Annotated in this window: 58 protein-coding genes and 1 riboswitch (2 of these 59 cut by a window edge); of the genes, 22 read left to right on the forward strand and 36 right to left on the reverse strand. The window is 32.4% G+C overall.

The features are described from left to right. Positions 1-260 carry the 5' end (the start) of a CPBP family intramembrane glutamic endopeptidase gene (locus HMPREF3154_RS00655; protein WP_023351277.1) on the reverse strand. 487 nt of this gene lie to the left of the window's left edge, so the window shows 260 of its 747 coding nt (coding positions 1-260); the start codon lies at positions 258-260; its stop codon lies off the left edge, out of view. Between the two features lie 51 nt (positions 261-311). Here HMPREF3154_RS00655 and HMPREF3154_RS00660 point away from each other — a divergent pair, with 51 nt between their 5' ends. The 5 genes from HMPREF3154_RS00660 (at position 312) to HMPREF3154_RS00680 (ending at position 5,106) form a co-directional block, all read left to right on the forward strand. Beyond that, the gene (locus tag HMPREF3154_RS00660) at positions 312-650 is read left to right on the forward strand and encodes a hypothetical protein (protein WP_023351276.1); all 339 of its coding nucleotides are present in this window, start codon (positions 312-314) and stop codon (positions 648-650) included. Positions 651-841: 191 nt separating this feature from the next. Beyond that, on the forward strand, positions 842-1,918 hold the full coding sequence (locus tag HMPREF3154_RS00665) for a MupG family TIM beta-alpha barrel fold protein (protein WP_023351275.1): 1,077 nt from the start codon (positions 842-844) through the stop codon (positions 1,916-1,918). Further along, entirely contained in the window at positions 1,890-2,777 is an 888-nt protein-coding gene (gene murQ / locus HMPREF3154_RS00670) for an N-acetylmuramic acid 6-phosphate etherase (RefSeq protein ID WP_023351274.1), read from the forward strand. The genes HMPREF3154_RS00665 and murQ overlap by 29 nt, the downstream gene beginning before the upstream one ends. Before the next feature lie 12 nt (positions 2,778-2,789). Continuing rightward, positions 2,790-4,232, forward strand: a complete 1,443-nt coding sequence (locus tag HMPREF3154_RS00675; protein ID WP_023351273.1) for a PTS transporter subunit EIIC — start codon at positions 2,790-2,792, stop codon at positions 4,230-4,232. 1 nt (position 4,233) lies between these two features. Beyond that, complete coding sequence (locus HMPREF3154_RS00680; RefSeq protein ID WP_023351272.1) at positions 4,234-5,106, forward strand: MurR/RpiR family transcriptional regulator; 873 nt, start codon at positions 4,234-4,236, stop codon at positions 5,104-5,106. A gap of 88 nt (positions 5,107-5,194) precedes the next feature. Here the strand turns inward: HMPREF3154_RS00680 and HMPREF3154_RS00685 are convergent, their stop codons facing one another. Continuing rightward, a complete protein-coding gene (locus tag HMPREF3154_RS00685) occupies positions 5,195-6,613 on the reverse strand; it encodes an amino acid permease (protein WP_002432870.1) in 1,419 nt (472 codons plus the stop codon). A 276-nt stretch (positions 6,614-6,889) separates the two neighbouring features. On the opposite strand from HMPREF3154_RS00685, the gene HMPREF3154_RS00690 reads away from it, so the two are divergent. Continuing rightward, on the forward strand, positions 6,890-7,243 hold the full coding sequence (locus HMPREF3154_RS00690; RefSeq protein ID WP_023351271.1) for a hypothetical protein: 354 nt from the start codon (positions 6,890-6,892) through the stop codon (positions 7,241-7,243). Between the two features lie 2 nt (positions 7,244-7,245). Continuing rightward, complete coding sequence (locus HMPREF3154_RS00695; protein WP_002432292.1) at positions 7,246-7,431, forward strand: hypothetical protein; 186 nt, start codon at positions 7,246-7,248, stop codon at positions 7,429-7,431. Between the two features lie 131 nt (positions 7,432-7,562). Here the strand turns inward: HMPREF3154_RS00695 and HMPREF3154_RS00700 are convergent, their stop codons facing one another. Both HMPREF3154_RS00700 and HMPREF3154_RS00705 read right to left on the reverse strand, forming a co-directional pair. Beyond that, on the reverse strand, positions 7,563-7,751 hold the full coding sequence (locus HMPREF3154_RS00700) for a hypothetical protein (RefSeq protein ID WP_002453841.1): 189 nt from the start codon (positions 7,749-7,751) through the stop codon (positions 7,563-7,565). Between the two features lie 11 nt (positions 7,752-7,762). After that, the gene (locus HMPREF3154_RS00705; protein WP_023351270.1) at positions 7,763-8,401 is read right to left on the reverse strand and encodes an HAD family hydrolase; all 639 of its coding nucleotides are present in this window, start codon (positions 8,399-8,401) and stop codon (positions 7,763-7,765) included. A gap of 279 nt (positions 8,402-8,680) precedes the next feature. On the opposite strand from HMPREF3154_RS00705, the gene HMPREF3154_RS00710 reads away from it, so the two are divergent. After that, positions 8,681-9,211, forward strand: a complete 531-nt coding sequence (locus HMPREF3154_RS00710; protein ID WP_002432504.1) for a hypothetical protein — start codon at positions 8,681-8,683, stop codon at positions 9,209-9,211. 103 nt (positions 9,212-9,314) lie between these two features. Here the strand turns inward: HMPREF3154_RS00710 and HMPREF3154_RS00715 are convergent, their stop codons facing one another. After that, complete coding sequence (locus tag HMPREF3154_RS00715; RefSeq protein ID WP_002432526.1) at positions 9,315-10,913, reverse strand: alpha-glucoside-specific PTS transporter subunit IIBC; 1,599 nt, start codon at positions 10,911-10,913, stop codon at positions 9,315-9,317. 212 nt (positions 10,914-11,125) lie between these two features. On the opposite strand from HMPREF3154_RS00715, the gene HMPREF3154_RS00720 reads away from it, so the two are divergent. Then, positions 11,126-11,887 carry a MurR/RpiR family transcriptional regulator gene (locus HMPREF3154_RS00720; RefSeq protein WP_002432676.1) on the forward strand — a complete coding sequence of 254 codons (762 nt, stop codon included), beginning with the start codon at positions 11,126-11,128 and terminating at the stop codon, positions 11,885-11,887. Positions 11,888-11,949: 62 nt separating this feature from the next. On the opposite strand, the gene HMPREF3154_RS00725 is transcribed toward HMPREF3154_RS00720, so the two are convergent. From HMPREF3154_RS00725 to hutU, 8 genes are all read right to left on the reverse strand, one after another. Then, positions 11,950-12,462 carry an SRPBCC family protein gene (locus tag HMPREF3154_RS00725; RefSeq protein ID WP_002432851.1) on the reverse strand — a complete coding sequence of 171 codons (513 nt, stop codon included), beginning with the start codon at positions 12,460-12,462 and terminating at the stop codon, positions 11,950-11,952. A 127-nt stretch (positions 12,463-12,589) separates the two neighbouring features. Further along, positions 12,590-13,891 carry a Na+/H+ antiporter NhaC family protein gene (locus HMPREF3154_RS00730; RefSeq protein WP_023351268.1) on the reverse strand — a complete coding sequence of 434 codons (1,302 nt, stop codon included), beginning with the start codon at positions 13,889-13,891 and terminating at the stop codon, positions 12,590-12,592. A gap of 195 nt (positions 13,892-14,086) precedes the next feature. Then, positions 14,087-14,183, reverse strand: a riboswitch (SAM riboswitch). Positions 14,184-14,254: 71 nt separating this feature from the next. Further along, positions 14,255-14,845, reverse strand: a complete 591-nt coding sequence (locus HMPREF3154_RS00735) for a hypothetical protein (RefSeq protein ID WP_023351267.1) — start codon at positions 14,843-14,845, stop codon at positions 14,255-14,257. Between the two features lie 189 nt (positions 14,846-15,034). Continuing rightward, entirely contained in the window at positions 15,035-15,916 is an 882-nt protein-coding gene (locus HMPREF3154_RS00740; RefSeq protein WP_030063404.1) for an SDR family oxidoreductase, read from the reverse strand. Positions 15,917-16,032: 116 nt separating this feature from the next. After that, positions 16,033-17,169: an amidohydrolase gene (locus tag HMPREF3154_RS00745; protein WP_023351265.1), complete on the reverse strand. Its 1,137-nt coding sequence runs from the start codon at positions 17,167-17,169 to the stop codon at positions 16,033-16,035. A gap of 3 nt (positions 17,170-17,172) precedes the next feature. Beyond that, complete coding sequence (locus tag HMPREF3154_RS00750; protein WP_023351264.1) at positions 17,173-18,351, reverse strand: SulP family inorganic anion transporter; 1,179 nt, start codon at positions 18,349-18,351, stop codon at positions 17,173-17,175. A gap of 227 nt (positions 18,352-18,578) precedes the next feature. After that, positions 18,579-19,814, reverse strand: a complete 1,236-nt coding sequence (gene hutI / locus HMPREF3154_RS00755; protein WP_023351263.1) for an imidazolonepropionase — start codon at positions 19,812-19,814, stop codon at positions 18,579-18,581. After that, complete coding sequence (hutU, locus tag HMPREF3154_RS00760) at positions 19,814-21,475, reverse strand: urocanate hydratase (RefSeq protein WP_023351262.1); 1,662 nt, start codon at positions 21,473-21,475, stop codon at positions 19,814-19,816. Before hutU ends, hutI begins: the two co-directional genes overlap by 1 nt. Before the next feature lie 269 nt (positions 21,476-21,744). Here hutU and HMPREF3154_RS00765 point away from each other — a divergent pair, with 269 nt between their 5' ends. Then, positions 21,745-22,614 (forward strand): LysR family transcriptional regulator, encoded by an 870-nt coding sequence (locus HMPREF3154_RS00765; protein ID WP_002432524.1) that lies wholly within the window; start codon positions 21,745-21,747, stop codon positions 22,612-22,614. A 118-nt stretch (positions 22,615-22,732) separates the two neighbouring features. Here HMPREF3154_RS00765 and hutG read toward each other — a convergent pair whose 3' ends face one another. Continuing rightward, on the reverse strand, positions 22,733-23,668 hold the full coding sequence (gene hutG, locus HMPREF3154_RS00770) for a formimidoylglutamase (RefSeq protein WP_002453856.1): 936 nt from the start codon (positions 23,666-23,668) through the stop codon (positions 22,733-22,735). Between the two features lie 246 nt (positions 23,669-23,914). Between hutG and HMPREF3154_RS00775 the strand changes: the two genes are divergently transcribed. Beyond that, a complete protein-coding gene (locus HMPREF3154_RS00775; RefSeq protein WP_023351261.1) occupies positions 23,915-24,991 on the forward strand; it encodes a peptidoglycan release complex CPBP-like subunit SdpC in 1,077 nt (358 codons plus the stop codon). 168 nt (positions 24,992-25,159) lie between these two features. On the opposite strand, the gene HMPREF3154_RS00780 is transcribed toward HMPREF3154_RS00775, so the two are convergent. From HMPREF3154_RS00780 to HMPREF3154_RS00800, 5 genes are all read right to left on the reverse strand, one after another. Next, entirely contained in the window at positions 25,160-25,846 is a 687-nt protein-coding gene (locus HMPREF3154_RS00780; protein ID WP_023351260.1) for a ribose 5-phosphate isomerase A, read from the reverse strand. A 224-nt stretch (positions 25,847-26,070) separates the two neighbouring features. Next, the gene (locus HMPREF3154_RS00785; RefSeq protein ID WP_023351259.1) at positions 26,071-27,081 is read right to left on the reverse strand and encodes an aldose epimerase family protein; all 1,011 of its coding nucleotides are present in this window, start codon (positions 27,079-27,081) and stop codon (positions 26,071-26,073) included. A 29-nt stretch (positions 27,082-27,110) separates the two neighbouring features. Then, on the reverse strand, positions 27,111-27,437 hold the full coding sequence (locus tag HMPREF3154_RS00790) for a YnfA family protein (RefSeq protein WP_023351258.1): 327 nt from the start codon (positions 27,435-27,437) through the stop codon (positions 27,111-27,113). A 244-nt stretch (positions 27,438-27,681) separates the two neighbouring features. Then, positions 27,682-28,917 carry an ABC transporter permease gene (locus HMPREF3154_RS00795; protein ID WP_023351257.1) on the reverse strand — a complete coding sequence of 412 codons (1,236 nt, stop codon included), beginning with the start codon at positions 28,915-28,917 and terminating at the stop codon, positions 27,682-27,684. Further along, positions 28,910-29,809 (reverse strand): ABC transporter ATP-binding protein, encoded by a 900-nt coding sequence (locus HMPREF3154_RS00800; RefSeq protein WP_049326484.1) that lies wholly within the window; start codon positions 29,807-29,809, stop codon positions 28,910-28,912. The genes HMPREF3154_RS00795 and HMPREF3154_RS00800 overlap by 8 nt, the downstream gene beginning before the upstream one ends. A gap of 193 nt (positions 29,810-30,002) precedes the next feature. Here HMPREF3154_RS00800 and HMPREF3154_RS00805 point away from each other — a divergent pair, with 193 nt between their 5' ends. Further along, the gene (locus tag HMPREF3154_RS00805) at positions 30,003-31,622 is read left to right on the forward strand and encodes a ribulokinase (protein ID WP_030063407.1); all 1,620 of its coding nucleotides are present in this window, start codon (positions 30,003-30,005) and stop codon (positions 31,620-31,622) included. A gap of 44 nt (positions 31,623-31,666) precedes the next feature. On the opposite strand, the gene HMPREF3154_RS11180 is transcribed toward HMPREF3154_RS00805, so the two are convergent. From HMPREF3154_RS11180 to HMPREF3154_RS00820, 3 genes are all read right to left on the reverse strand, one after another. Next, positions 31,667-32,413, reverse strand: coding sequence for a hypothetical protein (locus HMPREF3154_RS11180; protein WP_227489903.1), 747 nt, complete (start codon positions 32,411-32,413; stop codon positions 31,667-31,669). After that, the gene (locus tag HMPREF3154_RS00815) at positions 32,406-32,603 is read right to left on the reverse strand and encodes a helix-turn-helix transcriptional regulator (protein WP_002453866.1); all 198 of its coding nucleotides are present in this window, start codon (positions 32,601-32,603) and stop codon (positions 32,406-32,408) included. Before HMPREF3154_RS00815 ends, HMPREF3154_RS11180 begins: the two co-directional genes overlap by 8 nt. A 127-nt stretch (positions 32,604-32,730) precedes the next feature. Then, a complete protein-coding gene (locus tag HMPREF3154_RS00820) occupies positions 32,731-33,324 on the reverse strand; it encodes a DUF805 domain-containing protein (RefSeq protein ID WP_023351252.1) in 594 nt (197 codons plus the stop codon). A gap of 204 nt (positions 33,325-33,528) precedes the next feature. Between HMPREF3154_RS00820 and HMPREF3154_RS00825 the strand changes: the two genes are divergently transcribed. Beyond that, positions 33,529-34,137, forward strand: coding sequence for a DNA-3-methyladenine glycosylase (locus HMPREF3154_RS00825; RefSeq protein ID WP_023351251.1), 609 nt, complete (start codon positions 33,529-33,531; stop codon positions 34,135-34,137). 45 nt (positions 34,138-34,182) lie between these two features. Here HMPREF3154_RS00825 and HMPREF3154_RS00830 read toward each other — a convergent pair whose 3' ends face one another. The 3 genes from HMPREF3154_RS00830 to HMPREF3154_RS00840 are packed head-to-tail and all read right to left on the reverse strand — an operon-like array spanning position 34,183 to position 35,862. Beyond that, positions 34,183-34,989 (reverse strand): DUF4097 family beta strand repeat-containing protein, encoded by an 807-nt coding sequence (locus HMPREF3154_RS00830; RefSeq protein ID WP_002432679.1) that lies wholly within the window; start codon positions 34,987-34,989, stop codon positions 34,183-34,185. Further along, on the reverse strand, positions 34,986-35,546 hold the full coding sequence (locus tag HMPREF3154_RS00835; protein WP_023351250.1) for an HAAS signaling domain-containing protein: 561 nt from the start codon (positions 35,544-35,546) through the stop codon (positions 34,986-34,988). Before HMPREF3154_RS00835 ends, HMPREF3154_RS00830 begins: the two co-directional genes overlap by 4 nt. Further along, positions 35,539-35,862 (reverse strand): PadR family transcriptional regulator, encoded by a 324-nt coding sequence (locus HMPREF3154_RS00840; RefSeq protein WP_016898615.1) that lies wholly within the window; start codon positions 35,860-35,862, stop codon positions 35,539-35,541. The genes HMPREF3154_RS00835 and HMPREF3154_RS00840 overlap by 8 nt, the downstream gene beginning before the upstream one ends. Positions 35,863-36,192: 330 nt before the next feature. Here HMPREF3154_RS00840 and gltS point away from each other — a divergent pair, with 330 nt between their 5' ends. Next, positions 36,193-37,401 (forward strand): sodium/glutamate symporter, encoded by a 1,209-nt coding sequence (gltS, locus tag HMPREF3154_RS00845; RefSeq protein ID WP_002453872.1) that lies wholly within the window; start codon positions 36,193-36,195, stop codon positions 37,399-37,401. Between the two features lie 129 nt (positions 37,402-37,530). Here the strand turns inward: gltS and fni are convergent, their stop codons facing one another. Together fni and corA are read right to left on the reverse strand one after the other, a co-directional pair. Next, positions 37,531-38,580 carry a type 2 isopentenyl-diphosphate Delta-isomerase gene (fni, locus tag HMPREF3154_RS00850; RefSeq protein ID WP_023351249.1) on the reverse strand — a complete coding sequence of 350 codons (1,050 nt, stop codon included), beginning with the start codon at positions 38,578-38,580 and terminating at the stop codon, positions 37,531-37,533. Between the two features lie 45 nt (positions 38,581-38,625). Beyond that, positions 38,626-39,573, reverse strand: a complete 948-nt coding sequence (corA, locus tag HMPREF3154_RS00855; protein WP_002453874.1) for a magnesium/cobalt transporter CorA — start codon at positions 39,571-39,573, stop codon at positions 38,626-38,628. Between the two features lie 107 nt (positions 39,574-39,680). Between corA and HMPREF3154_RS00860 the strand changes: the two genes are divergently transcribed. Both HMPREF3154_RS00860 and HMPREF3154_RS00865 read left to right on the forward strand, forming a co-directional pair. Next, the gene (locus HMPREF3154_RS00860) at positions 39,681-40,157 is read left to right on the forward strand and encodes a thioesterase family protein (protein ID WP_023351248.1); all 477 of its coding nucleotides are present in this window, start codon (positions 39,681-39,683) and stop codon (positions 40,155-40,157) included. Positions 40,158-40,159: 2 nt separating this feature from the next. After that, positions 40,160-40,552 carry a hypothetical protein gene (locus HMPREF3154_RS00865; RefSeq protein ID WP_002432953.1) on the forward strand — a complete coding sequence of 131 codons (393 nt, stop codon included), beginning with the start codon at positions 40,160-40,162 and terminating at the stop codon, positions 40,550-40,552. Between the two features lie 51 nt (positions 40,553-40,603). Here the strand turns inward: HMPREF3154_RS00865 and HMPREF3154_RS00870 are convergent, their stop codons facing one another. Continuing rightward, complete coding sequence (locus HMPREF3154_RS00870; protein WP_023351247.1) at positions 40,604-41,503, reverse strand: alpha/beta hydrolase; 900 nt, start codon at positions 41,501-41,503, stop codon at positions 40,604-40,606. A 217-nt stretch (positions 41,504-41,720) separates the two neighbouring features. Between HMPREF3154_RS00870 and HMPREF3154_RS00875 the strand changes: the two genes are divergently transcribed. Beyond that, on the forward strand, positions 41,721-42,359 hold the full coding sequence (locus HMPREF3154_RS00875; RefSeq protein ID WP_023351246.1) for a hypothetical protein: 639 nt from the start codon (positions 41,721-41,723) through the stop codon (positions 42,357-42,359). 174 nt (positions 42,360-42,533) lie between these two features. Here the strand turns inward: HMPREF3154_RS00875 and HMPREF3154_RS00880 are convergent, their stop codons facing one another. Beyond that, the gene (locus HMPREF3154_RS00880; protein WP_023351245.1) at positions 42,534-44,597 is read right to left on the reverse strand and encodes a DHA2 family efflux MFS transporter permease subunit; all 2,064 of its coding nucleotides are present in this window, start codon (positions 44,595-44,597) and stop codon (positions 42,534-42,536) included. A 12-nt stretch (positions 44,598-44,609) separates the two neighbouring features. Next, positions 44,610-45,257, reverse strand: coding sequence for an HlyD family secretion protein (locus tag HMPREF3154_RS00885; RefSeq protein ID WP_002432737.1), 648 nt, complete (start codon positions 45,255-45,257; stop codon positions 44,610-44,612). Between the two features lie 131 nt (positions 45,258-45,388). Here HMPREF3154_RS00885 and HMPREF3154_RS00890 point away from each other — a divergent pair, with 131 nt between their 5' ends. Continuing rightward, positions 45,389-45,940 carry a TetR/AcrR family transcriptional regulator gene (locus tag HMPREF3154_RS00890; protein WP_023351244.1) on the forward strand — a complete coding sequence of 184 codons (552 nt, stop codon included), beginning with the start codon at positions 45,389-45,391 and terminating at the stop codon, positions 45,938-45,940. A gap of 90 nt (positions 45,941-46,030) precedes the next feature. On the opposite strand, the gene HMPREF3154_RS00895 is transcribed toward HMPREF3154_RS00890, so the two are convergent. From HMPREF3154_RS00895 to HMPREF3154_RS00905, 3 genes are all read right to left on the reverse strand, one after another. Then, positions 46,031-47,230, reverse strand: coding sequence for a putative multidrug effflux MFS transporter TcaB (locus HMPREF3154_RS00895; RefSeq protein WP_023351243.1), 1,200 nt, complete (start codon positions 47,228-47,230; stop codon positions 46,031-46,033). 123 nt (positions 47,231-47,353) lie between these two features. Continuing rightward, positions 47,354-48,751 carry a membrane-associated protein TcaA gene (locus tag HMPREF3154_RS00900; RefSeq protein ID WP_023351242.1) on the reverse strand — a complete coding sequence of 466 codons (1,398 nt, stop codon included), beginning with the start codon at positions 48,749-48,751 and terminating at the stop codon, positions 47,354-47,356. Between the two features lie 280 nt (positions 48,752-49,031). After that, positions 49,032-49,487 carry a MarR family transcriptional regulator TcaR gene (locus HMPREF3154_RS00905; RefSeq protein WP_002453883.1) on the reverse strand — a complete coding sequence of 152 codons (456 nt, stop codon included), beginning with the start codon at positions 49,485-49,487 and terminating at the stop codon, positions 49,032-49,034. A gap of 185 nt (positions 49,488-49,672) precedes the next feature. Between HMPREF3154_RS00905 and HMPREF3154_RS00910 the strand changes: the two genes are divergently transcribed. Beyond that, positions 49,673-50,635, forward strand: a complete 963-nt coding sequence (locus HMPREF3154_RS00910) for a YdcF family protein (RefSeq protein WP_023351241.1) — start codon at positions 49,673-49,675, stop codon at positions 50,633-50,635. A 65-nt stretch (positions 50,636-50,700) separates the two neighbouring features. Here HMPREF3154_RS00910 and HMPREF3154_RS00915 read toward each other — a convergent pair whose 3' ends face one another. Both HMPREF3154_RS00915 and HMPREF3154_RS00920 read right to left on the reverse strand, forming a co-directional pair. Next, entirely contained in the window at positions 50,701-51,363 is a 663-nt protein-coding gene (locus HMPREF3154_RS00915) for an ABC transporter ATP-binding protein (RefSeq protein WP_023351240.1), read from the reverse strand. Beyond that, positions 51,363-52,418 (reverse strand): ABC transporter permease, encoded by a 1,056-nt coding sequence (locus HMPREF3154_RS00920; protein WP_023351239.1) that lies wholly within the window; start codon positions 52,416-52,418, stop codon positions 51,363-51,365. The genes HMPREF3154_RS00915 and HMPREF3154_RS00920 overlap by 1 nt, the downstream gene beginning before the upstream one ends. 132 nt (positions 52,419-52,550) lie before the next feature. Here HMPREF3154_RS00920 and HMPREF3154_RS00925 point away from each other — a divergent pair, with 132 nt between their 5' ends. Both HMPREF3154_RS00925 and HMPREF3154_RS00930 read left to right on the forward strand, forming a co-directional pair. Then, a complete protein-coding gene (locus HMPREF3154_RS00925) occupies positions 52,551-53,225 on the forward strand; it encodes a response regulator transcription factor (RefSeq protein WP_030063514.1) in 675 nt (224 codons plus the stop codon). Continuing rightward, the gene (locus tag HMPREF3154_RS00930; RefSeq protein ID WP_023351237.1) at positions 53,218-54,585 is read left to right on the forward strand and encodes a sensor histidine kinase; all 1,368 of its coding nucleotides are present in this window, start codon (positions 53,218-53,220) and stop codon (positions 54,583-54,585) included. The genes HMPREF3154_RS00925 and HMPREF3154_RS00930 overlap by 8 nt, the downstream gene beginning before the upstream one ends. Positions 54,586-54,718: 133 nt before the next feature. On the opposite strand, the gene HMPREF3154_RS00935 is transcribed toward HMPREF3154_RS00930, so the two are convergent. Beyond that, positions 54,719-56,197, reverse strand: a complete 1,479-nt coding sequence (locus tag HMPREF3154_RS00935; RefSeq protein WP_023351236.1) for a malate:quinone oxidoreductase — start codon at positions 56,195-56,197, stop codon at positions 54,719-54,721. A gap of 344 nt (positions 56,198-56,541) precedes the next feature. Here HMPREF3154_RS00935 and HMPREF3154_RS00940 point away from each other — a divergent pair, with 344 nt between their 5' ends. Continuing rightward, positions 56,542-57,671 carry the 5' portion of a glycosyltransferase family 4 protein gene (locus HMPREF3154_RS00940; protein WP_023351235.1) on the forward strand. 16 nt of this gene lie beyond the right edge of the window, so the window shows 1,130 of its 1,146 coding nt (coding positions 1-1,130); it begins with the start codon at positions 56,542-56,544; its stop codon lies beyond the right edge, outside the window.

Consider the following 57,671-nt stretch of genomic DNA (forward strand, 5'->3'; position numbering starts at 1 on the left):
CCTTTTTTAAACCTCTCTCCAAATGTATGGATGTGTAAAAAGTAAAATACAAATATCACAACAACATAAGCCATTAACTGCGCTAATGTACTAATCATCGCTAATTGTAACTGTGACATATGTTTTAGAAAAAGCGCTCCTAGCGCCATACCTGCAACGCTAAATAGAAAAAGTCCCACCAATACTACTGCAATTAGACTTAAATCTCTCCACGCAATATCACTAAATTTATATTTTTTCTTAACTTTTTTCTGCCTCATAGACGTTTCCTTTCTATTACTCAATCATTTTTAAAATTTATTGGAGGAATTATGAATTATTTAGAAATCACACGACACATTGAACAACGAATTATAAAATTGCTCTCTCTGACTGAAAATGCTAAATATTATGTACTCAATCATCATAACAAATTTGAAGAAACTTTGAACGTATTTAATCAAGAAGTAGAAGTTGAAAAAATTTGGATAGAATCGCATAAATCAATATTAAGTACCACACCAGAATTAACATCTTACTATTATGTCATTCTTCATTTATCAAAACACCCTCTTATACCAATCAAACAAGGAGACATGCTTTTTTATATTCATATCAAACAACTTTTATTACATGAACAACTTTTAAAAATCAAACCTTCGACTTCCTAATTATTATAAATTTATCTTTAATTTCGTTTATCAACGTTTCGATACATTGCACTTATTTAAATCTCACATAACTTAAAACATCATGTGCTTTAAATTTTAATATTATATTATTCAAAAAATACCTCAAATTGTAAACGTTTAATAATAGCGTTATAATCGTACTGATTAAGTAATTAAAAGGAGTGTTAGATGTGCTTGGCTTCTCAGTATATTTAGGAAATGCTTTAGATAAAGAGTATATTCTTAACATGGCTTCTATGGGTTATGATGTGATCTTTACATCTTTACAAATCCCTGAAGAAAACAAGCAACATCAGTTGTCATATTTTGGGGAATTATGTCAGCTTCTTTCATCATATAATATCACTTATATCATTGATGTTAATCCTTCTTTACTTAATCCAACGCTTTACAGTTATTTAAATCAATTGCCACATGGGGCATTTTCTATACGTATTGATGATCAATTGGATGTTGAACTCATCCATGAAGTTCAAAGTCATGGTTTCCAATGCTGTCTTAATGCGAGTAATATCACAGAAGATATGTTGAAGCGCATTTACAAACAAGATTATCAGTCTCAACTATTATACTGTCACAATTATTATCCACGACCTGATACAGGTCTTTCACATTCTTTCATTGAATATAAAAATCAACTTATTAAAACTTACGATAAACATGCAAAAATATATGCCTTTATACCAGGAACAGAGCTAAGAGGCCCTTTACATAAAGGGTTACCAACAGTTGAGTCACATCGTTCATCACATCCTTTAGTTGCTACGCATGAATTACAATCTCTAGATATCTCTCATGTTATTATCGGTGACACAGCAATCAATTTATTAATTGCTCAACAATTGTCTGATATGATGCATCGTCGACATTTTACGCTCAAGCTTAAAGACTTGGATCCATCATTTTCTGAGAGAGTCTTAAGAACACATACATCGCGCATTGACGCACCAGAGCATATCATACGTTCTCAATATTCACGTGTTAACAATGATACTCCTATAGATCCTATAGGAATAACTGAAAGAGACATTGGGGATATCACTGTAGATAACCAACTAAATGGGCGATATGAAGGTGAAATTCAAGTCGTTAAAACACCACTCAAAGGACATTCTCATATTAACCATATTGCAACAGTGAGCGATGGAGATCTTCAATTATTAACACTGATTCAGCCTGGAGATACTTTTAAATTTACATATACGAAGGAGAATGACAATGAATCGTTTAACAACAGAAACTCGTAACACTCAAACGATGCATTTAGATGAAATGACTATTCAAGATGCACTACTAACAATAAATCGTGAGGATCAAAAAGTACCAAAAGCCATTGAACAAGTGATTCCTCAGTTATCACAGGTTATAACTAGTGCTATCCAATGTTTTAATCGTGGAGGAAGAATAATCTATATAGGCGCTGGTACAAGTGGACGTCTTGGCGTTTTAGATGCTGCTGAATGTGTACCAACTTTTAATACACGTCCTGAAGAGGTCGTTGGTATTATTGCGGGTGGTCAAAAAGCGATGACCGTCGCAGTTGAAGGGGCTGAGGATGATAGCGAGCAAGGCGCACAAGACTTAAAAGATATTCAGCTAAATGATAATGATATTGTTATTGGAATATCTGCAAGTGGTCGCACACCTTACGTTAAAGGTGCCCTCACTTATGCAAACGATATTCATGCTGATACTGTTGCTCTTTCGTGTAATACAAATAGTGAAATTAGTGCTTATGCAGAGCATATTTTAGAAGTTAATGTAGGACCTGAAGTTTTAACAGGGTCTACTCGTTTAAAATCTGGCACTGCTCAAAAACTCATATTAAATATGATTTCTACAATGACAATGATTGGGGTCGGAAAAGTATATGATAACTTAATGGTGGATTTACGACCTACGAATAAAAAATTGGTCAATCGTTCAATCACCATTATTCAAGATATATGTGATTTAAATGAACAAGATGCACAAACATTGTATGAAGAAGCGGGAAATCATATTAAAACGGCAGTTGTCATGTATTTATGTAATACAACTAAAGAAGACGCTGAGACGCGTTTATATAAAAGTAATGGAGTGATCAAGCAAGCCATCAACGTTTAAGGGGGAGTTTCCATGAACAAAGAAGAACGTCTTGCTAAAGATATCACTAACGCCGTTGGTGGTAATCATAATATTGATAATATTATTCATTGTATGACTCGTGTTCGAATTAAAATTCATGATTACGATAAAGTTAATTACAATGAATTGAAAAGTATTGATGGTGTTTTAGGTGTTGTTGAAGATGAACGCCTCCAAGTTGTAGTTGGACCAGGCATTGTTAACAAAGTTGCAAATTATATGTCTGAAACAAGTGGCGCACCTTTAGATGATGATACTTCTCATACTGAAAATAAAAGCTATAAAGCGCAAGCTGAAGAACAAGCACGACAAAATAAACAGAATTTTCAAAGTCATCGCAAACAAAGTAAATGGAATAAAGTTTTAAAGTCCATTGCTAATATTTTCATACCTTTAATCCCAGCATTTATAGGTGCCGGGTTAATAGGTGGTATTGCAGCGATATTGAATAACTTATTAACAGCTGGAACTCTATCTGGAGATTGGCTTAAACAAGTTGTTTCAGTGCTGAGTGTCATTAAAGATGGGATGCTCGCCTACTTAGCTATCTTCACTGGAATCAATGCAGCGAAGGTGTTCGGCGCTACGCCTGGATTAGGTGGTGTAATTGGTGGTGCAACCTTACTTACTGGTATAACTGATGAAAACCCAATTAAAAATATCTTTACTGGTGAACACCTCGTCGCTGGTCAAGGTGGAATTATTGGCGTTATATTTGCAGTATGGTTGCTTAGTTTAATTGAAAAAAGATTACATAAAATAGTCCCAAATGCTATCGATATTATTGTAACTCCAACTATTTCATTATTAATTATTGGTTTATTAACATTGTTTATTATAATGCCAGTTGCTGGCTTTATATCTGATGGATTGGTGCATGTCATTAACTGGATTATTGGTGTAGGAGGCATATTTAGTGGTTTCATCATTGGTGCTTTCTTCTTACCACTAGTCATGCTAGGATTGCATCATATTTTCACACCAATTCATATCGAATTAATTAATAAAACGGGTGCTACTTATCTGTTACCTATTGCAGCTATGTCTGGTGCTGGACAAGTCGGTGCCGCATTAGCTTTATGGGTTAGATGTCGTAAAAATACTAAATTACGTAATACTTTAAAAGGTGCTCTACCTGTTGGTTTCTTAGGTATTGGAGAACCTTTAATTTACGGAGTCACATTACCATTAGGTCGACCATTCTTTACAGCTTGTATTGGCGGCGGTATTGGTGGCGCTGTTGTTGGTGGTATTGGTCATATCGGTGCTACAGCTGTAGGGCCTAGTGGTATTTCTCTTCTACCGTTAATAGATAATCATATGTACCTCGGTTATATTGCAGGTTTACTTGCTGCTTACGCTGGAGGTTTCATTTTCACTTATTTCTTTGGCACGACTAAAGAAATGAGAAATTCTGATCAAATGGGTGATTAAATTGCCAAACATTTTAAATGAAATTGACAACCAGTACCCCTACCTAACTAAAAATGAAAAAAAGATAGCTCAATTCATACTCAACTCACCTCATAAGGTAGTTAATATGAATTCTCAAGATATAGCAGAAGTTTTAGATACCAGCCCCTCCTCTATAATAAGGTTTAGTAAGAAAATAACTGAAGGTGGCTTTCACGAACTTAAAATTGGTTTATCTAAATTTCTGCCTAAAGAAGCATCTGTATACAATGTTGAACTTGTAGACAATGAAAATACAGATTCTCTCAAAAAGAAAATGCACTCTCGTGCTAAAGGTGCGCTTAACAACGCCAATGAAAAAATTGACGATAAGACGATAGACCGAATTTGCGATTTATTTAAATGTGCAGAAACCATTTTCATCTATGGTTATGGTGCTTCATTTGTAGTGGCTACAGATTTATATCAAAAATTATCTCGCATTGGTTTAAATATACAATTGGTACAAGAAACACATATCTTCACGACCATGTTAGCGACACATAATGCTAAAGACTGCGTCGTATTTATTACAAACAATGGTATGCAAAGTGAAATGCGTTCAATAGCCAAAGTTGTTTCAGACTATCATATACCAGTTGTTACTATTACTAGTACGAAAGATAATCCAGTAGCCAATCGTTCAGATATCGTCTTGTCTTACGGCCAAACTGATGAAAATGAAATGCGCATGGGTGCAACGACTTCATTGTTTGCACAAATGTTTACAATAGATGTACTTTATTATCGTTACATTGCTCTAAATTATCAATCATCCTTAGATTTTATAACACAATCTAAAATGGCTTTGGATAATTACCGTAAACATTTATCAAATATTGAATTTAAACATTAAATAAATAAAAAAAGCGATTCGTCATACTCTAAATTTCTTTATATTAGAGTGTATGAACGAATCGCTTTTTTGTTTAACTATATAGCTATTATTCTAAGCCTTTTTGGTTTTTCTGAGTTAATGCTGCTTTTTTAGCTTGTTGATCCTTTTTATTATAACGAACGAAATAATAAAGTGTCACAACTGCTAGGAACACAATACCAATAACTACAGAAACAACTGTTTCTTTATTAAATAGCATACCGATTAAGACTAAAATTAAGAATGCTATTGTAAGATAGTTAGCAAATGCGCCTCCTGGCATTTTGAACGGATGATTTTTAACTTCTTCAGGATGTAACTTTCTAAAGCGTAAATGACTGAATAAAATCATAAACCAAGGAATCATTCCTGGTAATATAGATGCACTATAAACATAAACGAAAATACTTGCTGCACCTTTAATAAATAAAGGGAGAATGACGTTTAGTAATGCACCGATTAAGATACCGATTGATACTGCAAGTACTGTGTAGAACGGAACACCATTTTTTAATACTTTCGAGAAAATCTTAGGCATTTGTCCTTGCTTAGATAATGTATAAATCATACGGCTAGCACTAAATATACCTGAGTTACAACCTGACATAGCAGCTGTTAATACAACAAAGTTTATTAAACCAGCTGCGAAAGTAATCCCTACTTTAGCAAATGTCGCAACGAAAGGACTTCCTATGTCACCTAATTTGTCCCAAGGATAAACAGAAACGATTACAAAAATTGCACCAAGATAGAAGATTAATATTCTCCAAATAACTCCATTCACTGCTTTAACAATATTCTTTTGAGGATCTTTAGTTTCTCCAGCAGAAATACCAATGAGTTCAACCCCTTGATAAGATCCAATAACTATTGACAGTGCGAAGAAGAAACCAACGATTCCATGTGGCATAAATCCACCATGAGACCATAGATTTGAAATCCCTATTGCATGACCACCATTACCAATTCCGAATAAGATTAAGCCAAAACCTGCGATAATCATTAAAATAATTGTAATAACTTTGATTAATGCAAACCAAAATTCAAATTCCCCAAAGGCTTTAACTGAAACAAGGTTTGCTCCCATTAATAATGCCACTGCTACGATACCAGGTATCCAGTTTGGTAAATTTGGGAACCAATAGTTCATATATTCACCAACTGCGATAACTTCACTCATCCCTACTACAACCCATTGGAATATATTACTCCAAGCCGTCATATAACCCGCTGCTGGGTGTATGTAATCACTTGCAAATGTTGCGAATGATCCAGTTGTAGGATTAAGATAAATCATTTCCCCCATTGCTCTCATAATTAGGAATAAAAATATACCAGCGATTAAGTATGCAAAAATAACTGATGGGCCAGTCCATTTGATTGTACTTGTTGCCCCCATAAACAGACCGACACCAATTGTTCCCCCAAGTGCAATCATTTGCATCTGACGTGCACTTAGTCCCCTTTGTAATTCATTGTTTTCCATAACTTTACCCCATCTCTAAATCTAGATTATTATTTTAATGATAATCTTATTTCCGTAATTATACTACAAATTGACGAAATTGAAACAAAATTTTTACAATTTAATGTAATCGCTTACACATGTATCATAGCAAGCTTTTTGATTTTTGAAAACACCTATTTTGAATATTTTTCTGAAAATTAAAGCTATTTGCATTTTTATTACATAATATGCTTTCTTTCTAATTGAATTATGTAGTATGATATACTTTTTCTAAATAGTTTAAGGAGTTCGGATATGAATAAGGCACTCATTAATCGTTCAATTAAAGTTACATTAATATTTATGATTATATTTTTCCTACTTAATTATTTTACTATGAAACAACCTGATATCATGTCTGTCGTAGGTCGAACACTTCTTGCTACGGTAGCCTTCTTCATTCTTTATTTAGTTGCCTTTACCATTCTAAGTTCTCCAGAACGAAAAATGATTTATGGCACAACCATTCCAATAGCACTTATAATTTGTATATTAGTTGGAGCTTTGTTCTTCACACCTCAAATAGGAATCATTAGTGGTTTAGTTATTGGAATTATAACAGGCGTTATATGGGAGCTTATAACAAGAGGAAATCATGGAGGTAAGTAATCATGACAATAATTATAGGTGTAGTCATTATCATACTATTAGTAATTAGTTTGATACCAAATTATCAAGCAATGAAATTAGCTAAAAATCAAGGTCAGAAACCTACACGATACACAATTATGGTAGGTATAGATTTAATTTTAATCGTACTCATCGCTATAACATTAATTTTAAAAATGAATAGTTAATACAAAATAAAAGTCTATAAATGAATTTAGTTATCCAAATTCATTTATAGACTTTTTTAATTTAAGATTCCACTAAGAAAAGATTTCGTTACAGTGTTAAATTATCATTTGCTAAAAAATTTATAATTCTTTTAAAGCTTTCCTTGCAATAAAAGAAAATATCCTATGGTTGCAAGTAAAAGATAAACAATAGATCCAATTATGAATGATCTAACTTGAACATGAAATGGTGTACGTTTATTAAAAATAGGACCAAGAACCAGATTCCCTATTGCTAAAATAATTGGACCAGCTATAAAGAAAAGTATAATGTAACCCACGCTTATACCTCCTATTTCTTCTCAAATAAAGATGTCACAATATCTTCAATCGACATATCTTTTCCGACGTAATTAATAGTTGAAAAATTTTGTTCTGCTGTCATCAAATTCGTGTTAACGACAACATCTAATCCTGCCATCATAGCAGCTGTAGCACCATTCAACGAATCCTCAATTGCTAAACAATTTGTTGGATTATAATTAAGGTTTTGAACAGCCATTAAATAAGGTTCTGGATCTGGTTTAACGTTATCAACGTCTTCTCTACCAATAATGACATCAATATAGTTATCTAAACCCAACTTTTTAAATGTTGAATATATATCTTCTCGATAACTACTAGTTGCAATTGCCATAGGTATATGACGCTTTTTAAGATAATCCATTAACTCTTTGATTGTACTGATAATTGGCAAATTACCACTAGTTTGATGATGTTCTTGATATATTTTTTCTTTATTATCTGCGCCTATGGCCTGCTCGAGATGTTGATGTAAATCTGTAGCTGTCCCTCCGATAGATTCTCTATAAAAATCTACTGAAATAGGTTCAGCTTTATGAAATTTAAGATGTTTATTTATTGTCTCAAATAAATGACGTTCTGTATCGATAATTGTTCCATCGAAATCAAAGATAACTGCTCTGTACATTCATTTTTCTCCTTGTAAATGTAGCTATTTATTTCCCATATTAACATAAAAAAATGACTATCGTGACGAGATAGTCATAAGCATTATTAAAGCACTTGCGTATTTTTTATACTAAATCTTAAAACCATTTTATATATTTTGTAAAGAAAAGATTACAAAAGAATAAGTTTTTAACTTCGTTCAAAAGTCTTAGTGATTATATAAAAAAAGAGTGGTACAATCTATTTAAACGAACATCGTATGCTTCAGTTATATGCCAAATTCACGGGAGGTCATAACATGTTGATTGATAAATTTGAAACCTACATTATCAATATTGCAGGTTTGAAATCTCGCTCAACGCGAAAAAAATTAACTCATTTATGTAAAGAAATAAAATTTTGTGAGTCATTTCAATTTTCGATTTTCAAACAAAATAACATGTTTGCACTTGAGGTCAGTTTACCTAAGCAACAGTTACCATATTTAATAAGCTTTTTGAGCTTCCACAATTATTCTATTTACCAAATTTTGTCTCCTAAGCATTTCGATGAACTTCTTGATTCAGAACATCTCTATCAATCAGCCAAGCGTTTTGATTTAGCTATCGATGGTTTACAAGATGCTTTCATTAAAGACAAAGTAATTGATATCATGAATATGTTTGCTAACCATCACGATGTAAACTATACATTGAATAACAATTGTGCAAGTGTCGTATGTTCTCCAGAGATATTCGCTCAATTACTACATACAATCGCAACACGTAATATAGATATTTTATCAGCAAGCTATCGTGCCAAAATGCTTCATAAAGCTAGAATTTCATAATAATTTAAAGACCAGTGTTGTTAATAGCACTGGTTTTTTTGACAATAAAACATCTCAAGAAGATATAATTCTTTCTCCTTGAGACGCTTATTGTAATATTTAATTACTTTTCTTCCTCGTAAACTAAATGTTCAAACGCTTCTCGTACTTGAGGTACAGACATACCGACTACAACTTGCACACTTTTACCACTTTTCACTAAACCGTGAGCCATTTGATTATGTGTAAAATAACTACTATCTTGAACTTTACTTTCATCATTCACTGTTAAACGTAGGCGAGTTGTACAATTTGTTACGTCTTTAATATTCTCTTTACCACCTAGGCCTTTTAAATAGTAAGCTGCTTTGTCATCATATTCATTCCCAGTTGATTTTGGTTGTTCTGATGAAGCAGTGCCACCTTTCTTATCTTTATAATCTTGTTTAGAAAATAGTTTTACTTCTTCTGTTCCTTTTTTTCGCCCTGGAAGTGGTATATCAAATTTAAGAATTAAAAATCTAAATAGGAAGAAGTAGATTCCCACAAATATAAAACCAATCACTACTTGAGCAACATATGTCATCCAGTGATCTTTACCTAACGGGATCCAGTTTGTAGCTAAGAAATCTAGCACACCGCCTCCCATATTACCTACAACACCAAAAGCATACATTAAAGTATCCATTGTAGCTGCCAAGATAGCATGGATCACAAATAAATATGGTGCAATAAATAAGAATGTAAATTCAAGAGGTTCAGTAATACCAGCAACAACCGCTGTTAGCGTTGCAGGTATAAGTAGTGCTGCCACTTTCTTACGATTTTCTTTCGGTGTTGTCGAGTACATTGCAAGCGCAATTCCTAAACATCCAAATACTTTACCATTGCCTTGTAACATAAATCCATAATGGAATTGTTCTTTTAAAGGTTTACTACTTTCAGCAAATTGATTCAAATGCTGTAACCATTCTGCTTTTAAACCGTGATTTACTACCACAGGTCCTACCTCAATTGGCGCGTATATAAAGTGATGTAATCCTGTAGGGATTAATACGCGTTCTAAGAAATGATATAACCACACGCCAACGTATCCAGAAGCAATGATAAAATGCTGAATTGATGCAATTCCATGTTGAATTGTTGGCCAAACCACACATGTTATTGCTGCAATAGGTAACATTACAAAGAATGAAATGGTAACTACAAATGTGAGGCCTTGGAAAACCCCTAACATTTCTGGCAGTCTTTTACTATAGTATCGATTATGTATCCATGTAATAATCCCTGAAATAATAATAGCCCCTAAAATATTTGTATCTAACGTTTCTATCCCTGCTATAGCTTTTAATCCAGTGACGTTTTCTACGCCTTTCTTTAAGTTAGCACCAAAGGTATGAGGCCATTGCGTTAGAATCGCGTTAATAAATGTGTTAAACATTAAATAACCCATCAATGCGGCTAACGCTGCATGCCCAGGTGCTTTTTTAGCTAAAGATAGAGGTAAACCCACAACAAAGACGATTTCCATGTGATTAAAGATGACCCATCCGCCTGACTCTATCACTGACCAGAATTTGAACCAGAATGTATGCTGATCTGCTAAACCGCCCATGATTGTTGGATTTTTGAAAAGTGTCGCAAACCCAAGTACGATACCAAAGAAAGCAAACATCAACACTGGCACGATCATCGCACTACCGAATCGTTTGATAGCATTCATAATTAAAACCTCCACATCCCAATCTATTTCTCACTATCATTTACTTATATGTTTATTAGTAGGTGTTAGTATCTCTAAATAAGTTAATTTCAATATATAGTAAACGCTTACATAATAACAACGACGTTGACGCATTTTGAAACTATTTTGTATAATCAGATTATATTTTCATTGAACGGAAATTTTTTCATGCAAAACAATGAGGTGCTTAAATGATACTAGATGAACGTGTAAACACTCATTTCGATAAATTGAATGATAATGATATACAAATCGCAAGTTATGTTAATACACATATAGAAGAATGTAAAAATATGAAAATTCAAGATTTAGCTGTACATACGCATGCATCAAATGCCACTATCCACCGTTTTACACGTAAACTAGGATTTGATGGCTACAGTGATTTTAAATCATTTTTGAAATTTGAAAATGAAAAAAAGAATCAGCTTCCTTCTGATTCAATGGAACAATTTAAACAAGAAATAGCAAATACCTTTAGTTATTTAGATCGCATTGATTATCAATTATTAACGAATAAAATGCATGAAGCCACTACGATTTATCTTTACGGAACAGGACGCGCTCAAATGAATGTGGCTGAAGAAGCACAACGTATTTTACTTACAATGCATAAAAACATTATAATCCTACATGATGTTCATGAATTAAAAATGGTGTTAAATAAAACTGTTCCAGAGGATTTATTCTTTATTATTTCATTATCTGGCGAGACATATCAATTGACCGAAGTTACACAGCTTCTTCAATTAAGACAGAAATATTTTATCTCAGTAACAACGATGAAAGATAACTCACTCGCTCAACAAGCAAACTATAATATATATGTTTCAAGTAATACATTTTATTTAAATGACGGTACCGATTATTCAAGCTTTATTAGTTACCATATCTTTTTTGAAACACTTTTAAGAAAATATAATGAACGTAAAGAAAAAAATGAATTATTATAAATAAAATCGCAAGCATTATTTGTAACACCTAGGGGCTACTCATTTAATGCTTGCGATTGTTTTTAATTATGCTGTTGTTCTTCTAGTTCTTCTAATATATGTTGCATTTGATCAATCATTAATTCAAAACCATGCGCAGTTGAATCATGATATTCTTTCTTCTTCTGTTTGTACTCCAACGCAGTTAAACGTCTTTCCTTTTCAACTAATGAGCGGTAGTAAAACAACATTTGAGTACCACCATTTTCACGTTCAAAGAATTCTACTTCTATGACATCCTCTTCGGCGCTTAAACCAGGCATACCTATTGTCATTTTAATGTATTCATCCATTACAAGCTCTTCGTATTTACCTTCGATAACATTTTGCTTCCCATTTCTACTATCTACTATACGATATGTACCGCCTTCTTGGACATCCGCTTCAAAAGTCTTATTTGTACGTGGTGTTGTCATGAACCATTGTTTAAGAATCTCCACTTTTGTCCATGCTTCATAAACAACTTCTGGAGTAAATTTTAGTAAACGTTCGATGTCGATTTCTACGTGTTCATTCTCTACATTATATTTTGCCACTCTCTTTCACCTACTTTCACTCTTATTTCTATTTTAACGTATTTAAGCTATGTCACAAACTCTGAAAGCTCTGAAAAAGTTAAAAGGAAGCTAAAATCTAAATGAGTAGCTTCCTTTTAATTTATATTTATTTTTGAGGTTTATCTTTTAAACGAGGGACTCTCAAAATAATAGCCACTAAACCACAGATTCCTAATAAAATTGGATAGATACTATAAGGAACAAGTAAGAATGGAGAAATACCAGCAACACCAGCTGCTGAAATAACTTGAGGACTATATGGGAGTAACCCTTGGAAACATCCTCCGAATATATCTAATATACTAGCTGACTTGCGCGGATCGACATCATACTCATCAGCAATATTCTTGGCTAAAGGTCCTGCCATAATAATAGAAATTGTATTATTAGCAGTAGATATATCCGCGGCACTTACTAAACTGGCAATACCTAATTCTGCACCACGTTTAGATTTAACTCTAGCACGTACAAACTGTAGTAACCAATCTATGCCACCATTATGTTGAATGATACCTACAAGGCCACCAATCAGTAATGCTATCATTGCAATATCTTCCATTCCAATTATACCTTTAGATACGGCACTGAGAAGTCCTTTCCAACCAAAGGAACCATCAATTAATCCTATTAAACCTGCTAAGGCTGTACCACCAATGAGTACAATGATGACGTTTACACCTACAAGTGCGAGTATCAATACTAATAAATATGGTATAACTTTAATTAAGTTATAATCATAACTTTTGGCATGATCGATTGAAATACCATTCGTTAAGAAAAATAAAATTATAATCGTTAAAATAGCACCTGGTAAAACGATTTTAAAATTAACTCTAAACTTGTCATTCATCTTAGTCTTTTGAGTTCTTACTGCAGCAATGGTAGTGTCCGAAATCATTGACAGATTATCACCAAACATTGCACCACCGACTACCGTAGCCATAGCTAAAGCTGCGGGCACATGTGTTGCTTGTGCGAATCCAAATCCTACTGGGGCTATCGCTGCAACAGTCCCAACTGATGTCCCCATCGAAATAGACACGAACATACAAATAACAAATAGGCCTACAATGATTAAATTTTGAGGAATCAATGATAAACCTAAATTAACAGTAGATGTAACACCACCCATTTTTTCGGCAGTAGTTGAAAACGCACCTGCCAAGATAAAAATTAACATCATCAAGATAATGTTCGAATGTCCAGCACCTTTAGTAAATACTTCTACCTTCTTGGCAAAAGATTCTTTTCTATTCATAAGTAAGGCAACGATTACTGTTATTGTAATTGCAACATTTAAAGGCATAGTTGTAAAATCTCTTGAAATAATTCCTACACCTAAAAAGAGTAATACAAATAGGAGTAATGGGAGCAGGGCCCACGCGTTACCTTTCTTTACTTTCTCCATAAATTTGACCTACTTTCCATAAAAATAGGAGCGAAACAGAAATTTCATTCTCAATGAATCATTTCTTCATTCCGCTCCGGTAAGTGACTTTATTTGAAAACTAACCCAAGTGTGTATCAATAGAGTCAACTCATACCAACAAGTGATTAAAAGATATGTTATTTCACCATTTATACTCTGTTGGCATAGCATTTCAGCTTATCTTCTAACCTTAGCGGTTACTGGAATTGGCACATGATAAAATGTTGCCGAAGCTTCCTAGGGCCAGTCCCTCCACTTCTCTCGATAAGTTATTCGAATTGTGTCTAACGTTACAAGATAATTATAGACACGTCAATACATAAAGTTTATTGTATTTTAAAATTATTCTTCAATCTGTGTAGTGAAAAATTTCTCATAAATCGTGATTGCTAAAGCAACAATAATCAATAACACAATAGCTACACCAAAAACAATCCACCATTTCAAATAAAGACTTATAAATATGAGTAAAATGCTTATAATTGTTGAACATAAAGATACCCTTTTGAAAATTTTTTCAGTTCTAACCGATACAATTTTATATTCACTCATTTCGTCGCCATGAAGAAATTTACCATTTTTTGCTTCACTAATTTTAAGCTTCACTTCAAGGACGTAAGCAATACTTCCAGAACAAATAATGATTAGTAGCATCGTAACATTTGAAAAAGGTTGTGTAATAACCCAACTGAACATTCCAAAATAAGCAAGTGCAGAAACAATTGCTAAAATATAATCAATCACAGGATTAAACCAAGTTATACCTTTTTTTACATTCTCGTTAACTAAATAAACATTAACTGCAGAAATATATGTACAAATAATCACAGCTATAGCTAATATTACTGTTAGATTATGATGGCACAATATTAGTGACGGTAAAGCTAAAGCAATTAAGATATTAGGTAACCATCTGATTAAAAAATTCTTCATTTTATAATCACCTTTATTCTATATTTCACCAATCACATACATCTTACATGAAAGCTTCAACTATTATCAAATCACCATTTAATATGGTGAAAAATTTCTACTCTCACACTAAAAAATGGGAACTCAGTCGAGTCCCCATCACCTTAAAATAATCAATATATAATTTACATATTAAAAGTAAATCAATTGTTAGTCGATTTGCGTACCACCTGTTACACCAAAGACTTGGCCAGTAGTATAACTTGAATCTTCTGAAGCAAGTAAAACGTAAGTACCTGATAATTCAACTGGTTGACCGGCACGACCCAGTGGCGTTTGTTGTCCAAATGTAGGAATTGCACTTTGAGGTTGACCTCCAGTAATTTGAAGCGGTGACCAGAATGGCCCAGGAGCAACACAATTCACTCGAATACCTTTCGCACCAAGTTCTTCAGAGAAACTTTTCGTTAATGAAATAATTGCTGCTTTAGAAGCTGCGTAATCATGTAAAATTGGACTCGGATTATATCCTTGAACGGAAGACGTCGTCGTAATTGATGAGCCAGGTTTTAAATATTCTAACGCTTTTTGAACTGTCCAGAATACTGGATATACATTCGTTTCAAACGTCTCTGCGAAAGCTTCAGTATTAAATCCGTGAATATCATCATGATATTGTTGGTGGCCGGCAACTAACGTTACATTATCTAAACCGCCTAATTCATTATAAGCCGTTTCTACCATATCATAGTTAAACTGTTCATCCCTTAAATCTCCAGGAATTAGAATACCTTTCTGACCAGCATCCTCAATCACTTGTTTTACTTCTTGTGCGTCTTCTTCTTCACTCGGTAAATAGTTAATAGCCACATCTGCACCTTCTTTAGCATAAGCGATTGCAGCTGCGCGTCCAATTGCTGAATCTCCTCCAGTCACTAACATCTTATAGCCTTTTAATCTCTCATGACCTTTGTAAGATGTTTCACCACAATCAGGTTGAGGTGTCATTTTCGATTGTAGACCTGGTAACTCTTGCTCTTGTTGATCATAATCAGACGTTTTAAATTTATTTCTAGGATCTTGTGCTGACATCATTCATCATCTCCATATTTAAGATTTAATATTATTTACCCATCATAAAGTATATTTTAATCATCATTTTATCTCTGAAAATGAATTCAATAGCACTTTAAATAGCTACATGGCAACTATTGCCGTATAGATTTACCATTCAATAACTTTTTAACAAGCGTTACAAAATACGTTGGTACTTTCTCTAAAATACGTTCATCTGGGTCATATTTAGGATGATGCAAATCATATTCACTATTTGAGCCAATGATAGCAAAGACACCAGGATAATCTTTCGTATAACCTGAGAAATCTTCACCAATCGTTAGTGGTTCTTCCATCATTTGAATGTTGTAACCTACTTCCTTAGCTGCTTCAATCGCTTGTTGGGTAAGTGTTTCATCATTTACGACAGCACCCGGTAATTGTGTATATTCGAATTTAATGTCTACATTAAATGCTAGAGATAACCCATCTGAAATTTCTTTCATACGTTGCTTTATAAGTTGACGTTTTTTAGAATCAAATGAACGAACAGTACCTTGAATATAAGCTTGATCAGCGATGACATTCCATGTATTCCCACATGACACTTCCCCTATCGTAACGACCGCACTATCAAATGCTGATAAATTACGACTCACAATAGATTGTAGGCTGTTAATCAGTTGACCTACTACAATGACCGGGTCATTTCCTTGTTCTGGTTTTGCTGCATGAGCACCTTTTCCTTGAATATGAAACTCAAAACGATCTACAGCGGAAGTGATTACACCACTTTTAATCGCGAATTCACCAATGTCTAGTGAAGGATAATTATGAAAACCTAAGACTGCTTTAACGTTCTTAAGTACTCCAGTTTCACTTAACTTAATTGCACCATGACCTAATTCTTCAGAAGCTTGAAACAATATTCTCACTCGTCCACTTAATTCGTTTTCAAGCTCTTTAAGTTGAGTTGCTACGCCTAAAATACTTGCCATATGGATATCATGACCACATGCATGCATTACTCCTTCATTTGTAGATGTAAACTCGTGCACAACTTGTTCGTTTATCGGTAATGCATCAATATCAGTTCTTACTGCAATCACCGGTTCACCTCTACCTATTTCAGCCACTAAACCCGTTTCTAAAGGTACATCTAAAATGGTTATATCAAAACTTTCAAGTATACGTTTAAGTCGCTTTGTAGTTTCATACTCTTTATCAGAAAGCTCTGGGAATTGATGAAATGTACGTCTCCAATTAACATAATCTGAATAATTTGGCATAAGCTATTCAGTCCCTTCTTTTTTAAAAAATAAGCGTAAAATGTAGTAAAATAACGTGCCTGCAATAACTCCAATAGCTAAATTATTAGTAATTAAAATTAAAATCATCGTTAATCCCATAACCAATCCACGTTTAACTGGTGCACCTTTAATATGTTGAAAAGTGCGTCTATCAAAGGTATTCAAAGAAATAGTAATGAGTACCGAAGCGAGTACCACCATTGGTATTAAACCAACGAGTTGTCCTAAGACGAACACACATAATAATAAGAAAATACCGGTAGTGAGCGTCGCTACTCGTGTTCTTGCTCCCATACGATAATTAAATTTCGATTGTCCAACTAAACCGCTTGAACCATATCCTCCGAATAAACCAACGATAATATTTGATAACCCTTGTCCTACAATCTCTCTGTCTTTATTAGTTGGATGTTGTGAAATCATATTCATCATATCATTTGTTAAGTTGGTTTGGATTACTGAAATAACGGACATTGTGAAAGCATATTTTAAAGCAATGAAGAAAGCACTCAGTTCAAACATTTCTTGAGGTATATGAATCGATGGCATTGAAAAGTGTATATCCGCCATATCATGTACGTATTGCAAATTCGGATGAATAAGCCATGTCGCAAATGTTAATACGATAATAGTAATCAGCGGTGCCGGAATTACTTTAATTGTTCTAGATGAAATAAAAATAATTATAAAAGTGAGTGCACTTACCACATAAGTTGCTATTGAGATACCAAATATATACTTCATTTGTGTCCACAATAATAGAAGTCCCAAGGCGTTCATAAATCCCATCACAACAGTATTAGGTATGAGTTTTAATATTTTATCAATATGGCATAAACCATATATAAATAAAATCATTCCCATGAGTATTGTTGCAAGAGCCAAATAATGAACCCCATATTGTTCTACTAAAGGCCCACCTATGATAGAAATACCACTACTTGGTCCTGAAACCATTGCTAACCTTTTTCCGAACAAAGAAATGAGACACATCATTAAACCACAACTCATCAGTCCTAACGTTGGCTTAATATGTACTATAAAAGAAAAAGCAATAGCGACTGGTAATAGTGCTAATGCCATGAGTATACCTGCTAAAATATTTTGACCATAATGACCTTTCCATTCCTCTATATAAGCAATTTTATGCAACTCGGTCATTAATACATCCCCTTTTTGCTAAGCTTTAGAGGCTTCATTTCAAACTATTAAACCTCTCAAATCGATATAAGTATAATCATTATTTTCACTTTTTCACTATATTATAAACCTCTCGTTTGAATATAAAAAGGCGAGCCCTCAAAGGACTCGCTAAAGACTATAAACGAACGCTTTAACTCTTTTTGATAACATGACCGCCTAGCTCATTTACAAGTAACTGATTTACTTTAATCTAACTTAAATTCATTATCCACGATAACTTTACCATCTTTAATCACTTTTTGAGCGTGATTAATACCGAAATGATATGGGATATACTCATGGTTTGGCGCATCCCAAATTACAATATTTGCTTGGTCCCCTTGATTAATCGTACCTGCATCAGCATCAATTGCTTTAGCTGCGTTTACTGTCACGGCATTCCAAACTTCATTTGGTGATAATTTTAATTTCAATGCAGCAATCGCCATCGCAAGTTGTAAATTATTTGTTACGCTACTACCTGGATTGTAGTCAGTTGCTACTGCAATCGCACCACCATTATTCAACATACCACGTGCATCTGCGTAGTCATTTTTATCTAAGTAAAATGTTGTAGCTGGTAATAATACCGCCACAGTATCACTATTTTTAAGTTTAGCTTTACCTTCTTCACTAGAAGCAACTAAATGGTCAGCTGAAATTGCACCTTCATCAATAGCCAACTCTAATCCGCCTAATGGATCAATTTCATCGGCGTGAATTTTAACTTTAAATCCAGCTTCTTTAGCCTTTTCCATATATCGCTTAGATTCTTCAACCGAGAATACACCAGTTTCACAAAAAATATCAGCGAAATCTGCATATTCTTTAACTTCTGGTAATAATTCAATCATTTCTTCTAAGAACGCTTCATTAGATTCAGCTTCTTCAGGCACTGCATGCGGCCCTAAGAAAGTGTGTTTCATGTTTAGGTTATATTTTTCAGCTAAACGGTTCGATACTCTTAACTGTTTTAATTCATTTTCTTTATCTAAACCATAGCCACTTTTACTCTCTACTGTTAACACACCATGTTTAATCATTGTTAGTAAATCATGCTCTGCTTTTTTGAAAAGATCTTCCTCACTAATTTCTCGTGTAGACTTTACAGTTGAAAGAATACCTCCACCAGATTCCAATATTTCTAAATAGGATTTCCCTTGGCGTTTTAATGACATTTCATGTTCACGTGAGCCACCAAAGATGAGGTGTGTATGCGCATCTACAAGTGCAGGAGATACCACTTTACCACTAGCATCAATGACCTCTTTAGCCTCATAGTCATCTGTATGAGGTCCAGAGTAAACCACTTTCCCATCTTTAATTACAACTGTACCATTATCTACAACTTCTAATTCGTCCAACTCTCTCCCTTTTAAAGGTTTGTCAGTAGATTTAGGTAAAATTAATTCTTGAATATTTTGGATTATTAAATCATTCATTATTTATCACCTGCTTCATCAATCATTGGAATTTGGACACCTTTATCTTTAGCCGTTTTAATAGCGATGTCATATCCTGCATCAACGTGTCTCGCTACTCCCATACCCGGATCTGTAGTTAAAACTCGTCCTAATCTTCTATCAGCACGTTCTGAACCATCTGCTACTACTACCATGCCAGCGTGTAATGAATAACCCATACCTACACCGCCACCATGATGGAATGAAATCCAAGAACCACCAGCTGCAGTATTAATCAATGCGTTAAGTACAGCCCAATCACCAACTGCATCACTGCCATCTTGCATACCTTCAGTTTCACGGTTAGGACTTGCTACTGAACCAGAGTCTAAATGGTCACGTCCTATAACTATGGGTGCTGAAATTTCTCCATCACGTACAAGCTTATTTAAAGCTAGACCCATCTTTGCACGTTCGCCATAACCTAGCCATGCAATTCTTGATGGTAAACCTTGATACGAAATTTTTTCTTCAGCTAAATCTAACCATCTTAATAATTTTTCATTATCTGGGAATAATCTTCTCATTTCTTCATCGGCACGTTCGATATCTTTAGGATCACCACTTAATGCTGCGAATCGGAAAGGTCCTTTACCTTCACAGAAGAGTGGACGGATATATGCTGGAACGAATCCTGGAAAGTCGAAAGCATTTTCAACACCATTATTGTATGCAACTTGACGAATATTATTACCATAATCAAATGCTACAGCACCAATTTTTTGGAATTCCAACATCAACTCAACGTGCTTAGCCATTGAAGCTTCAGATAATTCTACGTATTTTTTTGGATCTTCTTGACGTAATTTCTTCGCTTCCTCAACAGAATATCCTTGTGGCACGTAACCATTTAATGGATCATGCGCACTCGTTTGGTCTGTAATGATATCAATTTTGAAACCTTTATCTAAAATTGCTTTATGAATATCCACTGCATTACCAACTAAACCAATTGATAGAGCTTCACCTTTGTCTTTTGCCTCTTGAGCCATTTTTAGAGCTTCATCTAAATCCGTAGATTTAACATCACAATATTTTGTTTCTACACGTTTATCAACACGTGTTTCATCAACGTCCACACAAATTGCGACTCCGTTATTCATAGTTACAGCAAGTGGCTGTGCCCCACCCATACCACCTAAACCTGCAGTTAAAGTAATTGTTCCTGTTAAATCACTTTTATATTCTTGATTAGCTAATTCAGCAAAGGTTTCATAAGTTCCTTGAACGATACCTTGTGAACCTATATAAATCCAACTTCCAGCGGTCATTTGACCATACATGATTAACCCTTTTTTATCTAGTTCATTAAAGTGATCCCAGTTCGCCCATTCTGGAACTAAAACTGAGTTTGATATTAAGACACGTGGCGCTTCTTCATGCGTTTTAAATACGGCAACTGGTTTACCAGATTGCACTAACATCGTTTCATCTGCTTCAAGATTACGTAAAGTGTTTTCAATTGCTTCAAACGCTTTCCAATTACGAGCAGCCTTACCAATACCTCCGTAAACAACTAATTCTTCAGGATGTTCAGCAACTTCTGGGTCTAAGTTGTTATATAACATTCTTAATACCGCTTCTTGCTCCCAACCTTTACACTCAATATCTAAACCCTTTTTTGCTTGAATTTTTCTCATATTAATCTCTCCCATCTGGAATAATCATTCAAACTTATTTAAATGAGCTCAGCAGCCCTATTTGAAAAATGAACCCCCTTCTAAACGAATATTAATTAAGAAGCTTTAATGCCATTAGAAAATTAATTAAATATTCAAATAATTCAAATTCCAAACATTTAGACTGCTTTAAATATCTTACATTTATAGTGTAATGTACTAAGATATAGACAACAAATATAAATAAACTAATTATTTATAACTTAAAACTATAAATAGGGGTGTCACTCTTGAAGATTATTCAACTTGAATATTTTTTAGCTATAGTTAAATATAATAGTTTTACTAAAGCAGCTAATTTTCTTCATATAAGCCAACCTTCTCTAACAGCAACAATTAAAAAGATGGAAGCCGATTTAGGTTATGACTTATTTATGCGTACAACTAAAGACATTAAAATCACTGAAAAAGGCATTCAATTTTATAAGCATGCGACACATATCGTACAGGAATATCGTTCCACAGTTGAAAAAATGTATGACTTAAATATTACATCTGAACCTAGAATTAAAATGGGAATGTTAGAATCCACAAGTCAATGGATGGGTAAAGTGATAAAACAACATCATAATGATTATCCTAATCAACAATATCGTATGTACGAAGTACATGACCGTCATTCATCTATAGACAAATTGCTTAATTTTGATGTTCATTTTGCACTAACGAATGAAGAAATCACTCATGAAGATATAGCATCTATTCCATTGTATAAGGAACCTTATGTGTTAATTACTCCTAAGGATGAATTTCCAAATCAGAAGACGATTACTATTGAGCATCTTCCTCTAATAATGCCAAACAAAAATTCACAAGTACGTGACCATTTAGATGATTATTTCAATCGTATGAATCAACACCCTAATATAGTCTTAGAAGCCGATCGCTTTGAATCAGCAACAAACTTTGTTCATTTAGGATTAGGTTATGCAGTGATACCTCGTTTTTATTATCAATCAAATTTTACTAATGATTTGGATAGTATTAAAATTCGCCCGAATTTAGGACGTAAGATTTTTATTAATTATTTAAATAAGCGTAAGCATTCTGAACAAGTAATGTCTTTAATACAACTTTGTATAGCGTATTGGGATACTTAAATAAACTTATATTAAAAAAGCCCAATTAGCGTTAAAATTATCTTTGTGACGCTAATTGGGCTGTTGTATATCATGAATATTTATTTTTTCAATATTAGTAATCCATTTTTTAAAGGTATTAAATTAAGAAATGATGAACTAAGTTTGCTACTAGTTTTGCAGTACGATTATCTAAATCATACTCAGGATTCATCTCTGCTATACTAATCGAAGCCACTTTCTCACTAGGAATAATACGTTTCGCTAGCTCAAATACAGTATGAGGATAGATACCTAAAACGGCAGGCGCACTCACACCAGGCGCAAATGCACTGTCTACAACGTCCATACACACAGTAAACATGATGACATCATGATCATGTATAAAATGTTCAATCATATCTTTAATGGGGGGAGAAACTTGGTGTAGCAACTCATCTGCGTACACATATTGAACATTCTTCTCTTTAGCATAATCGAATAAACCTTGAGTATTACCACCTTGAGAAATACCTAATACCATGTAATCAGCATTATCGTCTTGATCTAGAATCTGTCTAAAACTAGTACCCGACGTAGACTCACCTTCGTCACGAGTATCAAAATGTGCATCAATATTTATAACACCGATAGACTCATTTGGATAAACTTTACGCGTGGCTAAATATTGTGCATAAGCAATATCATGTCCACCACCAAGTAAGAAAGTTTGTTTATGATTTTGAATTGATTTCGCTGCAAGCTCAGCATACTCTTGTTGCGTATCTATAAGTGAATCATGATCATGTTCTACATTACCGTAATCAATGAGCTCTTCACATTGATTTAAATCTGGCAATCCAGCAAAGGCTTGTTTAATTTTATTAGGTCCTTCTTTAGCACCTACACGACCTTTATTTAATTCAACCCCTTTATCTACAGCATATCCAAGTATACCTACACCTTTGGGGTTATTAGTTTTTTCAACTTTAGTTAAATCTCCAAATTTTACAGTTTGGAAATGTCTAAATTGTCTTGAATCTGTTTCACTATCTAAACGACCTTTCCATAAATCCGGTTCCGCAAGTCTATACATGATATTTCCCCCTTAATTTATTTATTATATAAACTATTTAAAGTATAACTATTGATGTTATCGAATTCAACGCTAGTAGTTAAGTGATACCCTCTATTAAAATTGATTAATTACGATTATCTAACAAAATACTTCAGGACTATTACATTTTTATGATAATTAAAATAGACAATTTAAACATATGCTTGTAAGATGTATAATTGTAAATAAAAGAAATTTGGCTGTTACCTAATGGAGGTTACAAAAATGAAAAACTCTCGAATTTCTGGGTTTCAATGGGCAATGATGGTCTTTGTCTTCTTTGTTATTACAATGGCCTTATCCATTATACTTAGAGATTTCCAAGCGTCCATTGGAGTTAAAAGATTTGTTTTTGACATCAAAGACTTAGCTCCATTTATTGCATCATTAGTATGTATTTTAGTATTTAAGTATAAAAAAGAACAATTAGCCGGATTAAAATTTTCATTTAGTCTAAAAGTTATTGAACGTATCCTATTAGCACTCATTTTACCGCTTATCATTTTTATGATTGGTATGTTCTGTTTCAATACTTTTGCTGACAGTTTTATCCTTTTACAAACATCAGATTTATCAGTATCTTTAATTACAATTCTAATTGGCCATTTATTAATGGCGTTTGTTACTGAATTTGGTTTCCGTTCATACTTACAAAGTATTCTTGAATCTAAGATGAACACATTCTTTGCTAGTATTATTGTAGGTGTAATTTATTCAATCTTCACCGCAAACACTACTTATGGTATTGAATATGCTGGTTACCATTTCTTATATACATTTATGTTCTCGATGATTATTGGTGAATTAATCAGAGCAACACATGGACGTACAATCTATATTGCGACTATATTCCATGCAGCAATGACATTTGCCTTAGTTTTTCTTTTCAGTGAAGAAACTGGTGATCTTTTCTCAATGAAAGTGATTGCACTTTCCACTACAATTGTAGGCGTATTGTTTATCATTATCAGTTTGATTATTCGTGCCATTGCTTACAAAACAACGAAACAAAGTTTAGATCAAGTGCAACCCAATAATTATTTAGACCACACCGAAGAAGATGATTTTGAAAGTCATAAAATTGATGATTCAAAAAATCATCAATTTGAAAATGATAGCGTTACTAATAAAGAAGATAATAATTCAGAAGCGAGTTCAGAGCATTCAAACACGAGTGATACAGATTTGAAGGACAGCGCTAAATATACAGAAGATCGTCATTCATCTGTTGTTAGCGATGTAAAGAAAGAAATTAATCAAGTTGAAGAACAAGACATGAGTGATTCAACTAAAAAAGAATAATTAAGTATATTAAAGGCAACTTCTAAATTAATTCAGTAGAAGTTGCCTTTTAATTTTGTTTATTCAAATTCTAAATTTCATTTGCAAAACCATATTTTGATACCAGGATTGATGACAATACACCTATGTAAGTCATTTCAAAAATTTATCTCATCATCTTAACTCAATTTATTTATCCATGATTTTTACGCCATTTTGGGTACCTACAATCACTTGATCAGTCATATCGAGAAAATATCCTGTTTCTAATACTCCTGTTAAATGAATCAAAAATTCATGCATTTCATACGGATCAATGCCTTCTGGTAAATTACAATCTAATATATAATTTCCATTATCTGTTGTAAATGGAACGTCTTCATTCACACGTCTATTCACTTTTACGCCCTTAATACTCTCAATCTTTTTGGAAACTTGATACCAATTAAATTTATCAACTTCAACTGGTAAAACAAACGTTTGACCTAAATAGTCAACGATTTTATTTTCATCGGCAATGACAACAAACCTTTCAGCCATTTCATCAATCACTTTTTCTCTGAACAGTGCACCGCCCCCACCTTTAATAAGGTTGAGATTTGGATCAACTTCATCTGCACCATCTATAGCAAGATCAATTTTTTTTACGTCGTTGACTTCAACAATGTTTATATCTAACTCCTTGGCAAGAAAAGCAGTTTTATTTGATGTGCACACGCCTGTAATTTCGTAATGATGTTGATGAATCAACTCAGCAATTTTAGGTACTAACAACTCAATAGTACTTCCTGTACCGATTCCGAGTGTCATACCATCTTTTATTTGGCTCGTTACATCATCTAATGTCATAAGTTTAAGTTCTTTTACGTCTTTCATTAGCCGAAAGTCTCCTTTTCTCTTTAATCCTTAATATTATTTTACATGACTTTGTTTATTTTTGAATACCCGATTATTTTTAAAAAAGTCTGTACATTATTACTTCATCAATTTTTAAATTTTTGAAAGTGTTGCCGAAGCAACCCTTATATTTTGAGATAATAAATAATTTTAAAACTAAAAAATCGGATACTACTGCTATAAAGCAATGTATCCGATATGAGTTACTTTTCGTTGATTTGATAACTTGTTTTAGAAAAATATGGTGTATGGGGGTTTAAAATTGAATGTGCTTTTTCTCCATACATATTAATGTCATTAGGAATATGTTGCGTTTCTACTGTGAAACCAGAATGAGATTTATAAATATTAAAATCGCTGTCCCAATTTTGAGGTTCATTGAATGTAAATATAACCATATTGGGCATGTCCGTTTCGATTAGAAGTTCAAACTCTTTGTTATCTATAGCAAGTTGATGGTCACCCACTTCAAATGGATGATCTAAACCTTTATAACGTTGCATTTGTTCTTGAAGCTTTTGATTCGTACTATCAAATATATCTTTAAAGAGAATGTGTTCATCTTCAAATATTTGGCTAAAGTTGAGTGGCTCATCTCCTGTCACGATATTTTCATCATCAAGTGTATACATCTTTAACGATGAACTGGACATTCGATGATTATCAACCACATTATTATCACGATTTAAATTAAAATATACATGGTTTGTAGGGTTGAATAATGTCCTTTTCGTTGATTCAGCTTCATATTGTATAGTCCATCGATGGTCAGCATCATATGTATGCGTTACCTTAATAGTCATATCTCCAGGATAATGATCTTCCATTTCTTTGATTGTTGTAGTGAATATAATTTTAATTTGTCCAATTTCATCAATAATTTCATAATCAAAGATACGTTTATCCAGACCTTTGGAACCACCATGAATATGATGAGGGCTATCATTGTTCTCTAATTCATATGTATGTCCATCTAACTTAAATGATGCATCTTTAATCCTACCTGCATAACGACCAATTGTCGCACCAAAGTTAAATGGATTTTCAAAATAGAATTCATCCGCTTCTACTACATTCCCTAAAATAATGTTATTGTCATGATATTTCCACGATACAATTCTAGCACCGTAGTTCGAGAATACAATTTTTGTTTCATCATTATCGATTTTAATTAAATCAACATCATGTCTTTGATGCTCAACTTCAACTATCATTACATAATCTCCCTTTCAACCACGTTAAATTAAGCTCTGCTAGGTAATAACATGACAAGCACACCGATGATACATATTATCGCGCCTATAACATCATATTTATCTGGAGATTGTTTATCTACTATATAAGCCCAAAACAGGCTCATTATAATAAATACGCCTCCATAAGCTGCATATACTCTACCAAAAGTAGGAAATGATTGAAACGTTGCAACCACGCCGTAAAGTATGAGTATGATGCCTCCCATTAAACCTAGCCAATATGTATGGCCTTCCCTTAACCATAACCATATTAAATAGCCTCCGCCAATTTCACAAAGGCCTGCTAATATAAAAATAAATACTGGATAAAACACGATACAATGCACCACCCTATCAAACAGTCTCATTCTTTATTGTTTAGAGGTAGATAAACTCAAAAGAAATTTATTTAATATGTTAAGTTACATTGTATCAATGTTAAATTCTATAAATCTATCATTAATTTAACGACGATGTTTTCACTTACATATTGTTACACTTTTTCTTTTATTATTCCATAGGTTAACCATATAAAAAGCCAAATATTTGATGAAAATTCAAATACTTGGCTTTACTGAGTTATTTATTTTTAATGAGTCGATGTATAGATTTAAATAATCCTTTCTCAAATGTGAGAACAGAATCTTTATATGTTTTTACTGCTATCCATAATAATAAGATAATCACAATCACTGATAACCCCATGCTGACAATAATTTCCCATATGTCTAGATCAGATGATTGAGATCGTACTAATAATTCGAACGGTGCTAAAAATGGTATAAAACTTGTAATCTTAGTGAGTAACATATCTGGCTTCATGATACTAAATATCGCGATGTAAAATGCAATCATAGCTAATAATGTTAATGGCATTAAAGTTTGATTCATATCTTCAATTCTTGAGACGAGCGATCCAAGAATAGCTGCAAGCAACACATAAGAGAAAATACCTACAATCAGACATAGCAAGCTCACAACAATAATTTGCCATGCAAGGTGATTCATTTGTATATCAAAGTTTTTGAACAATTTCTTTAAATCAAATGCAAATATACATATTAATGCCGTAAGAATAATCATGATAACTTGAGTGAAAGCAACAGCAATTACTGCAGCAATTTTAGCAAGTATATGTACAACTGGTGAAACACTTGTAATTATCATTTCTATCACCCGTGATGTTTTCTCCGTAGCAATTTCCATTGCCACTTGACCTGCAAAATTGAAAATGATGAAAAATATTAGCATTAATGTTGCGTAAATCAAAATGTAATTTAGCGTTTTTTGGCCAGAATTTAATTGACTATCTTCTTTATCAGACATGATTTTACTATCTACATGACTTTGCGATTGCAATTGTTTTAACTCTTTTTGGCTTAAGTCAAGCTTTGAGGCAACTAAATGAGATTGCATTGTTGTTAATACTTCAGTAAACCGCTGTTTATCTTCAACATCAACATTGTCCTTACTTAATATAGTACCTGACAATTGATTATCTTTATTTTGTTTAACTACATAGGCTCTATCTAATTTTTCATTTTTAACTAACTTTTCTGCTTTGTTTTCACTTACTTTTTTTAATTTCGCGTCATCTTCAAGACTATGTCCTTGTTGCTTTAACACTTTGTATATTTGTTCATTCTGTGTAACTATACCTACTTTATCTGGACCATGATCAAATAACCCCATAATTTTATCTATGTTTGAAAGTCCAACCATGAGCACAACAACGATGGCCATAAATATAATAAATGCTTTTGATTTAATTTTACTCATATAAGTGAGTTTGAATGTTGACCAAAATTTACTCATGTAGTTCACCTACTTTATCGATAAATATATCATTAAGCGATGGTTCTAAGACTTGAAAACGTCTCACGTATCCTTGTTTAATTACAGTATTATAAATCTTTTCCGCAACCGCTTCATTTTCAATCGTTAAACGAACATCATGTTTACGATGCTCCTTTTTCAAGATTCCTGGTATATCATCAAGACCATCTATCTGATGATCTGATTCGACGATAACTAATTTATTACCAAGTTCAGAGCGAACTTTCTGTATATCTCCTGAAACAACAAGTTGTCCTTTATCAATAATACAAACGTCATCACATAGTTCTTCAACGTGCTCCATTCGATGTGAGCTATATATTATAGTAGATCCTTTATCATTTAAATCTTTAACTGCACGTTTAAGTAATTCCACGTTAACGGGATCTAGCCCACTAAACGGTTCATCTAAAATAAGTAATTCTGGCTCATGAAGCATACTTGCAAGTAATTGAATTTTTTGTTGATTACCTTTAGATAAAGATTGAATACGTTTCTTTCGATTCTCAGTAATTGCAAATCGCTCTAACCAATAATCAATACGTTGTTGAATATCTCTACTTGATAAACCTTTTAAAGTGGCAAGATAAGTGAGTTCTTCCTCTACAGTCATTTTGGGATGTAGGCCACGCTCTTCTGGCAAATAGCCAACTTTGTTATACATATGTTTGTTAATATTTTTCCCCTCATATGTAATATGGCCTGTTGTAGTTTCACTTAAGCCAAGAATCATGCGAAATGTCGTTGTTTTTCCCGCACCATTTCTCCCTAAGAATCCCAACATTTTCCCCTTATCAAGTCTTAGCGAAATATCATTTACTGCTGTAAAATCTCCAAATTTCTTGGTGACATGTTCAATTAACAAACCCATCGTTTCTACTCCTAACACTAAAATTTCTATTTTGAATTCTTTTTCAATATAACATTATTTAATTGCATAATATAAGTAAACTTCATAAAATTAATAAACTTTACAAATAATTTTGAAAGCCCTATCATTATTCACAAACAATCTATCGTTAAATAGACGTTGATTATCTTCATAAAATAAAGGGGTTAGTAAAATGAGCTACAGTATTGGAATTGATTACGGCACCGCTTCTGGTCGAGTAATTCTGGTTGATACATCCAATGGCGATATTATTTCAAGTTATGAAGAAACATATCCTCACAGTACTATTGCTGAATCACTATACGGGGAAACGTTACCACGTAATTATTTTTTACAAAATGCTGATGATTATCAGTACATACTTGAAAATGGGGTTACGCATGTATTAGAAGAAAGTCAAGTGAATAGAAATGAGGTAATAGGAATTGGTGTAGATTTTACAAGTTGTACTATTGTATTTTTAGATGAACATTTCGAACCTCTACATAGACATGATAATTTTAAAAGTAATCCCCATGCATATGTCAAATTATGGAAGCATCATGGGGCTCAAGATGAAGCAACACAAATGGTTGAAGTTAATCAACAAGAGAATCAGAACTGGCTTGATTATTATGGTTCAAGCGTCAATAGTGAATGGATGATTCCGAAAATACTTGAAATGAAACATAAAGCTCCTGAATTGTTAGAACACACTCATTATATTATGGAAGCTGGAGATTACATTACCAGTTTACTTACATATAAAAATATACGTTCCAATTGCGGTATAGGTTTCAAAGGCTTTTGGAATAGAGAAAATGGTTTTAACTATGCGTTTTTCGAAGCTGTAGACAAAGATTTACCTAATATTGTAAAAGAAAAATGTGAAGCACCAGTAATTAATATTGGAGAAAGCGCAGGCACTTTAGCTAAATATTATCAGGAATTGTGGGGACTTCCCTCTCAAGTTCAAATTTCTCCATACATGATTGACGCACATTCAGGCGTTCTAGGAGCAGGTGCCATTGAACAAGGCGAATTCACAGCTGTAATTGGAACGAGTACCTGCCACCTTATGCTAGATCCTAAACAAGAACCTATTCCTGCAATTACTGGTTCAGTAAAAGATGCTATTATACCCGGTTTATATGCCTATGAAGCAGGCCAAGCCGCAGTTGGTGATCTATTTAGTTACTCAGAACAACTGGCTCCAAAGTCAATTACAGATACTGCTCTTGAAAATAATGTCCCCTTACTTGAGTACTTGGAAGAGTTAGCAAGTAATATTAATGTAGAAGATCAACATGTTATAGTACTTGATTGGCACAATGGTAATAGAAGTATTCTAAGTGATAGTCACCTTACAGGTAGTGTGTTCGGTTTAACATTACAAACACCTTTCGAAATGATTCATCGTGCTTACTTAGAATCTACTGCCTTCGGTACAAAAATGATAATGAATCAATTTGAAGACCATCATATTCCTGTTCATACCGTTTATGCTTCTGGGGGTATCCCTAAAAAAAGTAAACTCTTAGTCGATATTTACGCCAATGTGTTAAATAAAAAAGTAGTTGTGCTGGAATCATCAAACGCAACAGCATTAGGCGCTGCTATGTTAGGCGCAAATGTTGGTGGTGCTTATTCGACGCTTAAAGATGCTGTAGAGCATATGAAGCAACCTATTCATTACGTTAAAGAACCTGAAAGCGAAAAAGTGAAAGCTTATAAAAGACTCTTTGATAAGTATCGTCAACTTCATGATATTCTTGGACGTGAACATTCAACTTTATCTTATATACACAAATAATAAATAGTGGTCAAAGTAGATATTTTACTTTGACCACTATTATTTTAAGCTTTTTTTATCTTGTGTACTTTGAATAAAGCAATGGCTATAAAAATGACAATTATAAGAAGTGTAATCAAAGGTGCATACGGCATATGGTGCATAACCACTGAAATGATGATATCTACAATGGATATGATTAATAATGCAGGTAATAACCATATACAATTTTTGGCATATTCCATTTCTATTCTCATTCGTTCATACTCATCGCTAAAATTGTATTGAGGGATTAAATTAAGTAACCTATCTGTGGTATTCAGCTTTTCCTTAGCTGGTGCGGTAGGTGTCTTTGATACTTTAATCCTTTTATCACTGAGTATCAAAATTATAAATGGTACAATAAATGGAGTAATTTGCGAAAATTGAAACCTATCGATATGGCCCTTAGTTACTAAAGGCACAATGATTAAATTTACTAAAAGTAAATAAATGCTAGTAATACCGAAAGCTATCATACGTTTTTTTAAACTCATTTTTTTAAGCCACTTTTTCTCTTCTTCATTTCTAACATATATTTCTTTCGATTCTTCACTATACCCATTTGTCATTAACATACATGCTAATACGATGAGACAAAGTAATACACCTATTAAATAAGGTGATAAATAAGACCTCTCAACATCAAAAATAGCTTCAAAATATAACAAAGCCAACATTAAAATAGATACAAGGGCACTTATTTTGGCAAATAAGCGATTAAATTGTTCTAGTTGATACTCGTCTTTGACATTAAATAGCTTGCTAACCATTTTTATCCTCCCAAAACAAATCGTTCAATGTGACATTGAGTTCTTTAGCGATGTTTATACATAATTTCAAAGATGGATTATATCTATCATTTTCTATCATATTAATCGTTTGTCGAGAAACGCCTACTGCTCGGGCTAAAGCAAGTTGCGATATTTTTTGATGTGCTCTATATTGCTTTACTCTATTCAATGTTACAGCCCCTTTTCCTCAATCATAATTACTTTTATCATAATAAAATGAACAATGAATAGTCAATTATATACGACATCCTTACCTAAAAAAACGACCTCATAAAGAGATCGCTTAAAATTTGAAATTATTCATCTTTATCTAATGGATTATGATTTTCGCCATCTAAACTATGATTGAAATCTGTAAATTTAGGACTCGGACCATACTTATTAGTTTCTTTTTTACTATTTAAACATGTCATCACTAAAACATAAATTGAGAAAACCCAGATGAATATATTTAATATCATAATAAAAGTTAAAGCATATCCATTTTCAGACGTATTAGGATTTTCCACAATAATATTAGATATGATATATATGATAAAATTGGCAACAATAAAACAAATAGGTATCAACATTGAAAGTGACAAATCATGAAATCTACGCACTAAAATAGCTAAATTGGGAATTAATGTTGCGAGTGAATAGATTAGATACCATAAACCACCTATAATAAGACACGCTCCACCGAAGAGAAGACTACCTTCTTTATTACTTATTGCACCAGAAATAATAAAAACGTACCCAAGAAATAGTCCTATGATGCCAGGAATCATAAATATTAAATTCCACAACATAGCATACCAAAATTCACTACGTCTTGAGCGTCCTTTGAAGTTCACATAGTTAGACCAAAATAATTTAAGCGCTTGTCCAAATCTCGCTTTTTGTCGCATATTTAAATCTCCTTTATGCTCTGTTATGTAAAAGTGTTTTAAATTTATTTACTCTTTGATAAATTAAGAAGAGTACACTTGGAAAGTAACTAGCATTTTGAGTATATCAAAACATAAGTTTAATCAAAATATATAATTAAATTTATTTCTCAATTTTAAAAGTCAAAAAGAATTCTTATTATAAATTTCTAAGGTGAGATCACAGTGGACTTTATTAATAAACAAACGATTCAAACAGCAAAAGATTTATTAGGGGTTAAAATCATATATCAAGATGAATACCAATATTATTCTGGTTACATTGTAGAAACTGAAGCCTACTTAGGTTTTAAAGACAAGGCTGCACATGGTTATGGTGGAAAGCAAACTCCCAAAGTCACCTCACTATACAAAAATGGTGGGACCATATACGCACATGTCATGCATACTCATTTATTGATTAATTTTGTTACTCGCACTAAGGGTGTTCCAGAAGGAGTACTCATTCGTGCAATTGAACCAGAAGACGGTATTGAAGCAATGAAAGCTAATCGTGGAAAAACTGGATATGAGATAACTAACGGTCCAGGTAAATGGACTAAAGCTTTAAATATACCAAGAGCTATCGATGGCTCAACATTAAATGATTGCAGATTATCCATAGATACTAAAAATAGAAAATTTCCTAAAGAAATAATTGAAAGTGGAAGAATAGGCATCCCAAATAAAGGAGAATGGACTGATAAACCCTTACGTTATACTGTCAAAGGAAATCCCTATGTATCACGAATGCGTAAATCAGACTTTCAAAACCCAGATCATACTTGGAAATAATTAGAAAGCGAGGAACTCGTTAAGAGCATCCTCGCTTCTTTGCATTTAATTCACTTTAATATCTCCTGAATCATTAAATAATTGTAGTTTTTTACTACCATTACCTACTTTTTTATCTTTTAATTCCCTTAACCCTACATAAGAATCACCTGAATCATTATGTATTTTTAAAAGGGTATCTTTAGGCTTTTCTTTATAATGTAATGAAATATCTCCTGAATCATTTTTAATATTTGTATTTACATCAGGTTGCATTTTTTGCAAATTAATATCTCCTGAGTCATTGATCAATTTTATAAGTTTTTTGGAATTAATATTTGATGTTGAAATGTCTCCTGAATCATTATTCACATAAAGCTGATCAAACTTACCTTTGTTAATTGATATATCAGCTGAATCAGCATTCAATTTTGCTTTTTCAACATTAATATTATTTACTTTTAAATCTCCATCATTCGCATTCACAGACAATTTATTAGTTTTTTTAGGAACTGTTATAGTGATATGATTTTCGACATTATTTAAAGGCCTAAAGTTAATCACTGATTCTTTAGTTTCTTCTTTAAGAATCCACTGTTTATCTTTAATGTAACTCTTAACTTTTACATTCTTATCATCACCTCTAGATGTTACTGAGAAGTGATTTCCTTTTTTGATTGTAACATCGCTCATGTCAGAATTGACTTCAATCGAGCGAATATCTTTTTTATATTTTTTTGAGAGATTTGTCGTTACTTTATCATTGTAGCTATCTTCTTTTTCAAGTTTTTCTCCTTGTGCATACAGACCTATACCACATATAACAACTAAAGCAAAGCCAAAAATAAATAATGTGATAAGAAATTTCTTCATGACTGAACACTTCCTTTCACAACTGAGACATTCCATTTTAGATATTTCACAATCATAATATATATCCATTTAATAATATAAATAGTTATAACTACGACCATTAATCCAATGCCGAACATTAGTCCAGCCATAAAAACATCGTAAAGAATAATTGAACTAAAACCATCAATAAATCCTTTAACAATTAGCATTATTGGTGCACCTAGCATTGAAATAGTGAAGAGAATTAAAGATACAATTGCAAAAATGATCATGACAGCGGGGAACAATATAATAAAGAAATTGAATAAACTGAGTCCCATAACTGCAATAATCGCAGAAAAAATATTACTTATTGAGCTATTACTTTTTGCTCTCTCGACCGCTGCAGTAGCTCTTAATTCTTTTGCAATAGATTTTGGATTACCTAGTTCATGAGAAATCTGTTCTTCAGATTTCCCTTCTTGTTTTCCACTATAGAAATGTGTTTCATACTCATTTAGAATATCTTGCTTCTCATCATTATTGATATGTCCTAAATATCTCTTTAGTAACTTTAAATAATGATCTTTATTCATTTGCTTCACTCTCCTCTATAAATTGATTGACTGCTTTAGAGAATAAATCCCATTCATTTTTAAGTATGTCTAATCTTTCCAGCCCTTGTTCAGTAAGACTATAATACTTTCGAGATGGACCTTCTGATGATGGTTGATAATAAGTAGCAAGTTCTCCACTTTTGACTAAACGTCTTAACAATGGATACACAGTCCCTTCCGCAATAGTCATATAGCGTGAGATATTTTGAACTAAAGAATACCCATATTGATCTTCTTTTTTAATAATTAATAAGACAATTAACTCTAGAGCGCCCTTTTTAAATTGAGTGTTCATGTATCTACCTCCTTTATGTATTATTCAGTATTGAACAATACACAGTAGTTGTTATAACTAATATAGCACCCACTACTGTACATTGCAAGGTACTGATTTTTAACATTATGTAAATTTAACGTGCATTTTTTAATTTATTGTTAAACTTGTATTTAATTCAAATTAAAATGTTCTGAATACTAGATATATATAAATAATATTATTTGATTTCCTAGATTTATTTAAATTCTACATGTATAATGGTTATTATGGCTTTTTATAACGCTTACATAATTATATAGATTAAGTATTAAACATAGGTTTTGGGACTACTTCTAAGGGGGCATTTTTATGATAGAGTTAGATGCAATCACAACCTTGTGTTTAGCATGTGTTCTATATTTAATCGGACAATCAATCATTAATCATGTATCGATATTAAGGAGAATATGTATACCTGCTCCAGTTATAGGCGGTTTACTCTTTTCAATTCTCGTAGCCATTCTTGATTCTTTACATATTGTTAAAATCAAACTCGATGCATCATTTATACAAGATTTCTTTATGTTGGCCTTTTTCACTACTATTGGTTTAGGCGCATCATTAAAGTTGTTTAAAATTGGCGGTAAAGTCATGCTTCTTTATTTCATGTTTTGTGGAATCATGGCGATATGTCAAAATATTATAGGTGTATCTCTCGCTAAAATTTTAAATATCCAGCCTTTGTTAGGGTTAACTGCTGGCTCTATGTCAATGGAAGGTGGACATGGTAATGCAGCTGCATACGGTAAAACAATCCAAGACATGGGTATTGATTCCGCTGTAACCGCAGCACTTGCTGCCGCAACACTAGGTCTTGTTTTTGGAGGATTAATCGGCGGACCAGTTGTTAAATACTTAATAAAACGATATAACCTTACTCCAGAACATCGTGATGAATCATATAAGAATTATGGTGAAGTAGAATATAATCAATCACTTCATAATAAATTTAAACCAACACAAATATTTTTCATTCAATTTACAATTCTAGTATTTTGTATGGCTTTAGGGACATATATCGGAGATACATTCACTCACATGACTGGCGTCAACATTCCTATGTATGTTGGTTCAATGTTTGTTGCCGTTATCATTCGAAATGTATCAGAATTTGCTGGATTAAACATTGTTGATTTAAAAATTAACGACCAAATTGGTGATATCTCACTTGGTATCTTTTTATCTTTAGCATTAATGAGTATTCAGCTTACCGAAATTTATTCACTCGCTATTCCTTTAATCATCATTGTATTGATACAAGTTGTCTTCATGGTACTTTTCTCTATCTTCGTATTATTTAGAGGACTAGGTAAAGACTATGATGCTGCAGTAATGGTTGGTGGATTTATTGGTCATGGTTTAGGTGCGACACCTAATGCAATGGCTAACCTTGACGTTATTACTAAAAAGTATGGTAGCTCACCTAAAGCATATCTTGTAGTTCCTATAGTTGGTGCATTTTTAATAGATCTAATCGGCGTTATTATTGTAATGAGCTTTATACAATTCTTTAGTTAATACGTAACGTCTAATAGCATGAAAACAATCATGCATATAATTAAACTAAAAAAGGCTGAAAGAAAGCTTCGTAATGAAGCCTTCTTTCAGCCTTTAATTTATACTTTCGTACATTTTATATATTAAACTTTAGCCTCTGTGAATATCTAAGCCACGTTGTTCAATCCAAGAGAGTAGTTTAGGGCTAAATACGATATCTTTGTGAGTAAGTGAATCTATATCTTTAGCATCTAACATTGTCATAATTTTTTTCATATGATTTAAGAAAGATTCTACATATTCAATCGTATTAGTAATACCTGATTGCTCTACTTGATTTAAAAATGGTCTAGACATACCAACAGCTTTAGCACCTAAGGCTAAACTTTTTAATGCATCTAAAGGTGTACGTAACCCACCACTTGCAAATACATTTAATTTATCTTGATAATCTGTACTTTCAAGTAGAGATTCAACTGTCGATTGCCCCCATTGGGTTAAGTAATCCATATCTTTATTTGAACGACGTTCATTTTCTATATCAACAAAATTCGTTCCACCACGACCACTTACATCTACATATTGAACGCCAATTTCAGCTAAAGACTTAAAGGTCTCTTTACTCATACCAAACCCAACTTCTTTAACAATTACTGGTACATCCACGCGATTCACAATAGCTTCTATATTATCCATCCAAGTTACAAATTCACGGTTACCTTCTGGCATAACCAATTCTTGTGGTGAATTCACATGAATTTGTAATGCCTGTGCCTCAAGTAATTCAACTGATTGTAACGCCTTTTCAACAGGCACATCTGCACCAACATTACTAAATATCATACCCTCAGGATTAGTCTGTCTTACAATGTTAAATGTATCTGCCATTTTAGGGTTTCTTAAAGCAGCATGTGTAGATCCAACCGCCATTGCTAGTCCAGTTTCTCTAGCGACTACTGCTAACTTTTCGTTAATTTGCTTCGTCCAATCACTACCGCCCGTCATCGCATTAATATACACTGGGGATTGCATATCAAAGTGAGAAGTATGACTTGTTAAATCAACTTGATCGACATTAATGCTAGGAATGGAATGATGAACAAATCTTAATTTATCAAAATCAGATTGAGGCGCATCATGTTGAGACATAGCAATTTCTACATGTTCATTTTTTCTTTGTTCTCTCAGTGAATCACTCATTGAAATACCTTCCTTTGTTTAAATTCAAATATTTTTGTTAAAGTTTTAGAACCATTTTTTCCTTTTGAAAAAGATGACTAAAACAATTGTTATCACAAGCATTACGCCTAAACATATAAAATAAGCATAATGCCATTTTAACTCTGGCATATAATCAAAGTTCATTCCATAAACACCAGCTATAAATGTTAAAGGTGAGAAAATAACCGATACAAGTGTGAGTATTTGCATAATACTATTCATTCTAAATGAGGTGAATGACTCATAATTTTCTCGAATTTCATTTGTCATTTCTTGAGCTGTTCTAATGACATTTCTCTGTTTAATAAGGTGGTCATCAATATGTTGAATGTACATTGAGTGTTTAGCATCTTTAATGATATTACCTTCACTCTTAATCGTATCAACAACTTCTTGCATTGGAAACATAACTCGTTTAATTTTAATCAAATCTGAACGTAACTGAAAAACGTTTTCCATCACATTCTTACTATAGCGATCATCAACATGACGAGCTTCAAAATTATAAACTTTATCTTCAATACCATATACGAAATCGAAATATTTATCTACCATACTATCAAGTATATGTATCACTATATCCGCGCAATCTAATTCTGAATCATGGTTTTCAGCATTATATTCGGCGACCCTTTTTAAAGATTGAAAAGGTTTATGATGATACGTGACAAGTATATTATTTTGAAGAAATACATTTAATGCGATGGGTGAATAATCTTTATCAATAATACTGTGAAAAATCATATATTGATATTCTTTATATTCTTTGTATTTAACTCGTGGTATACCTGTAATAGCATCATCAATTTCTAAATAGTTAAAATCGAATTTATTTCTTAGAAATTCATTTTCTTTATTTGAAGCATTTTCAAAATCATACCAAATAATTGTCGCATCACTAGGGACGTCTTGAATATTTGATACTTCCGTAAGAGGTTGTGTTAAAGATTGATATCTTACGGTCATTGTCATCTTACTTCCCCCTCCAATTATCTCAGTTACATTCTATCATGAAATCAATCACGTGTATGTGTTAATTTAATTTAGTAAGATAGAGTTATATTCAAGGGGGATAAGAGATGTCTAAAATATTTACTGTAACACGAAAAGTAACTGAAGATTTGATTGATAATAATAACCATATGCATGATGCATATTATAATGTAATTTTTAGCGATGTAATTAATGAGTTTAATTATAGTCATGGGCTATCTCTTAAAGAAAGAGAAGAAAATCAATATACAGTATTTACAATAGAAGCACATACTACATATTTAGCAGAACTGTCTCTTGATCAGTCATTTACTGTAGAATTATACCTTTACGACTATGATTATAAACGTACGCACTTATTTTTAAGAATGTTGCATGAAGATGGAACTATAGCTGCTACAAATGAAGTAATGATGATGGGTATCGACAAGAATCAACGGCGCTCTGCACCATTTCCTGAGAAATATAAGGAATTTATAGAAGCTTATGATTTAGAACAGGAAAAAATTGAGTGGCCTAAACAACTAGGACATCGCATTGGTATACCTAAGAAAGGAGAATAGTTATGCCTACTAGGAAACGTATAAAAAACGAGCTTATAGATTTGAAAGATGACGTTAAATTTGAGTTGAGTGAGTTAAACAATCAGAAAGAATTAGTCATTAATGGGCCTGCATCTCAACTTTTTAAACGAGCAATTCATATGAGTTATTTACAAGGACAAAAGTTTGCGATTGATGAAATATTTACGCTTATTGATGAGAACCAAATCGATGAAGAATTTCTTATTCAATATAATAATTTTGAAAAATATGTTCAAGATCAAAACTTAGAAAAGAAATTTACTTTTAGTAATTTTACTGACATACCACGTCAATTTGATGATTTTATGGCATCTTTTTACTATTTAAAGGGACAAAATTTTATTGTCACACATATAAATTCGATAATAGAATAACTATAAAGAACAAGGACTTTGGTAGTTTGATTTAACCAAAGTCCTTGTTCTTTATTTCCGAATAGCCTTCGTAATTTGTTTGATGACTTTATGTGATTGTCTTATTGGATATAATGGAAAATCATGCACCATTTTTGGGTATTCATTAAACTCAACATATTGACCATAGTCTTCTAGTAAACGTGCGAGCTCTTTCATATCAGGATTTTGTATTTCCTTACCTCCTCCATACATGTATACAGGAGGTAATCCTCTTAGCTCACCATAGAGTGGTGAAACACGTTTATCCGTTAATGGTAGACCATTAGACCATACTTTCATAAGTTCATTCACACCAAATCGACTTACTAATATATCTTCGTCTTCTAAGTCTTCGGTAATCATTTTATTTGATAGTGTCGCATCTAAAAGTGGTGAAATTAAAAATAGTTTACTTGGGACAGGTTCATTTTCCTCAATTAAGGATTGTACAAATCGCATAGCTAATCCGCCACCTGAACCGTCTCCCATGATGACGATATGATCAACACCAACTTCAGCTACTAATTCATCATAAACTTCCTTAATCGCGTTGTATGTATCTTCTAGGTGATATTCAGGCGCTTTAGGATAAATAGGTAGCACAACTTCATGTAATGTATTTAATGCTAATTTATCTAACAATCTCCAGTGGAATGGTGAGGGTTGCAATGTATTGTATCCCCCATGTAAATACAGAATTTTATTATTAGACTCATGTCTGAAATTAAATCTGAATACTTGCATATCCCCTAAAGATAATTTATCAAGATTTGCTTTTACATTTAATGATGAGGGTTGTTTATGTTTTTTACTATTTTCGTCTCTTCTTTTTTCTAAAAATTGCTCTACCTCATCGTCATTTTCGAAAAATATTGATCTGTTATGAAGTATATATTTATTGACTACTCTATTCATTAAACGATTTTTCATAGCTTGCTAGACCTACCTCTTTTCAAATTTTAAATTTAGAAAACAATTTGTTTAAAGTGCTATATTCATTTTTCTAAAAAAGATATAATATTATATGAGTTAGATGAATCTTAAACCACTTTATGTGTGCGCGTATATGTCTTGAATAAAGCCAATTATAACAAACATAAAGTGAAAATGATAAATATAGGACAGCAAAATTAAAGGAGGCATCTTAGTGTCTGAACATAATCAAAATCCAAGTAACTTCAACGCTCAATTTCATGAGCAAGAAATACACCGAGGCAAAAGATATGGGAAGAAAAAGCGTTCATGGGTTAGTATTATCATCCATCTGATCATACTCATTTTAACTGCTATAACAGGTTATAGTATGTTGAAACAACCTATTTTTAACCTTGCTTTCGCTAATAAAACAATTAATTTCCATGAAATTCAAAACTTCCAAGATACTCTAACTAAAATCGGTAATTTAAATATTAATTTGGGCAATATGGATGACTTACAAAAATCTATAGACAACCTCATAATGGTGTTTAATATATTCTTTATTCTTTGTTTAGTTAGCATGTTTATTACAGTAATTACAATTATTCTTAATAGAACTTTATTGAAGATTTTCAATTTATTTATTTTAGCAGCTATGTTACTGATTACTTTGTATTTTAGCTATATTATTCATACAATTGCGCAAAAAATTTCTGAATCTCTTAAACAATATTATTTAACTGTTTCTCCAGACCAAGTAATTAATGAAGCTGATGCAATACATAATGCACTCATTTTACTTGCTTGTAGTATTGCACTCTTATTCATTAGTTTATTCTTCCGTAATCGACTAGCACGTATAAGATAATGCAAAAGGCCAATCCATAACTTTTAATCAAGTTCTGGATTGGCCTTTTATTCGTATTAATAGTTTAAAGCGGTTCGCCTGCGCTCTCGCGCATGCATAAGAGCCACTAACAATCTTCCGATTGTAAGTGGCTCTAAGTGTCCCCACAACACATTTTTATCTCTTAATTAGTTTTTATTCTTGGTGAGCTGTTTTATCTTCTGCGTTAGCTTTTTTAGCTGACGCTTCTGCTTTTTTCTTACTTTGTAAGAATAAGCTTAAGATTAATGCGATAGCACTAATAACAGTAGCAATGATAAATGCATCATTAACACCTTCAACAGATGCAAGTTTATTAACATATTGTAATAACACTTTTAATGCACCTGATTCGCCACCATATTGTTGTGCTAATTCACGCATATGATCTTGGATAACAGGATTGGTTTTATCTAATTCATCCCCGAATGCTGCAACATGATTGGTTTGTTGAGTCGTCATTACTGTTACCAATATAGCTGTACCGATAGAACCTGCTAATTGTCTCATTGTATTAACAAATGCGTTACCATGTGAGATCAATCTAGCAGGTAAAGCATTCATACCTGCTGTCATAATAGGCATCATAATAAATGCCATACCGAACGAACGCAATACATATATGCCCATAATATGAAGATATGGCGTTTCTAAGTTCAATTTACTTAATTCCCATGTAGCATAAGTCATAATACCGATACCAAAGATTGCTAATGGTTTAATACCTATAGTATCTAATAGCTTACCAGCTATAGGACCTAAAGCACCCATGACTAAGGCACCCGGAAGCATGAGTAAGCCTGAGTCTAATGCTGAGAAGCCACGTAAATCTTGTAAATATAAAGGAAGTAAAATCATACCGCCATATAAACTCATCATTACAATCATATTGATAACTGTTGTAAGTGTATATGTTGGATATTTTAATACTTCAAGATTTAACATTGGAGCCTTCATTCTTAACTCTCTAATTACAAATAGAACAATGAAGATAATACCAATAACAAACATTGTTACAATTTCCGTAGAACCCCAGCCTTTATTACCAGCTTCGGAGAAACCGTATAATAAAGCACCGAAACCTATTGTACTATAGATAATTCCTGGTATATCGGCTTTAGGATTTGTGGTACGTTGGTAAAGTTTAAACCAAAACATACCTACAATAATTGCAACTAAACCGATAAAGAACATACCGTAGAACATGACGTTCCAATGATAGTTTTGAACGATATAACCTGATAGTGTTGGACCAATGGCTGGCGCTAAAATCATAGCTATTCCCATTGTACCCATTGCGACACCACGTTTTTCAGGTGGGAAAATCGTTACAATAACGTTAGAACCTAATGGCATTAAGATACCTGCACCAATGGCTTGTAACACACGTCCTCCCATCATAATTGGGAAGTTAAACGAAATCGCACAGACAAGTGAACCAATCGTAAAGAGCGCTAAGCCCACAATAAATAGTTTTCTATACGAATATTTGTTAAATAAGAAAGCACTAATTGGAATTAAAATACCATTGACTAACATGAAACCTGTCATCAACCATTGTCCAGTTGATGCAGATATATTAAATTCAGTATTAATTTTAGGCAATGCCACATTTAATAATGTTTGGTTTAAAATCGCAATAAACATACCAAATAACATTGCAGCTAAAATCTTACCTCTTGAAATACCTTTACCAAAAATGAAGTTAGATTCTTGGTTTTTAATCTTCTCATTAACTCTACCTTCTACAGAATTAGGGTTAATAGGATTTAAAACTTCATCTGATTCTTCATCTGATTCTTCATTTGATTCTGTAGAATGATTATTTTGATTATCGTGTTTCTCTACGTTTTCTTCTTCATGTTGATCTGAACGACGTAAAGAACCAGGATAGTCATCATATCTACTTTCTGAATGTGTTGCATTAGAAGATCTTTGATCTCCCTCTTTAGTAGATTCGAAGTGATGTTTTCTTTTATCATCTTCGATATTATCAGAATGATTTCTGACACGACTTGAAGCATTGTTAGACTCAGATTGTTTATCTAGATCACTTGCTTTAAATTTAGATTGATAACTTTGATTCTTAGAATCCTTAGTCGAACGTTGTTCCGCTTTTTGACCTTTTGCTTTTTTCCTAGATTTAGAAAGAAAAACATTAATAAGACCAATAAGTATGAGCGCTATAACAATATAAATAATAATGAAGGTCGCTGTCATAAAATGACCCCCTTAATTTTTATGGATTTTAACTTCAGCGTTCATACCTGGAACAACATTTTTAGATGGTTCAGAATCTAGAGAAATTTTAACTGGAACTACTTGAGACACTTTAGTGTAGTTGCCGTCACTGTTTGATGAAGGCATTAATGAGAAACTAGCTGCAGTTGCTTCACCAACTTGTTCAACTTTACCTTTGATAGAAGCTTTTTGACCGTCGATATCAACGTCTACATCGTTTCCTTTTTCTACATCAGAAATGTCTTTTTCATCTACGTTAGCAGTAATGTATAAATCATCTAAATTGTATGCATAAGCGATTGGGTTACCAGCTTGAGCCATAGACCCTTCCATACCATCAGTTTTTACGATAGTACCTTTTTGAGGCATTTTGATGCTCATATCTTTAGATTGACCACCTTCACCTTGAGCTGAAACTTCAGCTACTTTATCACCTTTATCAAGTTTATCTCCTTGTTTAATATCAAGAGATTTAATTTGTCCTGAAGCTGGACTTGAGATTTTAATTTGATCTCCGTCTACTTTTGCGTTGTCAGTAGTTACGTAGCTAGTCGCATTGTTCCAGAACCAGAAAGCTAGAACACCTATAACTACTAAGACAATGATAGTAATGACATTCACTAATACCATTTTCTTCATGAATATATCCTCCTATTTGCTTTTAAAATTCACTTTATCTATTATAGAGATGTGAATCTAAAAATAACACCAACAATTTTTATAATTGTGTTGGATAAAAACTTATATAAAAAAATTAATCAGGTGAAACAATGAAGCAACGCGCTAAATATAAAATCATTCAAAGTCTTATTGAATTACTTGAAGAATATCCATTTGAGGACATTACTATCAAAATGATTTGTGCATATAGTAACGTAAATCGCTCAACTTTTTATGATCATTTTCAAGATAAATATCATTTATTAGAACGTATACAAAATTATCATCTCAATAAATATAAAGCTTTACTTAATTCTTTTTATCATGACTTTCATAGCATTAAACAAGATCAAAAGAAAATGTATAAATTCTTTTTACTTGTTGCAAGTTATATCAAACGTAGGGAAGCTTTTTATAAAGCAACATTAATTACTCATCCTAATAAAGATATTGCTTTGGATTATATTAATGAAACTAGAGATTGTTATGAAAAGGTGATGAATAGATATGAAACCTCAATTCAGAATAAACACATGTTTGTTGTTTATTCTGTAGGAGGCCAAGCCGGTATTATTATCGATTGGTTACGAAGTGGTTGTGTAGAGTCTCCAAAAGTCATAGCAGAAGTCTTACTCGCAAATACTATTAAACTGCAAAGGTAAACATTAAAAGCTAAACTGAAGATGAAAAAAGTCTACTTCGAAGTTAATTTCAACTCTGAAGTAGACTTAGATTAAATCATCTTAGACAGTTTAGCTTTTTTTAAATACGCGTCTATTTAAAAGTTGTAATATAATCAGAATTACAGCTGTTATAGCAATAATAATATAGGGTGTTGGATCATTTTCCCCTTTAATACCTACGAGTGGTGACATCAGTCCACCTAATAATGTTTGAAATAGTCCAAGAAGGCTTGAAGAACTGCCTTTTCCACTTTTACTTTCATCCATTGCAATAGAGAAACCAAGTGTTGCTACACCTGTTACAGGTGCTACAAGTATTACAAAGCCAAACGCTAATAACCAGAAATTCCAATGATTGATTAATGTCATACTTACTATGATGACACCTAAAATTTGGATTACAGTCATCATTCTAAGTATAGATTGTCTATCAAAGTAATCTACTAACTTACCTGTCAGTTGACTTGAAATAATTAAAGTAATACCTATGGATGCAAACATGATACTAAACTGTAAAGGTGAAAATCCATATATTTTTTGAACAATAAATGGTGAGGCTGAAATGTAAGTAAATAATAAAACAAATGACACGCCTTGTATCAACATAGGTAATACAAATCTTGGTGTAGCAAATAAATCTTTAAAGTTCTTAAACATTGTGCCAATGTTGCTATTAACACGGTGTTCATTTTCAAGGGATTCTGGAACTTTGAAGAGTGTTCCTATGAACATAAGTAAACCGAAAATGGTCAATATAATAAAGACCATTCTCCAACCAGTAAAACTTAGTATCAATCCCCCAAGTGCTGGTGCGATAACTGGTGCAACACCGTTAACTAACATTAGAAGTGATAAGAATTTGGTTAAATCATTTCCTGAGTATTTATCACTTGCCACTGCTCTGGATATGACTGCACCTGCCCCACCAGTTAGACCTTGTATAAGACGTAATATAATCATCACCCAAATATTCGTAACAAAAATGATTCCTAAACTTGCCAGCGTGAAAATAACCATCGCAATAAGAAGAGGCTTTTTACGACCTTTAGAATCGGAAATAGGACCAGAAAACAAGTTACCGAATGCTAATCCCACCATGAAAAATGAAATTGTTAATTGAGCACTTGATGCTGTTGTATGAAAATCATTCTTAATGTTAGGTAGACCTGGTAAGAACATGTCAATTGACAACGGTCCTATAGCAGTAAGCGCACCTAAAATGATGATAAATAATAGGGAATTGCGATGTTTGGGTTGTGATTGCTCCAAAGTGAAGCCTCCTTTATACCTTTAAAAGGAAATCAAGCATTTATTTTTTCTTAAGCTTTTCCTGATAATTAATTATATTACTAAATAGCTATAAAAAAGCCAAATGCATTTTGCATTTGGCTTTTATTCATCACCTTTTGTGAGTTGCATATTACTATTATCAGAGTCAATTTCTAGTTCATAGTCTTTGTTAACAAAGTTACCTGAGTTATCAATTTGTTGAATCGTAGTTTTAATTTTATCTCCGCTTCTACTGGCACTTAATACTTGTGGTGATAGCATTGAAACAGTTGTATGATTTGCAAAGTTATTTTTCATTTGTTTATAAATAGAAGAATTCTTTTTAAAATAACTTGATATAAAATCAAAATTATTCATATTAAAAGCTGAATTAATCGCCATTGAGTAACCACTGAAGAACTCCGTTAATTTATTTTTGAGACTGTTCTCTTCTTTTTCTTTTTTCTCAACATAACTGTTGATTTTATCACTTTCAAAATTTAACGTCACAGTCGTATTATTTTTTAAATCATCAGCACTAATTGTTTTGGTTTCTGAACTAAATTTTTTACCTTTTGCTTTACCTGTGGCAGATATAGTAATATCTTTCGTTTTCGGATACGGACCATACTCTTTAGAATTTGAGTATGACATTTCACGATCATTAATTTTTACTTTTTCTGAACTTTCACTTAATTTACTTGCACCTTTTAATTTGATATTTAAATAGGTTTGATCAAAATCTTCCGAAGCTTCTACTGTCTCAGAACTACTTTCTCTAAAATCAAAATTTAAATAGCCATTGAATGTGCCATTCTTAGTAATCTTTTTAGCAGGCATGTGATAAGTACCCGGTATGAAATCACCTAATGGTGTATTCTTGTGTGCATCTGCAATGACAGTTTTGCGTTTACCACCTGTTTTAAATTCATATTTTGTTTCTTCTTTAGGTTTAATAATTGGTTGTTTCGTGGGTGCAGTAAAGCTCATATTATCAAAGAACAAATATCTCGTACCATTTTTACTAATTCTCAGTACGTCTTGACCACTTCTCGTTTGGATATACGATGCGACACTTGAATTATTTTTATTCAATTTGTCCACTGTCTCTCGAATATTACTAATAAAACTTTTCATACCTACTTCGTTTTTAATATATTTAATATATTCTTTCGCCTCATCTGGATCTACTTTATTATCTTTAGTACTTAATAAAGTTGCTACTTTTTGCGTATCATTATTATCTACTGCATTAACAAGAATCTTAGCTTGTGCATCTGGAGAATTAAAGTTCTTTAATAGGAAAAATAAAACCACAATAAGTATTAAAATAAAAAAGACGATTCCTAGTGGAACAATTCTACGTAATTTGAGGTTCGTAGCGTTATTATTTTGCGATTGAGATGATTGCTGTTTAGTTTTATTTTTTCTTTTCTTATCTCTTGATAATGATTGCCCACAATTTGGACAGCTTTCATTATCACCACTAACTGTATGTCCACAGTTTGGGCATTGATTCATTATATCACCTCTTATTCCCACACTACATTCACTTAATTTTTATATTATATAATTATTTTATCCACCTGGTTTATTTTACAGATTTTGATTTAAAATTACAATTTCTAATATATGTAGTTTTCATTTTATTTTAATTAAAAAGCATTTACGCACTTATTCGAATTATATTAATAAAACAGCTTAAGTTAAATACATAATTAGTCCTAAATACTTAAAATAATTTACACTTTTCATTATATTCCTATCAACGATTCAGTGTATAGTCTAATTCTCAGAATATTTATAATTTAGAATTAAACGATTTGATACGATGATCAATGACCTCTAAAACATGTCTAACTTTTTCTATTTCCTCTGTTGAGAAATCACTTGTCATATCATTAGCAATATTACTTATGATTGCTTTTCTTTTTACAATATATTCTTTGCCTTTTTCTGACAAAATTACAATTTTTAAGCGTTGGTCAGTATTGGCATTTGTTTTTTCGAGTTTAACTAAGTCAGCATCTAATAATTTTTTAACTCTTCTACTTACTGCTGCTTTATTGACGCCTTGTTTTTCAGTAATTTGACTCACTGTTAATGATTCATTACTTAACATATTCAACACATTTGATTGCTCTATAGAAATACCATACTCAATTTGTAAATCTTTAAGAAGCTTTGCAGTTAATGTATTTACGTCATTTATGAATTTTTCCAAAAAAATGATATGATCTTCTATTCGTCTTACCATGTAGAATCTCCTAATTTATTTTATCTATTTATATAAAAAAATTATTTTTCATACTTTTAAATAATAGCAAGAATACTATCAAATTGAAACCTCTAATGAGCTCACGTATTTTATAGCTAAAAGATTGCTAATTATGAATAGCTAGTCTACATTATATATACAATAAATGTAGAGGTAATCCATTCATGATATCAATTATTCTAACAATCATTGCTTTTATCCTTATTGCATCTTTGTATGTCAATCAACCACTCACTCTTAATTTAAGAGCTTATATTTCTACTATTATTATCGGATTTATCATTACAATTTATCATTTAATTCATTTAACTATTCCGTATGATTTAACAAGCTTAATGTTGATTGCTTCATTATTCATTCTCATTAAACATCGACATTTATTTAACTTTAAACGTGGACGTCTGTTTTTGAAACACATGTTTATTTACCTTTATCGCATCATATTATTCCTATCAGCATGTATATATATCAGTACGGTAGACATCCCAATTATTAATGGATTGGCCTTATGGTTCGCCACCATCGCTTATAGTACTATATTCGCTTTTATTTGTTATATTTCTTGGTCATCAGCTTATGGTAGTCATTTATTTTCTAAAAATGTAGACCTAATTATGGTACTAGGAGCAGGTATTTTTACAGAGGAAGTCACTCCTATGCTTGCTGAACGGTTAAATTGTGCAATCAAAGTTTATGAATCTCAAAAGCATTCTCCATATATGTTAGTAAGTGGTGGGCAAGGTCCCGATGAACCCATTACTGAGGCGCTAGCAATGAAACGCTATCTCATCGCGAAGGGTGTGCCGGAGAAACGTATTCTAATGGAAGAACAATCTACTAATACGTATACCAATTTTCAATATTCAAAGCCAATCATAGAAGGACATTTTGGAAGACGGGCACAATTCTTATGTGTTACAAGCCAATTCCATATTTTAAGATCATTACGTCTTGCTAATAAAGTAGGTTTAGAATTCTATGGTCTCGGGAGCCATACACCCTATCATTTTTTCAGTATAGCGCTTATCAAAGATTTTTTAGGATTAATGTATCAATATAAAGTAATTCTAACTATTTATTTTGCGATTATCTTTTGGGTAAGTCTTATACGCATGATCATCGTCTAAGAAATGAATAAGCGAGATAACGAAAACTACTATTCAAGTAGACTAACGTTACCTCGCTCTTTTTATTAGTTGATTATTTTACCGTCATAAAGTTCTATAACACGGTCCGCATATTTAAATAAACTTTCATCATGTGTAATCATTATACCAATCATACGTTTGTCACTAATCTGTTCTTTAATCATTGCTACGACATCTCTAGCTCTCTCTGCATCTAAACTTGCGGTAGGTTCGTCAGCTAGTATGATTTTAGGATGATTCATAAACGCTCTCATAATCGCTACACGTTGTTTTTCTCCACCTGATAACATATAGGGATAGCTTTTCACCCTATGTGTTAAACCAATCTCATCAAGTAATTCATTAGCCCGTAACTTTGCTTCTCTTTTAGACATTCCCGCTTCTTTACCAACAGTGATCAGTTGTTCTTCTACAGTGAGGTACGGGATGAGATATGACGCTTGAAATATAAAGCCGATGTCGTTGAGCCTCATTTTAGTATTGTTGTTGTTATTAAATAAAGGGCTTTCTTCATAGATGAGTTTACCAGATGTAGGTGATAATAAACCGCCTAGTATCGTTAATAATGTAGTTTTACCGGAACCAGAAGCACCATTTAAGATAACGAATTCTCCATCCTGAACTTCAAAATTGATTCCTTTTAAAACTTGCGTTTCAGATTCATTTTCTCCAAAAGTTTTAACAATATTATCTACCATTAATGTCATTATTCATTTCCCCCTATCGCTTCTATCGGATCAATTTTTAAAAGTTTAATGAACGAGAGTGATGCGCCAATTAAACCAACGATTAAAAATATTATTAATACAACTAACATGTTGCTCACTTCTAAATGAAATGGCATTGTAACCGGTAAAATTTGATTTACTAATATAATTAAAGCTTCAGAAATAATTACACCAATCAGAGTAATTACTGAAATTTGAACGATTAATGAAATAAGTAAATGTGGTGTTGAAATGCCTATAGCTTTAAGTATTCCTATCTCGGAAATTTTCTGTATCGTCATTACATAAAAGAATGCGCTTAATACTATTGCTGTGATAATAAATAAACTATAAATCATCATTTTCAATGGACTTTGCTCAGCTTTGTAGCTAGCAATATGATTCGTTAATTCTTGTGCTTTTACATGTTGCACACCTTTAATTGAATTGATTTCATGCTTCTGTTTACTAGATAAATGACTCAATGAATAAAATGAAGCCACACCATTATTTTTATTTTGAAATACGTTTTGATTCATAAGAATCACATTACTATGCGAATACATAGCATCTTTAAGAATTCCTACGACTTTATATGGCTTACCTTCTTTGGTGAACTTCACTTTATCTCCTTTTTTAATCCCTTTTGCGATAAGTTTTTCATTCACTACAATTTCATTTTTATGATTTGGATATGTTCCAGATTTTAGATTAAATTTATTTTCGGTCGTATAGTTTAATGCAACGACATTTTCTTCATTACCTTTTATATTTAAAGTTTTTGACATCATTTTTATTGGTTGCTCGTTAACGATTTTGTTTATTTTAAATTGTTGTTTAGAGTTTAATGAAGATTTTTCTAGTTGTGGTTCCTTCATTTTCTGAATAATAAATTGGTTCCCTTTGAGGTGATCAAATAGAGAAATGTTTTCCCTGGCTAGTCCTTGAGCCAACCCACTGATAAATAAAACCATCGTAGACATTAAAAATACGATAAGCATTATAAGAATAAATCTGAATTTATAAAATTTAATTTCCTTCCATGCTAAATTCATTTATAGTCACTCCTTTATCTTTGTCACCAAAATTTTAAGAAGTGAATGTGAACTGAATATGAACGAACTTCGATATGTTAAATTAAAATTGAAAATAGTATAATAAATAAAAAACTTAGGAGCGAAAAGATGATGGCGAGCTGTTTAGTTGTTGATGATGATCGAAAAATATTAGATTATGTAAAATCTCATCTAATAAATGAACATTTTGAAACACACGCTTTTTTAAGTGGTGAGGAGGCACTTCATTTTCTTGAAAAAGAGAATGTCGACATAGCTATCGTTGATATTATGATGAATGGCATAAATGGTTTCGAATTATGTAAAACTTTAAAAGAGGATTATGATATACCCGTTATTATGTTAACGGCAAGAGACGCTTTAAGTGATAAAGAACGTGCTTTCTTAAGCGGGACAGATGACTATGTAACTAAACCATTTGAGGTGAAAGAATTACTATTTAGAATCAAAGCGGTGTTAAGAAGATATCAAATCAATGCTGAGTCTGAACTTAAACTTGGAAATTTAACACTCAATCAACCATATATGGAGATAAGCGTTGATGCTAAAACGATAAATCTTCCTAATAAAGAATTCCAATTATTATTTTTATTAGTGTCTAATCCAAAACACATTTTTACTCGAAATGACATCATTGAAAAAATTTGGGGCTTTGATTATGAAGGTGATGATCGAACTGTTGATGTACACATTAAAAGACTCCGTCAAAAGTTGTCTAGATTAGGTGCATCAATTTCAATACATACGGTCCGTGGACAAGGGTATAAGGTGAATCAAGATGTTTAAAACACTTTATTCTAGAATTGCAATCTATACCATCACAGTGATACTTTTTAGCGCCTTTATAAGCTTTGTCCTTACAAATATCTATTATCATTTTAATTTAAAAGCCTCTAATGATGCTAAAATTATGAAAACCTTAGAAGAAGCACGCAATTATGAAAACGCACAAAACACTCAATCACTCTCCTCTTATTTTAAACATTTGGGAGATATGAATTATCAAATACTTACTGTAGATAATCATGGTACAAAACATTTTTATGGAGAACCATTCCGTCGAGATACATTACCACAATCTGCTATTCAATCTGTAATGAATGGTAAAAATTATCACGGTATTAAAAATAAGCCATTTGAATTATTTGTCACAGGTTTTTTCGATAATGAAACGGATAACACGGTAGGCTTACGCTTTAAATCTAACGATAAACCAGTTGCGGTATTTATGCGTCCTGATATTGGTGAAACATTTAGTGAGTTTAGAATATTTTTAGCCGTGTTACTTGGGCTATTACTTGTCATCTCAATTTCATTAGTTATTGCTTCTACGTATTCAATTATTAAACCCGTTTCTGCTCTGAAAAGTGCAACCCATAGACTGATGAAAGGCGATTTTCAAACTCCTATCAATCAAACACGTCAAGATGAAATTGGCACCTTACAATCAAGGTTTGATACAATGCGCAAACGTTTAGGACAAGTAGATGAAATGAGACAACATTTTGTCCAAAATGTATCTCATGAAATCAAAACTCCACTGACACACATTCAAAGTATATTAACTCAACTACAATTGTCTAAAAGTAAAGAAGAAAGACAAATGCATGTTAATGAGCTATTTAATATTACTACTCAAGTCAGTGATTTAACGCAAGAACTATTATTACTATCTGAATTAGATAACGCAGAACATTTAACTTTAGATAATCGCATCCACTTAAATGATTTAATTAAAGATATTGTCAGACATGAGCAATTCCATATTGAAGAAAAAGATTTAGTAATTATGACAGAATTAGATGAGGTATATTTCCTAGGAAATGAAAGACTTATTCATCAAGCGTTAAGCAATCTTATCATTAATGCCATTAAATACACACCACAATATGGCTTAATCCAGATACATTTATCAATAGAAGCTTCCAATATTATTTTTACCATCGAAAATGAGGGCGCAGTCAGTGATAAAGATATGTCTCACATTTTCGAAAGATTTTATAAATTAAACAATGATCAGAGTAGTAATGGTTTAGGTCTCGCAATTACAAAATCCATCGTAGAATTGCACAATGGTACTATTTCTGTTCAATCTAACGACGCTACAATCTTCACAATTCAATTACCAATTAAAAACACTGTATAAACTAACTCCTAACCATGTTTTAGTTTATACTTTATCTTCATAAAAAAGGCTCTAAGATGATTTCAAGTTTGAAACCATCTTAGAGCCTTTGTTTTTAATTGACTTACTTTATCATTAACTTAGCTTCTACAAATTATTTAACATTTAAATACTTTGTAATTTCTTTATTTACGGCATGGTATACATCTTCATGTTCTGAGAGTTTCAAGCCAAATGAAGGTACCATTTCTTTGATTTTAGATTCCCAACCACTAAATTCTGATTGATAACAACGTTGTAATACATCAAACATAATATCTACTGCTGTTGACGCACCTGGTGAAGCACCTAAAAGAGCTGCTAGTGTACCATCTTCAGAAGTAATAACTTCCGTACCAAACTGTAGGTTACCTTTAGATTTATCAGTATCTTTAATCACTTGAACACGTTGTCCTGCAGTAATTACTTCCCAATCCTCGTCTTTAGCTTCAGGGAAGAACACACGTAAGTCATCAACACGTTCTTCATTAGATAACATTAATTGAGATACAAGATATTTAGTTAAATTAAACTCTTTAACACCTGCACTTAACATCGTTACTATATTATTTGGTTTAACAGATTTAATTAAATCTAAATATGAGCCAGTTTTTAAGAATTTAGGTGAGAAACCTGCGAAAGGTCCAAATAATAAAGAACGTTCGCCGTTAACAAAACGTGTATCTAAGTGAGGTACAGACATTGGAGGTGCTCCCACCTCTGCTTTACCATACACTTTTGCATGATGCTGTTTAATAACATCAGGATTTTTACATCTTAAGAATAATCCACTTACTGGGAAACCACCAATGTGTTTAGATTCTTTAATACCTGTTTTTTGTAATAAAGGTAAACTAGCGCCACCAGCACCGATAAATACAAATTCCGTTTCATAATTTGTTATTTGACCAGATGTTAAATCTTTAATAACAACATTCCAATTACCATTATCCTGTTTCTTAATGTCTTGAACTTCATGCTTATAATTCACTTCGACATGTTTCTCTTGTAAATTGCTAATTAATTTTTTCGTTAAAGCACCAAAATTCACGTCTGTCCCTGTTTCATCATAAGTGATAGCAATAGGCTCTTCTGACTTACGCCCTTCCATCATTAATGGTACCCATTTCTTAATTTTTTCAGGATCTTCAGAGATTTCCATTTTTTCGAAAAGAACATTCTTTTGAAGACTATCTACACGACTTTTCAAGAAACGCACATTATTTTCGCCCTTAACAAAACTCATGTGTGGTACAGATTGGATAAACTTACCTGGGCTATCTAATTGACCCGTACGTACTAAATACGTCCAAAACTGTTTAGACACTTGGTATTGTTCATTAATCTTTATCGCTTTAGTGATATCAACTGAGCCATCTTTACCTTCTTTAGTGTAATTCAGCTCGCATAATGCTGAATGCCCTGTACCAGCGTTATTCCAAACGTTTGAACTTTCCTCACCAGGTTGGTCCAATCTTTCAAATAATTTAATTTCTTTCTCAGGTGATAATTCTTTAAGTAATGTTCCTAATGTTGCACTCATAATGCCGCCACCAATTAAGATGACATCTGTTTTGCTATGTTGTGTACTCATAACAAATACAGTCCCCCTTTTCAATGAATAAATGGAACGATTGACTCTAATGGATTTGTTTTAATATAGATTTCTATATTAAAGCGCTTTCTAAACCTATAAAAAATATATCCCAAGAGTTATTTAAGGAAGACTTGATTCTCCCTCATCATAACCATTGATTAAACTAGTTTAATTATATACTATAAATTGCTATTCACAAAAGGATAAAAAGTCAGATATCTATAAATTGTTAAACTCTTACCCTTAAATAATGCTATTAATCCATTCTAACATATTACCTTTAGTAGTCAGACTAATGTTATAATGAACTACAAGATTATAGAAACAATGAGGTGTTTTACATGAAATCGTTCACGTTTTTCATGCATAATATATATGCTATGGGTGGAACAGTAAAATCTATTTCCCAGCTCGCTAATACTCTGTCTCAAAAAGGTCACTCAGTTACAATCATCTCAGTATTTAGAGGCGCACAATCGCCCTATTTTAAATTAAACAAAGATATTAATATTAAAGTATTAGTTGACTATCGTTTTAAAGCCAAAAATTTCAAAGCGATTGTCGCTAATCGTGTAAAATCTTATACTCCACTTTTAAAACCACAAAAAATTTCTCAACATGAACCAGGATTAAATCAGTTTTCAAGTTATGTCGAAAAGAAAATGATTAAAGCCATCAAAAATGTGTCTTCAGATGTATTAATTGGTACTCGTGCGAGCTTCAATATTTTAATCTCAAAATATGCCAAAACTCATATCACCAAAATAGGTATGGAACACATGAATTTTGATGCTCATCCTGAGCAATATCAAAGAGAAATTATTGCTGCCTATAGAAACTTAAATAAAGTCACTACATTAACTGAAAGTGATCAAAAAAAATATCAATCTCGACTTAAAACTCCTGTATACGTCGTACCAAATATGGTAACTGAGAAAAAAATTGCTGCGCCGAAGAAAAATATTATCTTGGCCGCTGGTCGTTTAGAATATGAAAAAGGATTTGATTTACTTCTTGAGAGTGTGAGACTTATACAAGATTATTTAAGAAGTTTAAACTATGAAGTACATCTTTATGGGGATGGAAAAGAACAACACCAATTACAAGAATTTATCGATCAATATAATTTAAGCGATATTATTCAAATCAATGCGTCTACACAAGAATTAAATAGTAAATTAGCGCAAAGCAAAATTGTTGTTGTACCTTCTCGTAATGAAGGTTTTGGGATGATTATTTTAGAAGCGATGCTTCAGGATAATATAGTTATTAGTTTTAAAGGCAATGTAGGTCCTGAAGCTATTATAAAAAATGGCCATAATGGTTATCTTGTAGAGTATGAAAATGTATCACAATTAGCCAAGCAAATTGATTTAACAACACATAATTATCATGAACTTGATCATATTATTCAAAATAGTAAAGAAACCTTAAAATTATATCACCCGGATTCAGTATATGAAAACTTTAT

The organism is Staphylococcus sp. HMSC06C11 (assembly GCF_001808345.1).
Classification (GTDB): domain Bacteria; phylum Bacillota; class Bacilli; order Staphylococcales; family Staphylococcaceae; genus Staphylococcus; species Staphylococcus capitis.

What these genes read in the sequence shown, in the direction of transcription:
- HMPREF3154_RS00735 (WP_023351267.1), bottom strand. Translation starts at nt 14,845, where the DNA reads ATGAAGAATTTTTTAATCAGATGGTTACCTAATATCTTAATTGCTTTA.
- HMPREF3154_RS00935 (WP_023351236.1), bottom strand. Translation starts at nt 56,197, where the DNA reads ATGAGTACACAACATAGCAAAACAGATGTCATCTTAATTGGTGGCGGC.
- HMPREF3154_RS00720 (WP_002432676.1), top strand. Translation starts at nt 11,126, where the DNA reads ATGATACTAGATGAACGTGTAAACACTCATTTCGATAAATTGAATGAT.
- HMPREF3154_RS00905 (WP_002453883.1), bottom strand. Translation starts at nt 49,487, where the DNA reads ATGGTAAGACGAATAGAAGATCATATCATTTTTTTGGAAAAATTCATA.
- HMPREF3154_RS00740 (WP_030063404.1), bottom strand. Translation starts at nt 15,916, where the DNA reads ATGTCAGCACAAGATCCTAGAAATAAATTTAAAACGTCTGATTATGAT.
- HMPREF3154_RS00780 (WP_023351260.1), bottom strand. Translation starts at nt 25,846, where the DNA reads ATGAAAGACGTAAAAGAACTTAAACTTATGACATTAGATGATGTAACG.
- murQ (WP_023351274.1), top strand. Translation starts at nt 1,890, where the DNA reads ATGAATCGTTTAACAACAGAAACTCGTAACACTCAAACGATGCATTTA.
- HMPREF3154_RS00915 (WP_023351240.1), bottom strand. Translation starts at nt 51,363, where the DNA reads ATGACATTAATGGTAGATAATATTGTTAAAACTTTTGGAGAAAATGAA.
- HMPREF3154_RS00695 (WP_002432292.1), top strand. Translation starts at nt 7,246, where the DNA reads ATGACAATAATTATAGGTGTAGTCATTATCATACTATTAGTAATTAGT.
- hutU (WP_023351262.1), bottom strand. Translation starts at nt 21,475, where the DNA reads ATGAGAAAAATTCAAGCAAAAAAGGGTTTAGATATTGAGTGTAAAGGT.
- HMPREF3154_RS00690 (WP_023351271.1), top strand. Translation starts at nt 6,890, where the DNA reads ATGAATAAGGCACTCATTAATCGTTCAATTAAAGTTACATTAATATTT.
- HMPREF3154_RS00685 (WP_002432870.1), bottom strand. Translation starts at nt 6,613, where the DNA reads ATGGAAAACAATGAATTACAAAGGGGACTAAGTGCACGTCAGATGCAA.
- HMPREF3154_RS00890 (WP_023351244.1), top strand. Translation starts at nt 45,389, where the DNA reads ATGAAGCAACGCGCTAAATATAAAATCATTCAAAGTCTTATTGAATTA.
- HMPREF3154_RS00750 (WP_023351264.1), bottom strand. Translation starts at nt 18,351, where the DNA reads ATGACCGAGTTGCATAAAATTGCTTATATAGAGGAATGGAAAGGTCAT.
- HMPREF3154_RS00860 (WP_023351248.1), top strand. Translation starts at nt 39,681, where the DNA reads ATGTCTAAAATATTTACTGTAACACGAAAAGTAACTGAAGATTTGATT.
- HMPREF3154_RS00710 (WP_002432504.1), top strand. Translation starts at nt 8,681, where the DNA reads ATGTTGATTGATAAATTTGAAACCTACATTATCAATATTGCAGGTTTG.
- HMPREF3154_RS00715 (WP_002432526.1), bottom strand. Translation starts at nt 10,913, where the DNA reads ATGAATGCTATCAAACGATTCGGTAGTGCGATGATCGTGCCAGTGTTG.
- HMPREF3154_RS00805 (WP_030063407.1), top strand. Translation starts at nt 30,003, where the DNA reads ATGAGCTACAGTATTGGAATTGATTACGGCACCGCTTCTGGTCGAGTA.
- HMPREF3154_RS00785 (WP_023351259.1), bottom strand. Translation starts at nt 27,081, where the DNA reads ATGATAGTTGAAGTTGAGCATCAAAGACATGATGTTGATTTAATTAAA.
- HMPREF3154_RS00880 (WP_023351245.1), bottom strand. Translation starts at nt 44,597, where the DNA reads ATGACAGCGACCTTCATTATTATTTATATTGTTATAGCGCTCATACTT.
- HMPREF3154_RS00930 (WP_023351237.1), top strand. Translation starts at nt 53,218, where the DNA reads ATGTTTAAAACACTTTATTCTAGAATTGCAATCTATACCATCACAGTG.
- HMPREF3154_RS00885 (WP_002432737.1), bottom strand. Translation starts at nt 45,257, where the DNA reads ATGAAGAAAATGGTATTAGTGAATGTCATTACTATCATTGTCTTAGTA.
- HMPREF3154_RS00835 (WP_023351250.1), bottom strand. Translation starts at nt 35,546, where the DNA reads ATGAATAAAGATCATTATTTAAAGTTACTAAAGAGATATTTAGGACAT.
- HMPREF3154_RS00925 (WP_030063514.1), top strand. Translation starts at nt 52,551, where the DNA reads ATGGCGAGCTGTTTAGTTGTTGATGATGATCGAAAAATATTAGATTAT.
- gltS (WP_002453872.1), top strand. Translation starts at nt 36,193, where the DNA reads ATGATAGAGTTAGATGCAATCACAACCTTGTGTTTAGCATGTGTTCTA.
- HMPREF3154_RS00820 (WP_023351252.1), bottom strand. Translation starts at nt 33,324, where the DNA reads ATGCGACAAAAAGCGAGATTTGGACAAGCGCTTAAATTATTTTGGTCT.
- HMPREF3154_RS00800 (WP_049326484.1), bottom strand. Translation starts at nt 29,809, where the DNA reads ATGGGTTTGTTAATTGAACATGTCACCAAGAAATTTGGAGATTTTACA.
- corA (WP_002453874.1), bottom strand. Translation starts at nt 39,573, where the DNA reads ATGACAATGACCGTAAGATATCAATCTTTAACACAACCTCTTACGGAA.
- HMPREF3154_RS00910 (WP_023351241.1), top strand. Translation starts at nt 49,673, where the DNA reads ATGATATCAATTATTCTAACAATCATTGCTTTTATCCTTATTGCATCT.
- HMPREF3154_RS00730 (WP_023351268.1), bottom strand. Translation starts at nt 13,891, where the DNA reads ATGGAGAAAGTAAAGAAAGGTAACGCGTGGGCCCTGCTCCCATTACTC.
- HMPREF3154_RS00900 (WP_023351242.1), bottom strand. Translation starts at nt 48,751, where the DNA reads ATGAATCAATGCCCAAACTGTGGACATACAGTTAGTGGTGATAATGAA.
- HMPREF3154_RS00775 (WP_023351261.1), top strand. Translation starts at nt 23,915, where the DNA reads ATGAAAAACTCTCGAATTTCTGGGTTTCAATGGGCAATGATGGTCTTT.
- hutI (WP_023351263.1), bottom strand. Translation starts at nt 19,814, where the DNA reads ATGAATGATTTAATAATCCAAAATATTCAAGAATTAATTTTACCTAAA.
- HMPREF3154_RS00865 (WP_002432953.1), top strand. Translation starts at nt 40,160, where the DNA reads ATGCCTACTAGGAAACGTATAAAAAACGAGCTTATAGATTTGAAAGAT.
- HMPREF3154_RS00705 (WP_023351270.1), bottom strand. Translation starts at nt 8,401, where the DNA reads ATGTACAGAGCAGTTATCTTTGATTTCGATGGAACAATTATCGATACA.
- HMPREF3154_RS00830 (WP_002432679.1), bottom strand. Translation starts at nt 34,989, where the DNA reads ATGAAGAAATTTCTTATCACATTATTTATTTTTGGCTTTGCTTTAGTT.
- HMPREF3154_RS00660 (WP_023351276.1), top strand. Translation starts at nt 312, where the DNA reads ATGAATTATTTAGAAATCACACGACACATTGAACAACGAATTATAAAA.
- fni (WP_023351249.1), bottom strand. Translation starts at nt 38,580, where the DNA reads ATGAGTGATTCACTGAGAGAACAAAGAAAAAATGAACATGTAGAAATT.
- HMPREF3154_RS00870 (WP_023351247.1), bottom strand. Translation starts at nt 41,503, where the DNA reads ATGAAAAATCGTTTAATGAATAGAGTAGTCAATAAATATATACTTCAT.
- HMPREF3154_RS00745 (WP_023351265.1), bottom strand. Translation starts at nt 17,169, where the DNA reads ATGCCAAATTATTCAGATTATGTTAATTGGAGACGTACATTTCATCAA.
- HMPREF3154_RS00795 (WP_023351257.1), bottom strand. Translation starts at nt 28,917, where the DNA reads ATGAGTAAATTTTGGTCAACATTCAAACTCACTTATATGAGTAAAATT.
- HMPREF3154_RS00920 (WP_023351239.1), bottom strand. Translation starts at nt 52,418, where the DNA reads ATGAATTTAGCATGGAAGGAAATTAAATTTTATAAATTCAGATTTATT.
- HMPREF3154_RS00675 (WP_023351273.1), top strand. Translation starts at nt 2,790, where the DNA reads ATGAACAAAGAAGAACGTCTTGCTAAAGATATCACTAACGCCGTTGGT.
- HMPREF3154_RS00840 (WP_016898615.1), bottom strand. Translation starts at nt 35,862, where the DNA reads ATGAACACTCAATTTAAAAAGGGCGCTCTAGAGTTAATTGTCTTATTA.
- HMPREF3154_RS11180 (WP_227489903.1), bottom strand. Translation starts at nt 32,413, where the DNA reads ATGGTTAGCAAGCTATTTAATGTCAAAGACGAGTATCAACTAGAACAA.
- hutG (WP_002453856.1), bottom strand. Translation starts at nt 23,668, where the DNA reads ATGTATAGACTTGCGGAACCGGATTTATGGAAAGGTCGTTTAGATAGT.